The 46,245-nt window shown below is 70.8% G+C and carries 53 protein-coding genes and 1 tRNA gene (2 of these 54 only partly in view); 26 read left to right on the forward strand and 28 right to left on the reverse strand.

Features of this window, described 5'->3' with window-relative positions; genetic code table 11:
• On the forward strand, positions 1–634 hold the 3' portion of the coding sequence (zapE, locus tag DFI_RS01470) for a cell division protein ZapE (protein ID WP_027463529.1). 380 nt of this gene lie to the left of the window's left edge; 634 of the gene's 1,014 nt are visible here — the last part of the coding sequence; its start codon lies beyond the left edge, outside the window; it ends in the stop codon at positions 632–634.
• A gap of 73 nt (positions 635–707) precedes the next feature.
• Here zapE and DFI_RS01475 read toward each other — a convergent pair whose 3' ends face one another.
• Together DFI_RS01475 and dnaG are read right to left on the reverse strand one after the other, a co-directional pair.
• The gene (locus DFI_RS01475) at positions 708–1,052 is read right to left on the reverse strand and encodes a hypothetical protein (protein WP_027463528.1); all 345 of its coding nucleotides are present in this window, start codon (positions 1,050–1,052) and stop codon (positions 708–710) included.
• A gap of 42 nt (positions 1,053–1,094) precedes the next feature.
• A complete protein-coding gene (dnaG, locus tag DFI_RS01480) occupies positions 1,095–2,861 on the reverse strand; it encodes a DNA primase (RefSeq protein WP_043778794.1) in 1,767 nt (588 codons plus the stop codon).
• 273 nt (positions 2,862–3,134) lie between these two features.
• On the opposite strand from dnaG, the gene DFI_RS01485 reads away from it, so the two are divergent.
• The 3 genes from DFI_RS01485 (at position 3,135) to DFI_RS01495 (ending at position 5,767) form a co-directional block, all read left to right on the forward strand.
• Complete coding sequence (locus tag DFI_RS01485) at positions 3,135–4,727, forward strand: aspartate:alanine exchanger family transporter (RefSeq protein WP_027463526.1); 1,593 nt, start codon at positions 3,135–3,137, stop codon at positions 4,725–4,727.
• 104 nt (positions 4,728–4,831) lie between these two features.
• Positions 4,832–5,380 carry a type 1 glutamine amidotransferase domain-containing protein gene (locus DFI_RS01490; RefSeq protein ID WP_027463525.1) on the forward strand — a complete coding sequence of 183 codons (549 nt, stop codon included), beginning with the start codon at positions 4,832–4,834 and terminating at the stop codon, positions 5,378–5,380.
• A 33-nt stretch (positions 5,381–5,413) separates the two neighbouring features.
• Positions 5,414–5,767: a cupin domain-containing protein gene (locus tag DFI_RS01495; protein ID WP_027463524.1), complete on the forward strand. Its 354-nt coding sequence runs from the start codon at positions 5,414–5,416 to the stop codon at positions 5,765–5,767.
• Between the two features lie 239 nt (positions 5,768–6,006).
• On the opposite strand, the gene gcvP is transcribed toward DFI_RS01495, so the two are convergent.
• The 5 genes from gcvP to DFI_RS01520 form a co-directional block, all read right to left on the reverse strand.
• Entirely contained in the window at positions 6,007–8,865 is a 2,859-nt protein-coding gene (gene gcvP, locus DFI_RS01500) for an aminomethyl-transferring glycine dehydrogenase (protein ID WP_027463523.1), read from the reverse strand.
• A gap of 136 nt (positions 8,866–9,001) precedes the next feature.
• Positions 9,002–9,367 (reverse strand): glycine cleavage system protein GcvH, encoded by a 366-nt coding sequence (gcvH, locus tag DFI_RS01505; RefSeq protein WP_027463522.1) that lies wholly within the window; start codon positions 9,365–9,367, stop codon positions 9,002–9,004.
• 86 nt (positions 9,368–9,453) lie between these two features.
• A complete protein-coding gene (gene gcvT, locus DFI_RS01510; RefSeq protein ID WP_027463521.1) occupies positions 9,454–10,524 on the reverse strand; it encodes a glycine cleavage system aminomethyltransferase GcvT in 1,071 nt (356 codons plus the stop codon).
• Between the two features lie 85 nt (positions 10,525–10,609).
• A complete protein-coding gene (locus tag DFI_RS01515; protein WP_027463520.1) occupies positions 10,610–10,876 on the reverse strand; it encodes a hypothetical protein in 267 nt (88 codons plus the stop codon).
• A 57-nt stretch (positions 10,877–10,933) separates the two neighbouring features.
• Positions 10,934–11,722, reverse strand: a complete 789-nt coding sequence (locus DFI_RS01520; protein WP_027463519.1) for a nitroreductase family protein — start codon at positions 11,720–11,722, stop codon at positions 10,934–10,936.
• An 87-nt stretch (positions 11,723–11,809) separates the two neighbouring features.
• On the opposite strand from DFI_RS01520, the gene DFI_RS01525 reads away from it, so the two are divergent.
• Both DFI_RS01525 and DFI_RS01530 read left to right on the forward strand, forming a co-directional pair.
• Positions 11,810–13,099, forward strand: a complete 1,290-nt coding sequence (locus tag DFI_RS01525) for a replication-associated recombination protein A (protein WP_027463518.1) — start codon at positions 11,810–11,812, stop codon at positions 13,097–13,099.
• Between the two features lie 107 nt (positions 13,100–13,206).
• On the forward strand, positions 13,207–14,205 hold the full coding sequence (locus tag DFI_RS01530; RefSeq protein ID WP_027463517.1) for a hypothetical protein: 999 nt from the start codon (positions 13,207–13,209) through the stop codon (positions 14,203–14,205).
• On the opposite strand, the gene DFI_RS01535 is transcribed toward DFI_RS01530, so the two are convergent.
• The 6 genes from DFI_RS01535 to DFI_RS01560 form a co-directional block, all read right to left on the reverse strand.
• On the reverse strand, positions 14,189–15,067 hold the full coding sequence (locus DFI_RS01535; RefSeq protein WP_027463516.1) for a complex I NDUFA9 subunit family protein: 879 nt from the start codon (positions 15,065–15,067) through the stop codon (positions 14,189–14,191). The two genes, DFI_RS01530 and DFI_RS01535, sit on opposite strands and share 17 nt — an antisense overlap.
• A gap of 64 nt (positions 15,068–15,131) precedes the next feature.
• Positions 15,132–16,295 carry a VanW family protein gene (locus DFI_RS01540; RefSeq protein WP_027463515.1) on the reverse strand — a complete coding sequence of 388 codons (1,164 nt, stop codon included), beginning with the start codon at positions 16,293–16,295 and terminating at the stop codon, positions 15,132–15,134.
• Positions 16,296–16,393: 98 nt separating this feature from the next.
• Positions 16,394–17,014, reverse strand: coding sequence for a cyclodeaminase/cyclohydrolase family protein (locus DFI_RS01545; protein WP_051308006.1), 621 nt, complete (start codon positions 17,012–17,014; stop codon positions 16,394–16,396).
• Entirely contained in the window at positions 17,011–18,135 is a 1,125-nt protein-coding gene (purK, locus tag DFI_RS01550; RefSeq protein ID WP_027463514.1) for a 5-(carboxyamino)imidazole ribonucleotide synthase, read from the reverse strand. Before purK ends, DFI_RS01545 begins: the two co-directional genes overlap by 4 nt.
• Entirely contained in the window at positions 18,132–18,659 is a 528-nt protein-coding gene (gene purE / locus DFI_RS01555) for a 5-(carboxyamino)imidazole ribonucleotide mutase (RefSeq protein WP_043778788.1), read from the reverse strand. The genes purK and purE overlap by 4 nt, the downstream gene beginning before the upstream one ends.
• A gap of 8 nt (positions 18,660–18,667) precedes the next feature.
• The gene (locus tag DFI_RS01560; protein ID WP_051308003.1) at positions 18,668–19,411 is read right to left on the reverse strand and encodes a 2-phosphosulfolactate phosphatase; all 744 of its coding nucleotides are present in this window, start codon (positions 19,409–19,411) and stop codon (positions 18,668–18,670) included.
• A 63-nt stretch (positions 19,412–19,474) separates the two neighbouring features.
• Here DFI_RS01560 and DFI_RS01565 point away from each other — a divergent pair, with 63 nt between their 5' ends.
• The 5 genes from DFI_RS01565 (at position 19,475) to DFI_RS01585 (ending at position 23,295) form a co-directional block, all read left to right on the forward strand.
• Positions 19,475–20,179, forward strand: coding sequence for a creatininase family protein (locus DFI_RS01565; protein ID WP_027463512.1), 705 nt, complete (start codon positions 19,475–19,477; stop codon positions 20,177–20,179).
• Positions 20,176–21,351, forward strand: coding sequence for a glutamate ligase domain-containing protein (locus DFI_RS01570; protein WP_027463511.1), 1,176 nt, complete (start codon positions 20,176–20,178; stop codon positions 21,349–21,351). Before DFI_RS01565 ends, DFI_RS01570 begins: the two co-directional genes overlap by 4 nt.
• Positions 21,352–21,388: 37 nt before the next feature.
• Positions 21,389–21,464 (forward strand) — tRNA-Lys (locus DFI_RS01575).
• Between the two features lie 180 nt (positions 21,465–21,644).
• Positions 21,645–21,944 carry a DNA-directed RNA polymerase subunit omega gene (rpoZ, locus tag DFI_RS01580; protein ID WP_027463510.1) on the forward strand — a complete coding sequence of 100 codons (300 nt, stop codon included), beginning with the start codon at positions 21,645–21,647 and terminating at the stop codon, positions 21,942–21,944.
• An 82-nt stretch (positions 21,945–22,026) separates the two neighbouring features.
• Entirely contained in the window at positions 22,027–23,295 is a 1,269-nt protein-coding gene (locus DFI_RS01585) for a cation:proton antiporter (RefSeq protein WP_027463509.1), read from the forward strand.
• 69 nt (positions 23,296–23,364) lie between these two features.
• Here DFI_RS01585 and DFI_RS01590 read toward each other — a convergent pair whose 3' ends face one another.
• Together DFI_RS01590 and DFI_RS01595 are read right to left on the reverse strand one after the other, a co-directional pair.
• Positions 23,365–23,934 carry a peptidylprolyl isomerase gene (locus DFI_RS01590; protein ID WP_022800435.1) on the reverse strand — a complete coding sequence of 190 codons (570 nt, stop codon included), beginning with the start codon at positions 23,932–23,934 and terminating at the stop codon, positions 23,365–23,367.
• A gap of 22 nt (positions 23,935–23,956) precedes the next feature.
• Positions 23,957–25,192, reverse strand: a complete 1,236-nt coding sequence (locus tag DFI_RS01595; protein ID WP_027463507.1) for an aminopeptidase — start codon at positions 25,190–25,192, stop codon at positions 23,957–23,959.
• Positions 25,193–25,374: 182 nt separating this feature from the next.
• On the opposite strand from DFI_RS01595, the gene DFI_RS01600 reads away from it, so the two are divergent.
• Positions 25,375–26,847 (forward strand): RtcB family protein, encoded by a 1,473-nt coding sequence (locus DFI_RS01600; protein ID WP_051308001.1) that lies wholly within the window; start codon positions 25,375–25,377, stop codon positions 26,845–26,847.
• Between the two features lie 15 nt (positions 26,848–26,862).
• Here DFI_RS01600 and DFI_RS01605 read toward each other — a convergent pair whose 3' ends face one another.
• The 5 genes from DFI_RS01605 to DFI_RS01625 are packed head-to-tail and all read right to left on the reverse strand — an operon-like array spanning position 26,863 to position 30,419.
• Positions 26,863–27,348 carry a tRNA (cytidine(34)-2'-O)-methyltransferase gene (locus tag DFI_RS01605; RefSeq protein ID WP_043778736.1) on the reverse strand — a complete coding sequence of 162 codons (486 nt, stop codon included), beginning with the start codon at positions 27,346–27,348 and terminating at the stop codon, positions 26,863–26,865.
• Positions 27,341–27,826 carry a 2-C-methyl-D-erythritol 2,4-cyclodiphosphate synthase gene (gene ispF, locus DFI_RS01610; RefSeq protein ID WP_027463504.1) on the reverse strand — a complete coding sequence of 162 codons (486 nt, stop codon included), beginning with the start codon at positions 27,824–27,826 and terminating at the stop codon, positions 27,341–27,343. The genes DFI_RS01605 and ispF overlap by 8 nt, the downstream gene beginning before the upstream one ends.
• A 9-nt stretch (positions 27,827–27,835) precedes the next feature.
• The gene (locus DFI_RS01615; RefSeq protein ID WP_027463503.1) at positions 27,836–28,465 is read right to left on the reverse strand and encodes an IMPACT family protein; all 630 of its coding nucleotides are present in this window, start codon (positions 28,463–28,465) and stop codon (positions 27,836–27,838) included.
• Complete coding sequence (locus tag DFI_RS01620) at positions 28,462–29,049, reverse strand: NUDIX domain-containing protein (RefSeq protein WP_027463502.1); 588 nt, start codon at positions 29,047–29,049, stop codon at positions 28,462–28,464. The genes DFI_RS01615 and DFI_RS01620 overlap by 4 nt, the downstream gene beginning before the upstream one ends.
• A gap of 32 nt (positions 29,050–29,081) precedes the next feature.
• Complete coding sequence (locus DFI_RS01625) at positions 29,082–30,419, reverse strand: DUF4403 family protein (RefSeq protein WP_244940294.1); 1,338 nt, start codon at positions 30,417–30,419, stop codon at positions 29,082–29,084.
• 173 nt (positions 30,420–30,592) lie between these two features.
• On the opposite strand from DFI_RS01625, the gene DFI_RS20040 reads away from it, so the two are divergent.
• The 4 genes from DFI_RS20040 to DFI_RS01640 all read left to right on the forward strand — a co-directional run bounded on the left by DFI_RS20040 (position 30,593) and on the right by DFI_RS01640 (position 33,324).
• Entirely contained in the window at positions 30,593–31,006 is a 414-nt protein-coding gene (locus DFI_RS20040) for a hypothetical protein (protein ID WP_027463500.1), read from the forward strand.
• The gene (locus tag DFI_RS20045; RefSeq protein WP_051308000.1) at positions 31,003–31,512 is read left to right on the forward strand and encodes a P-loop nucleotide/nucleoside kinase family protein; all 510 of its coding nucleotides are present in this window, start codon (positions 31,003–31,005) and stop codon (positions 31,510–31,512) included. The genes DFI_RS20040 and DFI_RS20045 overlap by 4 nt, the downstream gene beginning before the upstream one ends.
• A gap of 5 nt (positions 31,513–31,517) precedes the next feature.
• Positions 31,518–31,937 (forward strand): secondary thiamine-phosphate synthase enzyme YjbQ, encoded by a 420-nt coding sequence (locus DFI_RS01635; RefSeq protein WP_027463499.1) that lies wholly within the window; start codon positions 31,518–31,520, stop codon positions 31,935–31,937.
• A 172-nt stretch (positions 31,938–32,109) separates the two neighbouring features.
• Complete coding sequence (locus tag DFI_RS01640) at positions 32,110–33,324, forward strand: adenylosuccinate synthase (RefSeq protein ID WP_027463498.1); 1,215 nt, start codon at positions 32,110–32,112, stop codon at positions 33,322–33,324.
• A gap of 55 nt (positions 33,325–33,379) precedes the next feature.
• Here DFI_RS01640 and DFI_RS01645 read toward each other — a convergent pair whose 3' ends face one another.
• Positions 33,380–33,958 carry a hypothetical protein gene (locus DFI_RS01645; RefSeq protein WP_027463497.1) on the reverse strand — a complete coding sequence of 193 codons (579 nt, stop codon included), beginning with the start codon at positions 33,956–33,958 and terminating at the stop codon, positions 33,380–33,382.
• A gap of 143 nt (positions 33,959–34,101) precedes the next feature.
• Here DFI_RS01645 and folE point away from each other — a divergent pair, with 143 nt between their 5' ends.
• Positions 34,102–34,734 (forward strand): GTP cyclohydrolase I FolE, encoded by a 633-nt coding sequence (gene folE / locus DFI_RS01650; RefSeq protein WP_027463496.1) that lies wholly within the window; start codon positions 34,102–34,104, stop codon positions 34,732–34,734.
• 62 nt (positions 34,735–34,796) lie between these two features.
• Here the strand turns inward: folE and DFI_RS01655 are convergent, their stop codons facing one another.
• Complete coding sequence (locus tag DFI_RS01655) at positions 34,797–35,975, reverse strand: M20 family metallopeptidase (RefSeq protein WP_027463495.1); 1,179 nt, start codon at positions 35,973–35,975, stop codon at positions 34,797–34,799.
• A 138-nt stretch (positions 35,976–36,113) separates the two neighbouring features.
• Here DFI_RS01655 and DFI_RS01660 point away from each other — a divergent pair, with 138 nt between their 5' ends.
• The 4 genes from DFI_RS01660 to DFI_RS01675 all read left to right on the forward strand — a co-directional run bounded on the left by DFI_RS01660 (position 36,114) and on the right by DFI_RS01675 (position 38,754).
• Positions 36,114–36,578 (forward strand): MarR family winged helix-turn-helix transcriptional regulator, encoded by a 465-nt coding sequence (locus tag DFI_RS01660; RefSeq protein ID WP_022800420.1) that lies wholly within the window; start codon positions 36,114–36,116, stop codon positions 36,576–36,578.
• An 82-nt stretch (positions 36,579–36,660) separates the two neighbouring features.
• A complete protein-coding gene (locus tag DFI_RS01665; RefSeq protein WP_027463494.1) occupies positions 36,661–37,119 on the forward strand; it encodes a DoxX family protein in 459 nt (152 codons plus the stop codon).
• Between the two features lie 89 nt (positions 37,120–37,208).
• Positions 37,209–37,430 carry a hypothetical protein gene (locus DFI_RS01670; protein WP_022800418.1) on the forward strand — a complete coding sequence of 74 codons (222 nt, stop codon included), beginning with the start codon at positions 37,209–37,211 and terminating at the stop codon, positions 37,428–37,430.
• Between the two features lie 127 nt (positions 37,431–37,557).
• Entirely contained in the window at positions 37,558–38,754 is a 1,197-nt protein-coding gene (locus tag DFI_RS01675; protein WP_027463493.1) for an NAD(P)/FAD-dependent oxidoreductase, read from the forward strand.
• A 28-nt stretch (positions 38,755–38,782) separates the two neighbouring features.
• Here the strand turns inward: DFI_RS01675 and DFI_RS01680 are convergent, their stop codons facing one another.
• Positions 38,783–39,313: a dihydrofolate reductase family protein gene (locus tag DFI_RS01680; RefSeq protein ID WP_027463492.1), complete on the reverse strand. Its 531-nt coding sequence runs from the start codon at positions 39,311–39,313 to the stop codon at positions 38,783–38,785.
• Positions 39,314–39,497: 184 nt separating this feature from the next.
• Entirely contained in the window at positions 39,498–40,154 is a 657-nt protein-coding gene (locus DFI_RS01685) for a metallophosphoesterase family protein (protein ID WP_051307998.1), read from the reverse strand.
• Between the two features lie 42 nt (positions 40,155–40,196).
• On the opposite strand from DFI_RS01685, the gene DFI_RS01690 reads away from it, so the two are divergent.
• Complete coding sequence (locus DFI_RS01690; protein WP_051307996.1) at positions 40,197–40,760, forward strand: GNAT family N-acetyltransferase; 564 nt, start codon at positions 40,197–40,199, stop codon at positions 40,758–40,760.
• Positions 40,761–40,845: 85 nt separating this feature from the next.
• On the forward strand, positions 40,846–41,745 hold the full coding sequence (rocF, locus tag DFI_RS01695; RefSeq protein WP_027463490.1) for an arginase: 900 nt from the start codon (positions 40,846–40,848) through the stop codon (positions 41,743–41,745).
• Positions 41,746–41,822: 77 nt separating this feature from the next.
• Here rocF and DFI_RS01700 read toward each other — a convergent pair whose 3' ends face one another.
• Positions 41,823–42,392 carry a DinB family protein gene (locus tag DFI_RS01700; RefSeq protein WP_043778730.1) on the reverse strand — a complete coding sequence of 190 codons (570 nt, stop codon included), beginning with the start codon at positions 42,390–42,392 and terminating at the stop codon, positions 41,823–41,825.
• 40 nt (positions 42,393–42,432) lie between these two features.
• Positions 42,433–43,434, reverse strand: a complete 1,002-nt coding sequence (locus DFI_RS01705) for a tRNA dihydrouridine synthase (RefSeq protein ID WP_043778728.1) — start codon at positions 43,432–43,434, stop codon at positions 42,433–42,435.
• 58 nt (positions 43,435–43,492) lie between these two features.
• Here DFI_RS01705 and DFI_RS01710 point away from each other — a divergent pair, with 58 nt between their 5' ends.
• From DFI_RS01710 to DFI_RS01720, 3 genes are all read left to right on the forward strand, one after another.
• Positions 43,493–44,164 (forward strand): class I SAM-dependent methyltransferase, encoded by a 672-nt coding sequence (locus DFI_RS01710; protein ID WP_027463489.1) that lies wholly within the window; start codon positions 43,493–43,495, stop codon positions 44,162–44,164.
• Positions 44,165–44,222: 58 nt separating this feature from the next.
• Positions 44,223–44,939, forward strand: a complete 717-nt coding sequence (locus tag DFI_RS01715; protein ID WP_229829581.1) for a sporulation protein — start codon at positions 44,223–44,225, stop codon at positions 44,937–44,939.
• Positions 44,940–45,039: 100 nt separating this feature from the next.
• Complete coding sequence (locus DFI_RS01720; protein ID WP_022800408.1) at positions 45,040–45,258, forward strand: hypothetical protein; 219 nt, start codon at positions 45,040–45,042, stop codon at positions 45,256–45,258.
• A 22-nt stretch (positions 45,259–45,280) separates the two neighbouring features.
• Here the strand turns inward: DFI_RS01720 and DFI_RS01725 are convergent, their stop codons facing one another.
• Entirely contained in the window at positions 45,281–46,192 is a 912-nt protein-coding gene (locus DFI_RS01725) for an aldose 1-epimerase (RefSeq protein ID WP_027463487.1), read from the reverse strand.
• A protein-coding gene (gene rlmB / locus DFI_RS01730) for a 23S rRNA (guanosine(2251)-2'-O)-methyltransferase RlmB (protein WP_027463486.1) crosses the window boundary here: on the reverse strand, positions 46,189–46,245 show its 3' end. 669 nt of this gene lie beyond the right edge of the window; only the last 57 of its 726 coding nucleotides appear in the window; its start codon lies beyond the right edge, outside the window; its stop codon occupies positions 46,189–46,191. Before rlmB ends, DFI_RS01725 begins: the two co-directional genes overlap by 4 nt.

Here is a 46,245-nt window from a genome sequence, read left to right on the forward strand (position 1 = left end):
CAAGGACCACGACCTCCTCCTCATCGACGAATTCGAACTCGACGACCCCGGCAACACCCACATGGCCAACACCTTCCTCGGCCAGGTCATGCCCCGCGGCACGCACGTCATCGCCACCAGCAACACCGAACCCGGCGCCCTCGGCGAGGGCCGCTTCAACGCCCGCGACTTCCAGCGCCAGATCCAGGCCATCGCCGGGCGCTTCCACACCCATACCATCGACGGCCCCGACTACCGCCAGCGCCGCACCACCCCCGAACCCCCCCTCACCCCGGACGAGTCCGCCCGCTGGGAAGCCCGCCAGGACCCCGCCAGCCTCGCCGTGATCCAGGCCCGCGACCTCAGCCGCCACCTCCTCACCGTCCACCCCAGCCACTTCCCGCAGCTCCTTGGCGGCGTGCAGGCCCTCGCCATCCACGACCTCACCCCCATGCAGGACCAGAACACCGCCCTGCGCTTCGTGCACCTCATCGACAAGGTCTACGACCTCGGCACGCACGCGGCCCTCACCGGCGTCAGCCTCGGCCGGCTTTTCGACGAAACGTACCGGCACGGCGCCTACGCGAAGAAATACAGCCGGTGCCTGTCGCGGCTGTCCGAACTGCTCCGCGAAGCCCGAGAAGAGATCGCCTGAGCTGGTGGTGAAGCACCCCCGTCCCACTGGGACGGGGGGCTTACGTTGGCACTGGGCAGGTGGGTGAGGGCGGCTAGAGCCTGGCCCGGTCCTCGGCCCTCAGCGAGAGCAGCCACGTGAACAGCAGGGCGAAGGGCAGCGCCACCACCGGCCACAGCAGGAGGGTCATCAAGCTCATAGCGGTCTTCTGGGCGGCCAGTTCAGGGTCGTGCGTGGCGGGGCCGGTCGTGGTGTCCCACAGCGTGAACAGCAGGACGGGCAGGAGAAAGCTGGCGTACACGTGAAGCCCGCGGGCCGTGCGCTCGCGCCACAGCGGGGAAAGGTGGGCCCATAGGACGCCGCTGATCAGATACACCAGGCCCGGGCCCACGATGAACAGCAGAAGCGGGGTCAGGAAGTTCTGAACGTGGGGCGGCATGCAGACACGCTAGTGCGCAGGCGGGCCGCGCCTGAGCCCAGTTCAGGCGGTGCCGCGCCGCATGCGTTTCTCCGCTTCGATGGCGCGCTGGAGTTCCTGAATCTGCTTGAGCAGCCCGAGCTGTTCGGTGGGCGGGGCGGCGGTGATCTGCTTTTTCAGGAGGTCCACTTCGGCGCGCATGCTGTCGATGCTGATGGTGACCTGGATGTCGTCCACGGCGCTGGAGGCGTAGGCGCTGCGTTTCTGCTCGAACTGTTCGGTGTGGCTGCGGCTCAGCGTCCCGGCGTCCTTGCTTTCGAACATCAGGCGGATCAGGAGCTGTTCCTCGGGCTGCCCGCGGAAGATCTCAAGCACGTCGGCGGAGTCGCTGCTGCCCTGGAGGGCGAGCATGACCTTGCGGACGGTTTCGTTGCGCCAGGAGACGGTGCCGTCCAGTTTGGCCTTGAGGGCGGGGTCCACGAGCAGCTGCCGCAGGAGGGCGAGTTCGCGGTCCTCCTCGGCGCGGTGGTTGCTCATGCCGGCGAGGTGGGTGTCGGTGAGCTGGCGGCGTTTGGCCTTGCTGCCGATCCATTCCATGAGCGCGTCGGGTTTGATGCCGAGGTGTTCGCAGGCGATGGTGCGCATCTGTTCGGCGCCCTCGTCCAGGGGGTCGAGGTTCTGCATGCGCGGGAGGAGCTGCATGAGGACGCGGCGTTTGCCTTCGCTGGTGCCCAGGCCGTGGGCGTCGATGGCGGCCTGGACGCGGTAGTGCACCTCGTCCAGACCGGTGCGCAGGGCCTCGCGGATGCCGGCGTCGTCGCCGGCGAGGAGGGCGTCGGCGGGGTCCTTGCCGCTGGGAACGCTGGTGGCCCGCACGCGGAATTTCGCGCCGATCACCTGGTCCAGGCCGTTCAGGGTGGCCTTGAGGCCGGCGTCGTCGCGGTCGAACATCATCACGAGCCGCTGCGCGCCCAGGCGTTCGAGGAGGGTGGCGTGATCGGCGGTGAGGGCCGTACCGAGGGACGCGACGGCGCCCGTGAAGCCGTGCTGGTGCATGGTGATGACGTCCATGTACCCTTCGACCACGACGAGTTCCGCGCCGGGGTCCTTGAGGGTGGTGCGGGCCTTGTCCAGGCCGTACAGCAGTTCGCCCTTGCGGAACACGTCGGTTTCCGGGGTGTTCAGGTACTTGGGTTTGGTGTCGTCCAGCACGCGTCCGCCGAACCCCACGAGGCGGCCGAGGTGGTCGCGGATGGGGAACATCACGCGCCCGCGGAAGCGGTCGTATACGCGGCCGTTCTCGGGGTTCTCGATCAGCAGCCCGGCCTCCAGCAGCTGCCGTTCGCTGACGCCGCGGGACCGGGCGAGTTTCAGCAGGCCGTCCCAGCCTTCCGGCGCGTACCCGAGCTCGAACGCGGCGATGGTCTGGTCGGTCAGGCCACGGCGGCGCAGGTACTCCAGGGCCGGGCCCTGCAGGTGGTCCCGGAAGTAGCCCAGGGCGAAGGCGTTGACATCGTACAGGTCGCGACTGGATTTCTCGCCGTACTTGGCCTCCACCTGCACGCCGGCCTGCTCGGCGAGTTTGCGCAGCGCGTCCCCGAAACTGAGGTTCTCGGTGCGCTGGATGAAGCTGAAGATGTCCCCGCCGGCCTTGCAGCCGAAGCAGTAGAAGTACCCCTGCTCGGTGTCCACCTGAAAGCTGGGGGTCTTCTCGTTGTGAAAGGGGCACAGGCCCTTCATGCGGCCCTTCCCGGCGGGCGTGAGGCGCACGTACTCGCCGATCACGTCCGCGATGCCCAGTCTGGACCGGACTTCTTCCTTCGTTCCCATGCGCCTCACCTCCCTGCCCTGGCAGCTCTGCCCGGCGCGCACTTCACCCCGCCGGCCACGGATGACCGGTCCCGGCAGGGGAGAGCCCCCAGTGTACGCCCCGGGAGCCCCGGGCAGCAACGCGCCCCGGGTGGCGTGCTGCACAGTTTTTTTCATGAACCGGGGGGTGAGGTACGGTGGGCCGAAGTCCCGGCAGGCTGGGGGCAGCGGGGGTAGAGTCGGAGGGAACCGGCCGGCCTGTCGGGCGCGTGCCGGGAAGGAAGGCGGCCCCGCATGATCCAGACCCTGATCGACCAGCCCCTGCTGCTTCTGTTTCTCATCGCCGCCATCGGGTACCCGCTGGGCCGCCTGAACGTCCGGGGCTTCTCGCTGGGGATCGCTGCGGTGCTGTTCACGGGGCTGGCGTTCGGGGCGCTGGACGAGAACCTGAAGACCCCGCCGCTGCTGTACGAGTTCGGGCTGGTGCTGTTCGTGTACACCATCGGAATCGCCAGCGGCCCGGCGTTTTTCAGCGCCATGCGGCGCGGCGGGCCGCGCGACAACGCCACGGTCGTCGCCAGCATTCTCCTGGCGGGCGGGGTGGTGGCGGGCGCCGCGCGCTTGTTGGGCCTGCACGGCACGCACGCCGCCGGGCTGTTCAGCGGCGCGCTCACGAACACCCCGGCCCTGGCCGGCGCGCTGGAACGCCTGCGGGCGGGCGGCGCCACCGACGCGCTGCAGAGCGAACCGGTGGTGGCGTACTCGGTGGCGTACCCCATGGGCGTGATCGCCATGCTGCTCGCCATCAGCCTCCTGAAGAAACTCTGGCGGGTGCCGGACGCCCGCCCGCCGGAGGAGATCACGCACCGCAGCGTCCGCGTGCAGCGCCCCGACGCCCTGCAGGCGCTGCCGGCCACACTGCGCATCGGCCGGTACCAGCACGGAAACGCCGTGCGGCTCGCCGGACTGTACGACGAGCAGCTGCGCCGTGAGATCCAGCCCGGGGACATCATCAGTCTGATCGGCCCGGCCAGCGCCCTGCGGGCTGCCATCCCCGCCCTCGGGGAGGACCTGGGCGAGGCGCTGGAACTCTCCCGGGAGACACTGGACATGCGGCGCATGTTCGTCAGCGACCGCCGCATGGCCGGCCGGCGCCTGGGCGACCTGCCGCTGCACGAGAAGTACGGCGCGACCGTTACCCGGGTGCGCCGCGGCGACACCGACCACCTCGCCGACGAGAACACCGTGCTGCAACTCGGGGACCGCGTGCGCGTCGTCGCGCCCCGCGAGCACATGCCCGCCCTGACCCAGCTCTTCGGGGACAGCTACCACCGCCTCTCTGAGATCGACGCCATGACCTTCAGCGTCGGCATCGCCCTGGGCCTGCTGCTCGGCATGATCGCCATTCCCCTCGGCGGCGGGCAGACCTTCAAACTCGGGCTCGCGGGCGGACCCCTGATCGTCGGGCTGATCCTCGGTGCAGTCGGACAGACCGGCCCGCTGAACTGGCAGCTGCCGTACAACGCCAACCTCACCCTCCGGCAGATCGGCCTGATCCTCTTCCTCGCGGGCGTGGGCAGCCGCAGCGGGTACGCGTTCTTCACCACCGTCGCCAGCCCCCTGGGCCTGAAGCTGTTCCTGGCGGGCACCCTGGTCACCACGGTCGCGGCCGTCACCCTGCTCACGGTGGCGCACAAGGTGCAGAAGATCCCCTTCGCGCACGCCGCCGGCATGATCGCCGGCCTGCAGACCCAGCCGGCCGTGCTGGGCTTCGCGACCGAAACCATGAAAAGTGACGAACCGAACGTCGGGTACGCTACCGTGTACCCGCTCGCCACCATCGCCAAGCTCATCCTTGCGCAACTCCTGCTGGGCGCCGGGGGGTGAGCTTTGTACGCCCGCTGACCGGGTGAAGCCCCGCCCAACCCCGCATGAACCCTCTTTCACAGGCCCGTCACGCCCCCGCCCGCCGGGCGCGGCAGGCTGAACCCATGGCATCCGACCACCCCCTGAAAGGCAAGCGCGTCGCCATCCTCGCCGCGGACGGCGTGGAGGAAATCGAACTCACCAGCCCCCGTCAGGCCGTCCAGGACGCCGGCGCGACCACCACCCTGATCAGCCTGAAGCCCGGGCAGATCCAGAGCATGAAAGGCGACATAGAACCCCAGGCGAAGTACGACGTGGACCGGACCGTGAAGGACGTCAGCCCTGACGACTTCGACGCCCTGATCCTCCCCGGCGGCACCGTCAATCCCGACAAACTCCGCCTGGACGACCACGCCCTGACGTTCATCCAGGGCATGTACGACGCCGGCAAACCCATCGCCGCCATCTGCCACGGTCCCTGGACCCTCAGCGAGACCGGCATCGCGAAAGGCAAGCGCCTCACCAGCTGGCCCAGCCTGAAACGCGAACTCACCCTGGCCGGCGCCACCTGGGTGGACGAGGAGGTCGTCACGGACGGCCAGATCACCACCAGCCGCAACCCGGACGATCTGCCCGCCTTCAACGCCCGCATCACCGAGCAGTTCGCCCGGTAACCCCGCGCCCTACCCCGCGCAAAGGAGCCCGTCATGACGCAGAACAAGGAACGCCAGTACAAGGTCAGCCGCGACGCCACCGCCGGCTGGGAAGGCGAGCACCAGCTCATTCACACGCAGAGCAGCAGCATGCGCCTCTGGGAAAACGAGGAACCCGCCGACACCGAAGGTAAACAGCCCAAAACGAACGACTACGACACCCTCGGCTACGTCATCAAGGGCCGCGTGGAACTCATCATTGAGGGCCAGACCATCGACCTGCGTGAGGGCGACAGCTACCTCGTGCCCCGCGGGGTGGAACACACCTACCGCGTCGCAGAAAGCCTCACCGCCGTGGAGGTCACCACGCCCAGCACCTACCGCCCCCCCAGCCACGAACAGGGTTGATTCTCACGTGAATCGTCCCGCCAGGAGCACTCCTCCAGGCGGGACGGCACGTTTTTCTATTCGCTCAGGCTTCCACCAGCACCACGAACGCCGCACTGTCGTCATAAGTCCGGAACGCCACCCCACTTCAGAGGCACTTGGGAAGGCGTTGCGCTGTGCATATGGCTGGTACAGATTCCTGAGACATTTAATGCAGCAGGGCAGCCCCCGGTAGAGGGCTGCCCTATGTGCCGCTTGGCTTACGCGCCGATGTAGTCCTCGACGGGGGGGCAGGCGCACATGAAGTTGCGGTCGCCGTACACGTTGTCTACGCGGTTCACGGCAGGCCAGAACTTCCAGTTCTTCTGGTACCGGCTGGGGTAGGCGGCCGTTTCACGGCTGTACGCACGATTCCATTCGGGGGCGATCAGGTCGGTCTGGGTGTGGGGGGCGTGCTTCAGGGGGCTGTCGCCAGCGGCCATGGTGCCGTCCTGCACTTCCTGGATTTCGCGGCGGATCTGGAGCATGGCGTCGATGAACCGGTCGAGTTCGGCTTTGGGTTCGCTCTCGGTGGGTTCGATCATCAGGGTGCCGGGCACGGGGAAGCTCATGGTGGGGGCGTGGAAGCCGTAGTCCATGAGGCGTTTGGCGATGTCTTCCTCGGTGATGCCGCTGTCCTGTTTCAAGGGGCGGATGTCGATGATGCACTCGTGCGCCACGCGGTCGTTGCGGCCCTTGTAGAGGATGGGGTAGGCGCCGCTGAGTTTCTTGGCGATGTAGTTGGCGTTGAGCAGGGCGACCTGGGTGCTCTTGCGCAGGCCGTGCGCGCCGAGGAGTTTGATGTACAGGTAGCTGATGGGGAGGATGCTGGCGCTGCCGTACTGCGCGGCACTCACGGCGCCCGTCTGGCTGTCGCTGGTGGGGATGACGGGGTGGTTGGGCAGGTAGGGTGCGAGGTGGGCTTTGACGCCGATGGGGCCCATGCCGGGGCCGCCGCCGCCGTGGGGGATGGCGAAGGTCTTGTGCAGGTTCAGGTGGGAGACGTCACTGCCGATCAGGCCGGGTTTGCTCAGGCCCACCTGGGCGTTCATGTTCGCGCCGTCCAGGTACACCTGCCCGCCGTGCTGGTGGATCAGGTCGCACACGTCCTTCACGTTCTCCTCGTACACGCCGTGCGTGCTGGGGTACGTGATCATCAGGGCGGACAGGTGCTCGCTGTGCTTTTCGGCCTGCGCTTTCAGGTCGTCCCAGTCGATGTTGCCGTTGGCGTCGGTCTTCACGACGACGACCTGCATGCCCATCATGGCGGCGCTGGCGGGGTTGGTGCCGTGGGCGCTGGCGGGAATCAGGCACACGTTGCGGTGGCCCTGACCGTTGGCTTCCTGGTACTTGCGGATGGCGAGCAGGCCGGCGTACTCACCACTGGCGCCGCTGTTCGGCTGCAGGCTCACGGCCTCGTAGCCGGTGATGTCGGCCAGCCAGCGTTCCAGTTCGCCCAGCAGCGCGGCGTACCCCTGGGTCTGGGTGGTGGGCGCGAAGGGGTGCATGTTCCCGAACTCGGGCCACGTGACAGGGATCATCTCGGTGGTGGCGTTGAGTTTCATGGTGCAGCTGCCCAGCGGGATCATGCCGTGCACCAGGCTGTAGTCGCGGTTTTCCAGCTGCTTGAGGTACCGGAGCATGCCGTGCTCGCTGCGGTGGCTGCTGAACACGGGGTGCGTGAGGAACTCGCTCTGGCGCTTGAGGTGGTCGGGGATGCCGTCCATGGCCTGCGCGTCCAGGGCCAGCACGTCCGTCTTCTCACCGGTCAGGGCCTCGATCACGTCGCTGAGGTCGGCGGGGGTGACGGTCTCGTCCAGGCTGATGCTGATCAGATCGGCCTGGGTGCCGGTGCCGTAGCGGAAGTTGATGCCTTTCGCCTCGGCGCGCGCGCGGATGGTGGCCGCGTCGCCCTGCACGGTCAGGGTGTCGAAGAAGGTCTCGTTGGGCGTCAGGCCGGCGTTCGTCAGCGCCCGGGCGAGGATGCCGGTCAGGCGGTGGACCCGCTCGGCGATGGTGCGCAGCCCGTCCGCACCGTGGTACACGGCGTACGCGGCGGCCATGTTGGCCAGCAGGGCCTGCGCGGTGCAGATGTTGCTGGTGGCCTTCTCCCGGCGGATGTGCTGCTCGCGGGTCTGCATGGCCATGCGCAGGGCGGTGTTGCCGCGGGCGTCCTTGCTCACGCCGATCACGCGGCCCGGCATGCTGCGCTCGAAGCCTTTCTGGCAGGCCAGGAACGCTGCGTGTGGTCCGCCGAAGCCCATGGGCACACCCAGGCGCTGCGCGCTGCCGACCACGATGTCCGCGCCGAGTTCCCCGGCGGGTTTCACCAGGGCGCTGGCGAGCAGGTCGGTCGCCACGATCAGCGCGCCGCCCTGGGCGTGCACCTTCTCGGCGATGGGCGCGAGGTCCAGCAGCTGTCCGTGCGTGCCCGGGTACTGCACCAGCACCCCGAACGCACCTTCGGGCACCTGGTCGGCGTCACCGACCTGCACGTCGAACCCGAAGTACTCGGCGCGGGTCTGCACGACGTTCAGGGTCTGCGGGTGCACGTTGTCGGCCACGTAGAACACGTTGCCCTTGCTCTTGCCGCTGCGTTTGGCGAGCGTCATGGCCTCGGCGGCGGCAGTGGCCTCGTCCAGCAGGCTGGCGTTGCTGATCGGCATGCCGGTCAGGTCCATCACGGTCTGCTGGAAGTTCAGCAGCATCTCCAGGCGGCCCTGGCTGATCTCGGCCTGGTAGGGGGTGTACGCGGTGTACCAGCCGGGGTTTTCCAGCATGTTGCGCAGGATCACGGGCGGCACGTGCGTGCCGTAGTACCCCGTGCCGATGTAGCTGCGGAACACCTTGTTCTGCTCCGCCAGGGCCTTCAGGTCGGCCAGCGCCTGCGCTTCGGTCACGCCGTCCCCGGCGTTCAGGTCGCCCTCGAAGCGGATCGCGGCGGGCAGGGTGGTGTCGGTCAGTTCGTCCAGGCTCTTCAGCCCGAACTCGGCCAGCATCTCGGCCTGTTCCGCTTCGCTGGGGCCGAGGTGACGGGCGGTGAAGTCATTGGTTTGCAGCAGGTCTTGCAGCGCTTTCATGGGTGTGCTCCTTGGGAGGGGCGGGAGGCCGTCGGTGGGGAAAAAGGGTCTGTTTTTGGGCGAGAAAAAAGCCGTGAGCCATCAGCCGTCGCCCTTGCCCGGCTCCTGGCCCATCGCTCACGGCAGGGGGTCGGGGTTAGTGGTCGGCCTGGGCTTCGTACGCGGCGGCGTCCAGCAGGTCGGTGTTCTCCTCGCTGACTTCCAGCTGGAACAGCCACCCGGCCTCGAAGGGACCGCTGTTCACGAGTTCCGGGCTGTTGCCCAGCTCGTCGTTCACGGCGATGATGCGGCCGCTGGCGGGCGCGTAGATGTCGCTGGCCGTCTTCACGGACTCCACGACCGCCACGGCCTCCCCGGCGGTGACTTCACGGCCGACTTCGGGCAGTTCCACGTACACCACGTCGCCGAGCTGTTCCTGGGCGTGGTGGGTGATGCCGACCTTGCCGTCGGAGGCGAGCCATTCGTGGGAAGCGGCGTATTTCAGGGTGGTGGGGTTCGTCATGCGTCTTCTCCTTGGTGGGGCAGAACTGTGCTGATGCTAGGGCGTTTCGCGCCGGACACCGTCGCGCGACTTGCGTTCCGGCGGGGTCAGGGGCGGTAGAAGGGCACGTCGGTGCGGGTGGCGGGGTGGTCCTTGCCGCGCACCTCCACCTCGAAGGTGTCGGCTTCGGCGGCGCCCGCCTCGACCAGGGCCATGGCGATCGGGTGGCCCAGGCTGGGGCTGCTGCTGCCGCTGGTCACGTGCCCCACGACGCGGCCGCCCTGCTTCACGGGGTAGCCCTCGCGGACCGGCACCTTCTCCAGCTTCAGGCCGATGAGTTTCTGCGTGGGGGCGCTTTGCAGGCCCTCGCGGCCGTGGTGGGCCTTGTCCTTGGCGACCCAGGTGTAGTGGGTGCTGAGGGGGTGCAGGTCGTCACTGAACTCGTGCCCGTACAGCGGGAACCCGGCTTCCAGGCGCAGGGTGTCGCGGGCGCCCAGCCCGGCGGGCTGAATGCCGGTTTCCAGCAGTTTCTCCCACAGCGCCTCAGCCTGATCGGCGGGCACGAAGACCTCGTAGCCGTCCTCGCCGGTGTACCCGGTGCGGGCGAAGTGCACGTCCATCCCGAACAGCGTGCCGGCGAAGTACGCGTTCTTCTTCGGCGCGAGCAGGTCCGGGGTGGCGTGCGCGGCGAGCCGTTCGGCCGCCTGGGGGCCCTGCACGGCCAGCAACGCCCACTGGTCGGATTCGTTCGTGAGCTGCACGTCGAAGCTGCCCTTCAGGGCATTCAGGTGCGCCCAGTCCTTCTCGATGTTGCTGGCGTTCACGACCACCAGGAATTCGCTGTCCGCCACGCGGTAGATGTAGATGTCGTCCACCAGGCCGCCGCGGTCATTGGGCAGCCAGTTGTACTGCGCGCGGCCGGGCCTGATCTTGCTCACGTCGTTCGGCGTGACGTGCTGCAGGAAGGCCAGGGCGTCCGGGCCGGTCACGCGGAATTCCCCCATGTGCGACACGTCGAACACCCCGGCGCCGGTGCGCACGGCCTCATGCTCGGCCTTCAGGCCGGCGTACTGCACGGGCATGTCCCACCCGCCGAAAGGGACCATCCGGGCCCCGGCCTTCAGGTGCGCGGCATGGAGCGGAGTGCGCCGCAGGGGCGCGGAAGCGGTGTCCGTCATACGAAAAGCGTACCGGAACCGCTTCCTTCCCGTCCGGGTCCCGGGGACGTTTCGGGGCGAGGGGTCCCGGCACGCGCCCCCCGGCTCAGTCCCCCAGGAAGGTCAGGTGCGCCGCCACGCCGTCCGCACCCAGCGGCGGCAACCCCGCCTCCACCGCCTTGCGCAGCTGCGTCAGCGCGGCCGCCGTGGCCGGGCCCTCGCCGTACATCCGCACCGCCTCGGCCGTCAGGCGCAGCTCCGCGCCGGTGCCGTGCCCCACCGCCCGGAACACTTGGTCCCCACCGTCCGGCCGCACCGTGACCTGCACGTCCTCCGGGAAGCCCGCCGCCCGCACCTGCGCCTGAAAGTCCATGCCCCAGCCTAGGCGCCCGCCCCGGGTCCCACCAGAGGCGCGGCGCTCAGCGGGCCCTCACCCCCGCGGTAGGAAACCCTTCTCTGCCAGGAACGCCTGCAACTCCGCGGACTGCGGCACGTGCACGTCCGGGTCGTACTTGAAGCGGCTGGTGTAGAACTCCGCCAGCGACGTGATGCCGCCCTCCTCGATCCGCGCGCGCAACTCCGGGTGCGCCATGTACCGCGCCCAGCCCTTCACCTCGCGCTCGCGGTACAGCGCCTCCAGCTCCGCGGTGTCCGGCCGGCGGTACGTCTCCTCGTGCAGGAACGCCGCCAGCGGCAGCCGGTCGCGTTTCGCGGGGTTCTCCGCCGGGACGCCCACCACCAGCGTCGTGACCGGCACGCACGTCTCCGGCAACTCCAGCAGTTCCGCGATGCCGCGCATGGAGTTCAGGGTGGTGCCCAGGTAACACAGGCCGTACCCGCGCGCCTCGAACGCCAGCGCCACGTTCTGCGCCACGATCATCGCGTCGAACGCCGCCACGTGGTACCCCAGCAGGTTGTTGAAGTTGTCCCGCGCGCCCCGCAGCCGCAACCACTCGCGCGTGCGGAACCAGTCCGCGCAGAAGGTCAGCACCACCGGCGCCTCCCGCACCATTTCCTGCTCGGCGTGCAGCCGGTACAGCGCCTCCTTCCGGGCCGCGTCCCGCGTGAGAATCACCGAATAGCTGTTCAGGTTCCCCGACGACGACCCGCCCGCGATCGCCTCTTCCAGCACCTCGCGGACCACCGCGTCCGGCACGGGCTCCGGCGTGAACGTGCGGATGGACCGGTGGGCCCGCATCGCTTCCTGAACAGTCTGCATGCCGGGATTCTAGGGACTGGCGCGGACATGAGCGGAGTCCCACCCCGCACCTCACCGCGCTTTCGCGGCCAGACCTATGCTGCACAAGTGACGCTGTTCGACCCGCCCGCCCCCCTGGCCGAACGCCTGCGGCCCCGCACCGTGCACGAGGTCGTGGGCCAGACACACCTGCTCGGGCCCGGCAAACCCCTCACCCGGGTCCTGGAATCCGGACGGCTCGGCAGCCTGATCCTCTGGGGGCCCCCCGGCGTGGGCAAGACCACCCTCGCCAGACTGCTGGCCGGCGAGGTCGGCGCGCACTTCATCCCCCTCTCGGCCGTCACCGCCGGCGTCAAGGACGTCCGCGAGGCCGTCACCGAGGCCGAACGCCTGCGCGCCCGCGGGCAGCGCACCATCCTCTTCCTCGACGAGATTCACCGCTTCAACAAGGCCCAGCAGGACGCCCTGCTGCCCCACGTGGAATCCGGGCTGCTCACCCTGATCGGCGCCACCACCGAGAACCCCAGCTTCGAGGTGAATCCCGCCCTGCGCAGCCGTGCCCGCACCCTGGTCCTCCAGGCCCTCACGCACGACGAGACCCGCGCCCTGCTGGACCGCGCCCTCACCGACGAGCGCGGCCTGCCCGGCGTCACCGCCCAGCCTGAGGCGCTGGACCTCACCGCCCGGCTCGCCGAGGGCGACGCCCGCCGCGCCCTGTCCACCCTGGAAGTCGCCAGCACCCTCGCCAACCCCGTCACGCCGGAGGCCATTACGGAGGCGTTCGGCCGGCACCTGCCGCAGATGGACAAGAACGGCGAGGACTTCTTCAACCTGATCAGCGCCCTGCACAAGAGCGTGCGCGGCTCCCACGTGGACGCCAGCCTGTACTGGCTGGCCCGCATGCTTCAGGGCGGCGCCGACCCCCTGTACGTCGCCCGGCGCATCGTGCGCATGGCCGCCGAGGACATCGGCCTCGCCGACCCGCAGGCCCTGCGCCTTGCCATCGCCGCCCGCGACACCGCCGACTTCCTCGGCAGCCCCGAAGGCGACCTGGCCCTGGCGCAGGCCGTCGTGTACCTCGCGCTGGCCCCCAAGAGCAACAGCGTGTACACCGCCTGGAAACGCGCCGTGAGCGCCGTGCAGGAAGGGGAGACACTGCCCGTGCCGCTGCACCTGCGCAACGCCCCCACCGGCCTCATGCGCCAGCAGGGCTACGGCCAGGGCTACGCCTACTACTTCGACGACCCCGCCGGCAGCTTCCGGCAGAACTACCTGCCTGACGGCGTGCACCTCGACCTGTACACCCCCACCGGCGAAGGCTGGGAACAGCGCGTCGCCGAACGCTGGCGCAAACTTCAAGACGCGCATGGAGAGGGAAAGGCACAACCGGAGGGATAGACGCGGGCCTTCAGGGCAGCGCTGTGCCTGGGGCAGTTGCAGACCGGGAGCTAGCAAGCCACTAAAGTGAATCAATTCACCAGATTGGCTGTGCCCGGAGGCTTCCCATGATGATGCGTCTGAAAGCGGTTCCGTTCCCCACCCGTCTTGCCTGGCTGCTGCCCGTCGCCCTCACCCTCCTGGCCGTGCTGTTGATGCCCACCGCGACCTCCGACGCCGAACGCCGGCTGCTGATCTCCGCTGTCCTGTTCGACGCGACCGTCAGCACTGCGTTCCTGTACTGGTTCACCACCCCACGCCCGGACCGCCGGCTCCACGCCACGCTGGGCATCCTGCTACGCGGGGTGCTGATCGTCGCCCTCGCCTTCCCCGCCGTGCGGCAGGTCCTGTGGCTGGAACTCCTGGGCGTCGGGGCCGGCATCTTCACGCTCCTGCGGGGTCTGCGACAGCCCCTGCCCGCCGGGTACGCCGAACTGGACGATCTGGAACGCGCCTATGCCTACTGGGAACGGCTGACCCCCACGCCCCGCCTGGCCCGGATGGTTCTGTCCGACGTCCTACTGTGGCGTGGGCTGTTCCGGCGCCCCGCCCTCCCGGACGGCCGGCATTTCGGCACGCGCCGCGGCAGCACCGCCGGCGCCACCCTGACCCTCCTTACCTTCCTGACCGTCATGGAAAGCCTGCCCGTGCACTTCCTGCTGGTCGAGAGGTTCCACACGGCGGCCCTGTGGCACCTGGGCCTGAACGCCGTCAGCACCGTGTGGCTTTTCGCGTACGCCCGCGCCCTGACCACCCGGCCGGTCACGGTGTCCTACCGCCGCCTGTACCTCCGCACCGGTCTGCACTGGACGGCCAGCACTCCCGTCGCCAACGTGCAGGAAGCTCGGCCCCACGACCCGGCGCAGGACGCCGACGCCCTGAACCTCGCCCGCGACCTGCTCTCCCAATCGGTCCTGAACGTGACCCTGACCTTCGCCCGGCCGGTCACGGTGCACGGCCTGTTCGGGAAGACTCTGGAGACCAGCCGGGTGTGTCTGCACCTGGACGACCCGAAAGCCTTCCTGGCAGCGCTGGGCGGCCATTCGGAACTCAGCGTTTCACGATGAGGGGCAGGCGGTCCTGGAGGCGCAGCATGGGCAGGTCGAAGGCGGCGCGGGCGGCGTCGTTCGGGGCGGTGTTGCCGGCCTTGAGCATGGCGTACTGGTCGCGGGTGATGGGTGGGCTGGGCAGCACCTGCATCAGGGGCACGGCCACGTCCATCAGCGGGAGCGGGACGGGCACGATGGGTTTTTTCTTGCCCAGCGCGGCGAGTTCCAGGTCCAGCAGCTGCCGGAACGTGAATTCTTCCGGGCCGGTCAGGGCGTAGGATTTCCCGCCGGTGTGCGGCCGTTCCAGTGCCTGCGTGAAGGCCGCGGCGACGTCCTCCACGCTGACGGGCCGGAAGGGGAAGGTGCCGTCCCCGATCTGCGGCACGACCGGGGCGGTGCTGACGAGCTGCCGCAGCACCCGCCCGAAGAAATCGTCGCCCACCCCGAAGATCAGGCTGGGGCGGAACACCGTCCAGGGCAGGCCGCTGTGTTCCACGAGGCCCTCGGCCTGGCCCTTGGTGACGCTGTAGCGGCTGCCGGGGATGCCGCCGGCGCCCAGCGCGCTCATGTGGATGAAGGGCGCGCCGCGCGGCGTGGCGTTCAGGACGTTGCGGGTGCCGTCCACGTGCACCCGGGCGAAGGTCTGGTCGCCTTTTTCCTGGATGATGCCGACGAGGTGCACCACGGCGTCCGGCCGGACGTCCCGCAGGGTGCGGCGGGTGGCGTCGGCGTCCGTGACGTCCAGGGGGACGCCGGGCGCGCCGCCCACGCTCTGGCCCCGTCGGGAGGCGGCGACCACGCCGTGCCCGCGCCGCAGCAGTTCGGCCACGATGGCCCGGCCCACGAATCCGCTTGCTCCTGTGACCAGCACCGTCTTCATGCCTGCATCACAGCATGCCCCGGCGCCCCAGACTGTCAGACCGAAAGCGAACGTGAAGCGCGGGTCACTTCAGGCGCTTGTCCTTGGGGTGCACGCCGTACACCGCGCCCCAGGGTTCGTAGACGCTTTTCAGGGTGTCCTTGCTGATCACCTTGCCGCCCTGTTTGATGGTGCGGGTGAGCACGCTGGTCATGCCCTGCATGGGGGTGTCCAGCAGGCGGCGCGCGCCGGGTCGGACGCTCTGGTCGGCGGTGTAGCTGGGTTTCTTAGCCGCCTTGAAGTTCGTGATGACGGGCTTGCTGATGTTCACGGTGCGGCCGGTGTTCGCGCCGAACACGTCGAAGCGCAGGGTCTGCGCCGAGCGGTCCCAGCCGGCCTGGATGAACAGGTGCTTGCCGGTGTCGTTTTTCATGCGCAGGTTCTTCGCGGGGGCGTACACGGTCGCCTCGAAACCCACCGGGTCGTAGTACTTCACGCGGTGGCTGTGCTCGTGGCGTTCCACGATGGGCAGGCCGGCTTTGTACAGCCCGCGGAAGATGGTGGTGCTCACCTGGCAGATGCCGCCGCCGTCCTCTTTTGCCAGGGTGCCGCCGCTGATCACGAAGCCCTTGACGAAGCCGGTGCTGGCGTCGATCTGCCCGATCTCCTCGTTGAAGTCGAAGACGTGCCCAGGCGCGATGAAGAAGTTGTCCAGCTTGCTCGCGCCGACCAGGATGTTCTTCTCGCGGAACGCGGGGCTGCCGGCGTAGCTGCTGCTGCCGGTGGCGACGTGCCACAGCACGCCCCGCTGAGCGAGCAGCTGAACGCTCCGCTGCGGCTTGTTCAGCTTGTACGCGACCTGCGCGGTACCCTTACCACTCTTGATGGCCTTCAGGAGGTTGGCCTTGGTGCCGTCCCGGTCGAAGGTCCAGCCGTTCTGGTCGGTGGCGATCCAGCTGCCCTTCACGTTGCGGAAGGTGGCGGGCAGGGGCTTGCGGGCGTTGACCTGCCGCTCGATCTGGTTCAGCAGCGGCGTGAGGTTACTGGTGACCTTCCCGTACTTCTTCGTGCGGGCGACGTGCTGAGCGGGCACCGTCCAGGTTTTCGTGATGGGGTGCGTGGTGACCTCGCCCTTCTGGATCTTCTGCTCGCTGGCCTTCAGAACCAGCTGGAAGGCCGGGGCGGCCTGCGCGGAGGCCAGCAGGGCCAGCGTCAGGGCGGAAACCAGGGGCGGCAGGAAACGCTTCACGCCCCCAGGCTAGGCACGCGCGTCTGACGCCCGGTGAGGGGGCCCTGATGCTCACTTCAGCGCGGCTTGCGGAAGGGTTGCGCGTTCTTGCGGGGACGTTAATGCTCCAGGGGAGCGGCCAGCCGCGCCGCGCAGCCCGCCCGGACCGTCTCACTGACTGCCTGCGCCTCGGTTTCCAGGGTGCTCAGGGCAGCGTCCCACTCCGTCCGGTCCGGGGCGGGCACGGGCCGCAGGTTGATGCGCACGGTCAGGGCGGCGGCGTCCAGCGCGCCGCGCAGCAGGAACACCCCCGCGCCCACGTCGCTGACCACCTCGGCGTGCACGGCCTCCAGTACGGCCGCGCCTCGCCTCATCGCGTCCAGGCAGGCACGCGCCAGGGCCAGCGGCGTGTCCCGGGCCGCCTGCGCCGCCTCGTCCAGCGCCGCGGCCCGCTTCTCCTCCGGCTGGCGGGTGGCGTCCACGAAGGCCCGGAACACCCGCACGTCCTCGTCCGTGAGCGTCTGCATGCGGGCCTGCACGTCCTCCAGCGCCGCGATTTGCGGGCCGAGGTCAGCGGCGCGGTCCGGGGTTTTCTGCACGGTGATGCGCAGCGCCATCAGGATCAGGCCCGCGCCGAACGCCGCGCCGATCCCGGCGGTGCTTCCGCCGCCCGGCGTGGGCCGCGCCCCCGACGCGGCCCGCAGCACGTCCCCCAGCACGCCCTCCCAGACGGACTTCATGGAATCAGCGCCTCCAGCGCCGCCAGCCGTTCCCGCAGCGTGGCCGGGTCCGGGGCGACCACGTTCACGTGTCCCACCTTCCGCCCGGGCCGGCGCGCCTTGTGGTAGCGGTGCACGCGCGTGCCCGGCAGCGCGTCGATGCCCGCCCAGTCGGGGGTCGCGTCCGGGTCGGCGGCGCCCACGTCGTTCACCATCGCGCAGGGGTGCAGGGGCCGCCAGTCGGCCAGCGGCAGGCCCAGCACCGCCCGCACCTGCGCCTCGAACTGGCTGACCCCGCCGCCGTCCTGCGTGAGGTGCCCGCTGTTGTGCACCCGCGGCGCCACCTCATTGACCACCAGTTCCCCATCCGGCAGCACGAAGAATTCCAGGGTGATCAGGCCCTCCAGCGCCCAGGCGTCCGCCACCGCCCGGGCGAGGTCGCGGGCCCGCGCCTCGGTGCCGTCGGGCACGTTCGCCGGGAACACGCTGGTGCGCAGGATGCCGTTCCGGTGCACGTTCTCCACCAGCGGCCCGAACGCCACCTGCCCGTCCGGGGTGCGGGCCACCGCCAGCGACACCTCCCGATCGAACGGCACCAGGCCCTCCAGCACGCACGGCACGCGGCCCACCCCGTCCCAGGCGGCCTGGAGGGCGTCGTCGCTGGTCACGCGTGCCTGGCCCTTGCCGTCGTACCCCAGTTCACTGGTTTTGAGCAGGCCCTGCCCGCCCACGCGCGCCAGCGCCCCGCTCAGGTCCGCCCCGCTTTCCAGCACCACGAAGGGCGCGGTCTGCACGCCCGCGGCGCGCAGGGCTTCCTTCTCCCGGGCGCGGTGCTTGCTGCGCGCCAGCACGCCCGCCCCCGGCCGGACCGGCACGCGGCCCCGCAGGGCGTCCAGCGCCTCCACCGGCACGTTCTCGAACTCCAGCGTCACCGCGTCGCACGCGGCCAGGGCGTCCAGCCCGGCCGGGTCGGTGTACGGGGCGGGCAGGTGCTTGGCGCACAGCCGCGCCGGGGCCTGCGCGTCCGGTTCCAGCACGGTCACCCGCACGCCCAGCGGCAGGGCGGCCAGGGCCAGCATCTGCGCCAGCTGCCCGCCGCCCAGGATGCCCAGCGTGGGCGCCGTCTCCGCCCGGCCGGTCATTCCGTCCCCGCCTGCGGGTGCCCGTCGAAGTGCGGATCGTCCAGCACCGCCTGCGTCTGCCGCGCCCGGTAGGCGTCCAGGCGCTCCCGCACCGCGCCGTCCGTGGTCGCCAGCATCGCCGCGGCGAACAGCGCGGCGTTCCTCGCGCCGGCCGCCCCGATCGCGAAGGTCGCCACCGGCACCCCGGCCGGCATCTGCACGATGCTGTGCAGGCTGTCCACGCCGCTCAGCGCCCGGGACTGCACCGGCACGCCCAGCACCGGCACCCGCGTGAACGCCGCCAGCATGCCCGGCAGGTGCGCCGCGCCGCCTGCCCCCGCGATGATGCAGCTCAGGTTCAGCCGCTCCGCGCGGGCCGCGTACGTGGGCAGCAGGTGCGGCGTGCGGTGCGCCGACAGGACCCGCACCTCGTACGCCACGCCCAGGTCCGCCAGGACCTCCAGGGCCCCCTGCATCGTCTCGAAATCGCTCCGGGAGCCCATCACCACGCCCACCTGCGGCCCCTGCCCACTCGGCTGACTCATCACGGCCCTCAGTGTACGGGCCGGAATTCTCCCGTCTGCAGGCGCGGGACACACAGGCTCGCGTTCACCTGCGCCGCCAGCGCCACGTCCGCCCCGAAGCCCCGCTGACGCAGTTCCCGCCCGGAACTGCACCCGCCCACCACCTCCGGCAGACGCCCCTGCGCGTCCCGGAAGGCCTCCGCGGCCGCGTGCGCCTCCGGCGACCCCGGGGCGCCCAGCGCCGCGATGACCGCGCCTGCCCCCAGCCAGTCCTCCAGCGCGGGCCGCAGCGTGCCGTCCGGCCAGCGCTCCCCGGCCGGCACGACCAGCACGCGCCCGCCGTGCCCCCACCCATGGTGCCCCCGCAGGTGCGCCGCCACGGCCGCCGCGTTGCGCAGGCACGCCGCGTACACGTGTCCGGGCCGCAGTTCCTCGGCCAGCGCGCACAGCGTCCCCCCGTTCGGGGAGGGGAGCACCAGCCGCTCCCCGGCCTCCAGCGCCAGCAGCGACGCCGGGGACAGGCTGGGCCCGCCCGTGAAGCGCCGGGTGGGGCTCGCCAGCCGCGCGCCCCGCGCCGCCGCGAAGGCCGCCGCCCGCCCGTCCCGCCAGCGGAACGGCAGCACCCCAGCCCCGCGCCCCAGCGCCACGTCCACGCAGGTGCTGAAACTCAGGACGTCCACGATCACCACCGCGTCTGCCTGCGGGCCCAGGTGCCGCACCCCGGCCTCGCCCCACTCGCAGCGCACCGCCCCCTGCGCCTGATCCCAGTACATGCCGCGGATCATGGAGCGCCGCGGCCGCGCACGGCATCCAGCGCATGGCTTACGCTGGGCGGCATGCGCGTTCAGGACATGAACTGGCAGATGGTCGAGGCGTACCTGCAACGCGACGACCGCTGCGTCCTTCCCCTCGGCTGCACCGAACAGCACGCCACCCTCAGCCTCGCCACCGACTCGATCCTCGCCGGGCGCCTGAGCGAGGAGGTCGCCGGGCCGCTGGGCATCCCGGTGTTCCCCACGCTGCCGTACGGCATCACGCCGTCGTTCATGGCGTACCCCGGGACCGTCACCGTGCGCACCGCCACGTACGTCGCGCTGCTCGGCGACGTCCTGAACAGCCTGCACGCCCACGGCTTCCGCCGCATCCTGATCGTGAACGGCCACGGCGGCAATGCCCCCGGACAGGGCTGGCTGGGCGAGTGGCTGGCCGCCCACCCGGGCGCCCGCGTGCAGTGGCACAACTGGTGGAATGCGCCCCGCACCTGGAAGGTCGTGCAGAAGATCGATCCCCTCGCCAGCCACGCGAGCTGGATGGAGAACTTCCCCTGGACGCGTCTGCCCGGCGTCACCCCGCCCGACGAACGCAAGGCCGCCGTGGACCTGACCCGCCTGAAACAGCTGCCGCCCCGTGAGGCCCGCACCCTGCTCGGGGACGGGAACTTCGCCGGACTGCACGTGCGGCCCGACCGGGACATGCACCTGATCTGGCAGGCCGCCCTGGCCGAAACCCGCGACCTGCTCGAACAGGGCTGGGCCCCGTGACCACGCCGCCCACCACCCCGGATTACGACTGGCTGTACGCCCGCACGCGCGCCGGGCGGGACCGCGGCCCCGCCCCCGCCCGCGCCCTGCTGGACCGCCTGGGCGCCCCGGACCGGGGGTTCCGCAGCGTGCGCGTGATCGGCACGAACGGCAAGGGCAGCACCGCCGCCATGCTGGAAGCCGGCCTGATCGCCGCCGGGGTCCGCACCGGAAAGTTCACCAGCCCCCACCTGCACGCCTACGAGGAACGCGTCCGCGTGCAGGGCCGCGAGATCCCGCCGGCGCGCACCGCGCAGTTCATCGCCTGGGCGAAGGCCCACGCTCCGGACGCCGCCTTCTTCGACCTGACCCTCGCGCTGGCCGCGCAGGCGTTCGCGGAGGCCGGCGTGCAGGTCGCCGTGATGGAAGCCGGCGTGGGCGGGGCCAGCGACGCCACCCACGCCCTGCACGCGGTGGCCGCCGTGGCCCTCACGAACGTGCACCTCGACCACACCGCCGCGCTGGGCCCCACCATCCGGGACATCGCCGGCGACAAGGCCGGCGCCGCCCGCCCCGGCGTGCCGCTGCTCACCACCGCGACCGGCGAGGCGCTGGACGTCATCGCCGGGGTCGCCGCTCAGGCCGGCGCACCGCTGTTCACGCCCGGCACGCACCCCGCGCTGTTCCACGTGCCGCACCCGCCCACCCTGGCCGGCGCGCACCAGCTTCAGAACGCCGCGCTGGCCCTCGCCACCCTGCGCACCCTCGGGCATGAGCAGGGGACCGAGGCCGCGCTGGCCGCCACCCACCCCGGCCGGCTGGAACGTTTCACCGTGCAGGGCCGCACGGTCCTGATCGACGGCGGACACAACCCCCACGCCGCCCAGGCGCTCGCCGCCGCGCTGGACCACGTGGACGTGCTGTGCTTCGGGAACCTCGCCCGCAAGGACACCCCCGCCACCCTGGCCCCCCTGCTGCCCCTGACCGCCACCCGGGTGTTCACCGCACCCGGCGACCTTGCCACCCCTCCACAGGACCTCGCCGCGCAGCACGGAGGGCAGGCCGTGCCCGACCCGGCGGCGGCCCTGAACACCGCGCTGACGCTCACCCCACCCGGCGGCACGCTGCTCGTGACCGGCAGCCTGTACCTGGCCGCCGCCGCCCGGCAGTGGGCGCTCGCCCGGCCCGGTTGACAGGCCGGGCCCCCTCCCATATACTCCCTGTCGCTCTGGGTCGTTAGCTCAATTGGCAGAGCAGCTGACTCTTAATCAGCGGGTTGTAGGTTCGATTCCTACACGACCCACCAGAGAAAACCCCCGCCCCGCGCGGGGGTTTATGCATGCGCTGCCCGCCAGGGTGACGGGGTGACTGGCGCCCTGGCCCGCCCGCGGTTTACACTGTGGGGCTGAACGCGCCGGAGTGGCGTGACGCGACGGACGGGAGTCCGGCGGACGGACCGGCAGACACCGGTTCACAGGAGGGCTTCATGGCCGAGAGGGATATCGACAAACTGCTTTCAATGACGGACAGCAAGTACCGCCTGTCCGTGGTGACGGCCAAACGCGCCCTGCAGCTGCGCAGCGGCGCCCCCAGCGTGCTGCCCGTGGAGCAGCGCGTGCGCACCCGCAACCTGGTCACCCAGGCCATGCGGGAACTCGCCACCGGGAAACTCACGGTCGGGACCGGCCTGATGGACGAGCAGCGTTTCCACCAGGATTACGTGCGGCAGCGGCAGGCGCAGCTGCAGGCGCAGCTGAACGCCGAACGCGAACGCGAACGGGACTGAACCGCAGGGTTCAGGGCGGGGCGGCCGGGTGACCGGACCGCCCCGCTTCCCGTGTGCCGGGCCGGGCGTACAGTGGGGCTTCATGTTGACTGCGTTCGCCATCCTGCTGGGCGTCACGGCGCTGCTCGCGTACGTGAACGAGCGCTTCCTGCACTTTCCGACCACCGTGGGGGTCACGCTGGCGGGCGCGCTGGCAAGCATCCTGATGATCGCAGTGGCGGCCCTGGGCTTCCCGGACGCCCGCGACTGGATGAGCGGCGTGCTGCGCACCCTGAACTTCACGGATTTCGTGCTGAACGGCATCCTGAGCGTGCTGCTGTTCGCTGGGGCGCTGGGCCTGGATTCCCGGCAGCTGCTGCGGCAGCGGACCAGCATCCTGACCCTGGCGTTTTTCAGCACGCTGATCAGCACGTTCGTGATCGGGTTCGCGGCGCACTTCGTGTTCGGGCTGGTGGGCCTGGACGTGCCGCTGATGTGGTCGCTGCTGTTCGGCGCGCTGATCAGCCCCACTGACCCGGTCGCGGTGCTGGACCTGCTGCAACGCGCCAAGGTCCCGAAGAAGATCGAGACACTGATCGCCGGGGAGAGCCTGTTCAACGACGGGGTGGGCGTGGTGATCTTCCTGGCGCTGGCCGGCGTCGCCGGACTGGGGCAGCACGGCGCGCAGGAAGCCGTGACCGCCGGGTCCGTGCTGGCCCTGTTCGCGCAGGAGGCGCTGGGCGGGCTGCTGTTCGGCGCGGCGCTGGGCGCCGTGGGCTACGCCATGATCCGCACCATCACCGCCTACGAGGTGGAGATCCTGATTACCCTCGCACTCGTCGTGGCGGGGTACGTCACGGCCGCCGCGCTCGGCCTGAGCGGCCCCCTGGCGATGGTCGTGGCCGGGCTGGTGATGTCCGCCGTGAAGACCGCGACCTTCACCGAGGCGACCTTCCACCACGTGGAGGTCTTCTGGGAGACGCTGGACAAGGTCCTGAACATCCTGCTGTTCACGTTCATCGGCCTGGACGTGCTGCTCACCGAAACGACCCTGGCGCAGATCACCGCCAGCGTCCTGCTGATCGGCGTGGCCCTCGCCGCCCGCTGGATCAGCGTGGCCCTGCCGTTCGGGTTCCTGCGCCGCCGCGAGGGGTACAGCGAGTACACCGTGCGCCTGCTCACCTGGGGCGGGTTGCGGGGCGGCATCGCCATCAGCCTCGCGCTGGGCCTGCCGGAGACGCCCTACCGCACGCACGTGGTCACGGTCACGTACGCCATCGTGCTGTTCACCATCGCCGTGCAGGGCCTGACCATCATGCCCCTGGTGCACCGCGCCGCCGCCGCCACCCGCCAGCTGGACGGCGACGCCTGAACGGCCATTCAGACCGCAGAAACCCGCCCCGGCATCTGACCGGGGCGGGCTCCTTTTTTTTGTCCGGGCTTACTTCTCGACGAGGTAAGCGGACTCGATCACGTCGGGCGTGCCGGGCATGCCGGGCTGGATGCGGGTCAGGCGGTCCAGCACGTCCAGGCCCTCCACCACGCGGCCGAACACGGTGTGGCGGCCGTCCAGGTGCGGGGTGGGCACGAAGGTGATGAAGAACTGCGAGCCGTTCGTGCCGGGGCCGGCGTTCGCCATGCTCAGCACGCCCTTGCGGTCATGCTTGTGGGGGTTGCCGGCGAACTCGTCCCCGAACTTGTAGCCGGGGCCGCCCATGCCGGTGCCGGTCGGGTCGCCCGTCTGCGCCATGAACCCGTCGATCACGCGGTGGAACTTGATACCGTCGTAGTAGTGGTGACGCAGCAGGTACGCGAAGCTGTTCACCGTCTCGGGTGCCTCGTCGGGGAACAGTTCCACCACGATGCGGCCCTTGCTGGTCTCCAGCACGGCGCGGTACTGCTTGCCCGGCTCGATCGCCTCGCCCAGTTCCGGGGCGGCGCTGAAGCTGGTCTTGCGCTCGTCACTCAGGTACGGCGTGGCCTGGAACCCGTCAGTGGTGTAATCGCTCATGAAGGGCATTGTACGTGACGGCTCAGATGACCCACTCGCCGCCGCGCATCAGCGGCTCCCGCTCGCCGCTGGCGGTCACGCCGTCCACGTCCGTGCCGGGCGTGCCGATCATCCAGTCCACGTGAATCAGGCTGTCGTTCCCGCCGGCCGCCTTCAGGGCCTCGGCGTTCTCGCCGTGCTGCACGTTCGTGCTGTAGCAGCGGCCCAGCGCGATGTGCGACGCGGCGTTCTCGTCGAACAGCGTGTTCTTGAACAGCGTCCCGGTCAGCGCGACCGGCGCGGACGCCTTGACCAGCGCGATTTCCCCCAGGTGCGCGGCGCCCTCGTCGGTGTCCAGCAGTTTCTTCAGGGTGTCCTCACCCTGCGAGGCGCTGACCTCCACCGCGCGGCCCTGCTCGAAGCGCATGCGGATGCCCTCGACCAGCTGCCCGCGCACGCTCAGCGGCTTGCTCGCCACCGCCACGCCCTCCACCCGGTCCCGGTGCGGCATGGTGAACACCTCGTCGGTCGGCAGGTTCGGCACCGCGCGAATGCCGTTCCGGGCCGTTTCCGCGCCGCCCTGCCAGATGTGGTTCTCCGCCAGGCCCACCGTCAGGTCCGTGCCCAGGTCGGACTTCAGGTGAATGGCGGCGTACTGCTTGCCGTTCAGGTAGTCCGTCAGGCGCTCCAGTTCCGCCAGGTGCGTGTCCCAGGCCGCCACCGGGTCCGGCTGGTCCGCGCGGGTCACCTGGAAGATGTCCTCCCACAGTTTCGCCACGCCATCCTGCTCGCTCAGGTCCGGGTACGCCGCGCGCGCCCAGGCGGGGGTCGCCATGGCCGCCACCGTCCAGTTCACGTGCATGCCGCTGATCGCCTCCATCACGTGCCGGGACGCCTGCGCCATCAGCTTGCTGCGCGTCGCCACCCGCTCGGGGTTCACGCCCGCCAGCAGGCTCGGGTCGTCCCCCGTGATCGAGATGAACGCGTAACCTTCCTCGGTCATCTTCTCGCGTTCCAGCGTCACCCACGCCGGCACGTGCGACACGGCCTCGTCCGTGCCCTCCTCGAACAGCGCCAGCGCCTGATGCTGGTCCCCGTAGCGCAGCTGCACGTCCGCCGCGCCCGCCCGGTACGCGGCCCGCGCCACCAGCCGCATCAGCGGCGCCGCCTCCACCGGGCCCTGCACCGCCACCTTCCCGCCCTGGGGCAGGTTCACGCCCGTGCGCACCAGCAGTTCCGCGTAGCCTGCGAGCTTCTTCTCGAATTCCGTCGAAGTCATGCGGCGAGTCTACGACGCCCTGCCGGAGCTCTCCGATGCGCCACATGGCCGATTCCTTCCGGCGGGACACTCCGTACACTTCTGCTGACCTGTCGCCGCTGCTGAGACAGGCCGACACGGCACGCTCCGCCCCGGGGCACGTGCCCGGCCACCCGTGTTCTCGCACTGCACAAGGAACAATCATGTCCCACCCCTTCCGCCGCGTGAGCGCTACGCAGCTCACCCTGCCGCACGCCCTCGACTGTCCCATCACGCTGTTCGCCACCCCGGACGTGCCCTTGCAGCGCGCCGCCGCCCAGGAGCTGACCACGTTCCTGGACAGGCTGACCCACCTGCCGACCCTTCACGGGCGCACTCCACCCGCCCGCCTGCACCGCGTCGCGCTGACCCCCGATTTTCACAAGGGCGCCGGCATTCCGGTCGGCACCGTCCTGCACACCGAAGGGGTCCTGTTCCCTGAGGCCATCGGCAACGACGTTGCCTGCGGCATGGGCCTGCACACCACCACCCTCACCCGCGATGATCTCGAACCCCATCTGGACGCTCTGGAAGACACGCTCCGGCGCGTGTTCTTCCAGGGGCAGCGGCGCCTGAGCACCACCGGCAAACAGCGCGAGGCCGTGCTGCGCTCCGGCATCGGGGCTCTGGTGGACACTCCCCTGCACCCCGGCCAGTCGGGCCTGTGGAGCCGGGTGCGCGACAGCCTGCCCGCGGACGCCCGGCAGCGCCTGCACGCCGGTGGGCAGCTTCCCGTTCTGTCCGTGCCTGCCCACCTGGACTGGCTGCGCGAACCGCACCACCTGACTCATGACGCGCAGCTCGGCTCGGTGGGCGGCGGCAATCACTTCGTGGAGATTCAGTACGTGCATCGGCTGCTGGACAGGAGTACCGCCCACCACTGGCACCTCAAGGCCGGGCAGGTGGTCGTGATGGTGCACAGCGGCTCACTCGGCTTCGGGCACCTGGCTGCGCAGCAGGCCCGAACCGTCGCCCAGGCCGCACTCCCCGAGGAACCTGTGTGGGCGGCCCTGCCGGTGCGCGACGGAGGGCCTGCCCACCAGCCGGTCATGGACGCCCTGAACGCCGCCGCCAACTTCGCGGCCGTCAACCGCCTGTGCCTCGCCGGCATGGCAGCCCAGGCGCTGAGTGAACACCTGCCCGGCACCAGCACCAGCCTGCTGTACGACGCCCCGCACAACTTCATCTGGCCGGACCCTGCGGGCGGCTGGCTGCACCGCAAGGGGGCCACCCCTGCCCGCGGCTTTGCCGGCATGCAGGGCACCCCCTTCGCTTTCACGGGGGAGCCCGTGATCGTGCCCGGGTCCATGGGGGGCAGCAGCTTCCTGCTGGCCGGACGCGGTTTGCCGGAAGCGCTGAGCAGCGCCAGCCACGGCGCCGGGCGCCTGCGGTCCCGGGGGGAGGCGATGCGCGGCCATGACGATGAGTTCCACGCGTTCCTGCGTGACTTCCGGGTCGTCACGCCCCTGGACTGGCGGCGGGCCCGTCCGGACATCCAGGCGCAGAAACTCCGGGAACTGAAGCAGGAGGCGCCCTTCGCCTACAAGGGCATCGGCCCCGTCATCCGCACGCTGGCCGAGAGCGGCATGGCGGCGCCCGTGGCGGAACTGCGGCCCCTGATCACCGTGAAAGGCTGACCATCCCGCGGCTTCCTACCAGCCTTCGATCTGCCGGGCGGCCTCGAAGGCGGCGACGCCCGCGGCCACGGCGAGGTTCAGGCTGCGTCCGCCGCCCGGCTGCGGGAGCTTGAGTTTCGGCAGGGCGTCGCGCAGCCAGGCGGGCAGGCCGCGGGATTCCGGGCCGAACAGCAGGTAGTCGCCGCGCTGGAACCCGGCGCGGGTGTGCAGCTGCGTGGCGTGCGTGCTGAACGCGAACACCCGGGCCGATTCGGGCAGCGCCGCCTGGAAGGCGGTCCAGCTGGCGTGCTCGTGCAGCGGCACGCCCTGGAGGTAGTCCATGACCGCGCGGCGGAACTCGCGGTCGTGCAGGTGGAAGCCGAACGGGCGGATCAGGTGCAGTTCGGCGCCCAGCACCGAGCAGGTGCGCGCCACGTTCCCGACGTTCCCGGCTTTCTCGGGTTCGAACAGCACGACGTGCACCAGCGGAGTGGGCAGCAGGGGAGAGGGGGCTTCAGCCATCGCGGCCCAGCAGGGCGGTCACGCGGACCTGCACGTGGTCCGGCGCGAGGCCCTCGGACGTCTTGAAGCTCACGCCCACCTCGGACTCCGGCAGGGCCAGCAGCGTGGCCACGCTGCGGGCGATCTTGGCGCGCAGCGGCCCCAGCTTCGGGCGGTCCAGCGTGACGACCAGCGCCACGTTCACCGGCTCGTACCCGCGTTCCCGGATCAGGTCCAGCACGCGGCGCAGGATGTCCCGCGAGTCCAGGCCCGCCCACTGCGGGTCGGTGTCCGGGAAGTACTGCCCGATGTCGCCCAGCGCCAGCCCGGACAGCAGCGCGTCCGCGACCGCGTGCAGCACGGCGTCCCCGTCACTGTGGGCCACGGCGCCCCGCTCGGCGTGCGGCACGGGCACGCCCCCCAGGATGAGTGGGCGGCCGGGCGCGAGGCGGTGGGCGTCCTCGCCATACCCGATGCGGAGCGGCAACGAAGAGAGCATGCGCCGAGTCTAAACGTCGCCCCCGGCGAACCCCAGGTCCTCGAGGACCGCCGCGCCGCGCGTGGCGTCCGTCAGGGCCTGCGTGAACGCCGCGGCGTCCTCCGGGAAGAGATGGACGGGCAGGGTCATGCCGCCCGCCGTGTACGTCTCCTCGCCGCGCACGGTGTCCAGGGTGCCGAGCTGGTGGTACAGCGTGCTCAGATGCTCGAAGCCCACGGAGACCCGCACGGTCACGCGCGGGCGCACCTGCACCTGCGGGGCGGTGCGCAGGCACTCGGCGGCCGTGCCGCCGTACGCCCGGACCAGCCCGCCCGTGCCGAGCTTCACGCCGCCGTAGTACCGCACCACGACCACCATCACGTGATCCACGCCCTGGCCCTCGATGGCCCGCAGGATCGGGGCGCCGGCCGTGCCGCCCGGTTCGCCGTCGTCCCCGAAGCGGTAGACGGCGCCGATCCGGTACGCCCAGCAGTGGTGCGTGGCGTCCGGGTACCGCGCGCGCAGCGCCGCCAGCTGCGCCAGCGCGGCCTCCGGCGTGTCGGCGCGCTCCGCGAAGGCCAGGAACTCGCTGTTCTCGATCAGGGCGTCGTGCCGGTGCGGCCGCTCAAGCGTGGTGAAGGGCGCGGGCAGTTCCGTCAAAGCAGGCCCCGCTCCACCAGCACCCGCCGGGCGTGAAACAGCGCCAGGCTGCTCGACGCGTCGTGAATCTCCCCGGCGTCCAGCTTCCGGTACGCCTCCGCCAGCGGCACCACGGTCCGCTCGATCACCTCGGTGTCCTCCAGGTGCAGTTCCCCCAGCGTCACGCCCAGCGCCAGGAACGCGTAGAACACCACCCCGCTGATGCTCGGCTGCGGGTAGAACCCGGGCAGCGCCACCCACTCCGCCGCCACGCCGCCCACCTCCTCCCGCAGTTCCCGCGCGGCCGCCGTGAGCAGGTCCTCGCCGCGCTCCACGCCGCCCGCCACCACCTCCGTCACGGTGGAGCGCAGCGGGTAGCGGTACTGCCGGATCAGGGCCACCTGCCCGTCCGCGGTAACCGGCAGCACGAACACCGCCCGCGGCCCGCGGCTGCGGTACTGGTACGCGAACTCCACCCCGCTCGGCAGCCGCACCCGGTCCTCGCGGATGGGCCGCACGCCGTCCACCAGCAGCCGGGACGACAGCGTCTCCCAGGGCTGCTCGTCGTCCTCGGTCAGGTGCGGCCAGTTCGGGTGCTCGGTCATGCGGGCAGGCTAGCGCGCCGGACTCCCGGCCCTTACCGCGCGAGGCTCGCGGCGTCCAGCGTGGCGTTCACGCGCCCGCCCGCCGCGGCCGTGACGACCAGGGCGTCCGGCGTCACCTGGAAACCCGTGAGTTTCAGCGTCCCGACCGTGCCTGAGAGCCGCACGCCCGGGACGGGCGTGAACGGCAGCCGCGCCTGCACCTGCCCCCGCGCCCGGTCCAGGTGCGGCGTCAGGTCGAACCGCGCCGCGCCCTGCACGAACGCCTGCGCCCGCGCGTCCGCCAGCCAGCCGATCACCCGCCCGGACAGGCCCTCCCGGCGCGTGCGGACCGTCACGCCCTTCAGCGTCAGCACCCGGCCCGCGGCGTCCAGCACGGGCGTGCCCGTCACGTCCACCGTGGCCGGCACCCGCAGGCCCAGCGGCCCCTCGATCCGCAACTGCACCACCGCGTGCAGCGCCGCGCCCTGCGGCCTGACGGTCACGCCCGTCACGCGCAGCTTCGGGCTGGTGGGCACGGAGAGCGGGAACACCTGGGCCGCGGCGTACCGCGTGGCCGCGGCCGACAGGTCCGTGTATGGCAGCCGCACCGGCACGCTCAGGTCCACGCCGTCTGCCACCCCGGCCGCCACGTTCAGCGCCGGGAGCGGCCGGACTGGCGCGGCCGGCGCGCGGCCCAGCCCGGCCTTCAGGTCGAAGGCCGCGCCCACCGTCAGCTTCAGGGCGTCCTGTGTAAACCGGAACGGCGTCACGCTCAGCGCCTTCGGCAGTACCAGCGCGTACCCCGGCTCGGGCGTGGGCAGGCTCCACGGCTGCTGCGCCCGCCCCCACAGTGCCCCCGCCCGCGCTCGTAGGTCCGCGCCCTCCCGCACCGCCCGCTCCACGTCCGCCGCCACCTTGTCCAGCTGAGCGCGGACCTGCGCGTCCACCAGCGACTGCACGCTGATCTTCAGGCCCCCGCCCAGATCCACGCTCAGCGGGTCCGTCCAGGCGTAATCGCCGCGCACCTTCACGCCCGCCTCCCAGTCCGGCCGCACGAACGGCGTGACCGTCAGGCTGACCGTGGCCTGCCCGCCGAAATCGGTCGCCATGACGCTCCCCAGGCCCCCCGGCGACGCCCTGAACGCCGCGCGGATCGGCACGCTCACCACCAGCCCCGCCCCGTCCGCCGAGGGCCGCACGCTCACGTGCCCGGCCCGCGTCACCGTGCCCGCCAGCTTCACGCTGACCAGCCCGCCCAGGAAGGAGCGCGTCTCGTCCAGCCGCGCGAACTCCGCCGGCACCCGCGCGTTCGCAGCGCCTTGCACGCCGGCCAGAGGCACCGTGACCGGCACGGACAGGGACGACACGGCCTCGGCGGCACCCAGGGACATGGCAGCAGTAAAAAACACGGCAGGCAGCAGGCGGCGCATACGTGCAGGAAGCGTAAAGCCGCCAGATGAGCCCCGGGCCAGCCACGCCGCCCAGGTGAGCCGCCCGGCGGCCCGGCCCTGCCATACACTCCGCGTACCGCTCAGCCCACCGCCCCCGCCCGAGGAGCCCTGCCATGTCCCACTCCACGCACCTGCCCACCCTGCGGCCCGGTCCGGCCAGCCTGCCGCAGCCGTACGCCGTCTCCGACGTGCTGCCCCTGATCGGCCAGAGCGTCTGGGACGGCTTCACCCGTGCCCTGCGGCTGGCCCCCTGGCCCAGCGCCGCGTGCGCCCTGCTGTACACCGATTTCCGCTGGGGCCTGGCCGACGGGTTCGGCCGGGCGGGGCTGGGCTACCTGATCGCGTTCTGGTTCGAGGTCGGCAACCAGAAGGTGGTGGAGGTGGAACGCACCGAGCACACCCGCTGGCTGTGCCCGGAAATCGACGCCGACGACGTCCGGTGGTGGCGGGCCGGGTCGCTGCTGACCGCCAGCGCCACCGGCTTTTACCTGTACGCCCTCATCCGGCAGCTGCTGAACACCCTGTGAGCCCCGCTCACCCGGGCACGGTGCACGCCCTGCACGGCTTTCTCGGCAGCGGCAAGACCACGCTGGCGCGGCAGCTGGAAGCGGAGTGCGGCGCCCTGCGGTTCACGCCGGACGAGTGGACGCACGCGCTGCTGGGTGCGAGTCCGCCCGAGGCGCTGTACCGCCCGGCCCTCCAGGCGCTGCTCTCGCTGTTCGAGGTGCAGTGGACGCGGGCGGCGGAACAGGGTGTGGACGTGATTCTCGATTACGGTTTCTGGCGCCGCGCCGACCGGGACGCCCTGCGGGCCCGGTGTGCCCAGCACGGCCTCCCGCTGCGGCTGTACGACCTGAGCGCCCCGCCCGACGTGCTGTGGGCGCGGGTCAGCGACCGCAACGCGCGGGTTCAGGCGGGCCGGGCGCCCGAGAGCGTGTGGATTCACGAGCACGACTTTCACCGCTTCCACGCGCTGTTCGAGCCGCTGGGCGAGGACGAACCCCACGTCTCTCCCGCCCGCGCCGTACGCTGAGCCTCATGTGGGTGCAACGCGACCTGACCCTGAAGCCCCAGCCGCGCGGCTTTCACCTGATCACCCGGGAGATCGTGGGGGCCCTGCCGGAACTCGGGCAGGTGCGCGCCGGGCTGCTGCACGTGTTCATCCGGCACACCAGCGCCAGCCTGACCGTCAACGAGAACGCCAGCCCGGACGTCCGCCGCGACTTCGAGCGGTACTTCAACGCCCACGTCCCCGAGGGCTGGCGCGAGTGGGAACACACCCTGGAAGGCCCGGACGACATGCCCGCGCACATCAAGGCCAGCCTGCTGGGCCCCAGCCTGACCCTGCCCGTGCAATCCGGCCGGCCCGCGCTGGGCACCTGGCAGGGCGTGTACCTGTGCGAGCACCGCGACCACAGCGGGCCCCGCACCCTGCTGCTCACCCTGCACGGCGAGTAACGGGCTGTTTCCTGGGCCGAGTTCAGGCAGGGCCGCCGGGTAAACAACCCGTCCCGCCTTGCCCGCCCGATCCCGTAGAGTGAGGCACGGTGCTGCGCGCCGTGCTTTTTTTTGCCGGAGCTGAGGTTCCGGGCAACAGCAAGCAAGTCCTGGCGCGTGGCTGGAGGCTGAAATGCCCGGTATTGCCATTGTGGGCGCCCAGTGGGGCGATGAAGGGAAAGGGAAGATCACGGACTTCCTGGCTCCCGAAGCGGAATTCGTGGTGCGGTACCAGGGCGGCGCGAACGCCGGCCATACCGTGAACGCGAAGGGGCAGACGTTCAAGCTGAACCTGCTGCCCAGCGGCGTGCTGCACGACGGCACGGTCAGCGTGCTCGGCGACGGCATGGTCATCGACGCGGACAAGTTCCTCGAGGAACGCCGGAACCTGATCGCGGGCGGCCTGAACCCGGACCTGCGGATCAGTGACCGGGCGCACCTGGTGCTGCCGCACCACAAGTACGTGGACGGCCGCAAGGACTTCGTGGGCACCACCGGGCGCGGCATCGGCCCGGCGTACGCCGACAAGGCCCGCCGGGTCGGCATCCGTTTCGGTGACCTCGCCGACGACGGGGTGCTGCGCGAGCGGCTGGAGCGGCTGCTGGAAGCCAAACCGAACAGCACCCGCGACGCCGGCTGGACCAGCGTGGACGTGGCCCTGGAGGCCCTGGCGCCCACCCGCGAGGCCCTGCTGCCCTTCGTGCAGGACACCGGCGCGCAGCTGCGCCAGGCGATCAGGGACGGCCGGAACGTGCTGTTCGAGGGCGCGCAGGCCACGCTGCTGGACCTGAACTACGGCACGTACCCCTTCGTGACCAGCAGTCACCCCACCGTGGGCGGCATCCTGGTGGGTGCGGGCGTGAACCACAAGGCCGTGCAGAAGGTGTACGGCGTGGCGAAGGCCTTCAACACCCGCGTCGGGCACGGGCCGTTCGTGACCGAGGTGCACGACGAGGCCGGCATCCTGCGCCTGCGCGGCGACGGGTCCAAACCCTGGGACGAGTACGGCACCACCACCGGCCGCGCCCGCCGGGTGGGCTGGCTGGACCTGGAACTGCTGAAGTACGCCGTGGACGTCAACGGCCTGGACGGGCTGGTCATCAACAAGATGGACATCCTGAGCGGCATGGACGAGGTGCCGGTGTGCGTCGCGTACGACGGTGACCAGCCGGTGTACCGCCGGATGAAGGGCTGGGCCACCACGGACGGCGCCCAGAGCCGCGAGACGCTGCCGAAAGAAGCGCAGGCGTACCTGGACCTGATCGAGGAGACCGTGAACTGCCCGGTCGTGATCTTCTCCTGCGGCCCGGAGCGCGAGAAGACGTACGGCGCGGTTCACTGGGGCTGAAGCCAACCAACAGGGGAGGCCCGCCGGGAACCTGGCGGGCCTCCTTGGTTGCCCCTCAGATCATGGAGCGGCTGCTGGTCACGCTGCGCTCGTCCCAGCCGAGGAACCCGGTGGGCGGCCACGGCACCTCCTGCAACGGCGCACTCGCCAGGGCGCGGCCCAGGTACAGGTGCGCCTCGTCCAGGGTGGCCTGTGCCGCCTCCAGGCGCCGGCCCGGTGTCAGGCCGAACAGCGGCCGGCGGGCGGTGGCGACGGCGGCGCGCTCGTCCACGGCGCCGGCCACCATCAGGGTCGCCTCGCGGATGGCGTCGAGCTGCTCGGCCTTCACGCTGTACCCGCGGCCCTCCCAGTTGCGCAGGGCGTCGGCGGCGGCGCCGAGTTCGTGACCCAGGCGCCCGCGCAGGTACGCCATGTGCGACACGTCGCTGTCCAGGCCCAGCACCGTGCCGGGCGTCAGGAGCAGGCGGCCGCAGTACAGGGCGGGCGTCAGGGGGGCGCCCAGCAGCACGACCTGGCAGCGGCGGGCGCGCCGGGCGTGCGGTTCGATCAGGCTCAGGCGGGCCGCGAGCCGGTAGGCTTCGTCAGGCGTGCCGGCAAGGTCAAACAGCGTGAGTGGGGCCTCCTGACTCCTCATCCCGCTATCCTGCCACACCTGATTGGGGGTGAGGTCCCCTGTGCAGGCGGGCCGGCCCGCCCTTCAAGTCCGCGCGCTGAACCTGGCGTACACTCGGCGCACCTGATTGCCCTGCCGTTCTTTCCTGCAAGGAGTTTCCCGACTTGACCCCCCCTGATCCGCCCGCCCCTGACCGCCCCCGCCCGCCCCTCTCCCCGGAGGCGCTGGAGGTGCCCGGCCTGAACCCCCTGACCCGCGAGTGGCTGGCCGCCATCGGCGAGGACCCGAACCGCGAGGGGCTGCAGCGCACCCCGCACCGCGTGGCGAAGGCCTGGCAGTTCATGACCGCCGGGTACGGGCAGGACGTGCGCGAGGTCGTGGGAGACGGCGTGTTCGCGGCCGAGGGCAGCGAGATGGTGATCGTGAAGGATATCGAGTTCTACAGCATGTGCGAGCACCACATGCTGCCCTTCTACGGCCGGGCGCACGTGGCGTACATCCCGGACCGCAAGATTCTGGGCCTGAGCAAGTTCGCGCGGATCGTGGACCTGTACTCCCGGCGGCTGCAGGTGCAGGAGCGCATCACCACGCAGGTGGCCGACGCCGTGCAGGACCTGCTCGAGCCGAAGGGCGTGGCGGTGTTTATGGAAGGCGTGCACCTGTGCATGGCGATGCGCGGCGTGCAGAAGCAGAACAGCAGCACCACCACCAGCGCCATGCGGGGCCTGTTCCGCAGCGACCCGCGCACCCGGGCGGAATTCATGAGTGCGGTGCAGGGCACGTTGCGGGGTCGGTAGACCAGGGCACAGGCGAAGGCGGGCGGGGTGACCATACCTCCGCCCGCCTTCTGCGCGCCCGGTTACTGCGGCAGGGTCAGGCGCAGCGCGGCGGCGTGCAGCATCCGCACGCCCGTTTCCAGGCTGGCCTCGTCGATGGTGAAGCGCGGGTGGTGGTGCGGCCAGTGGCTGTCGGCAGCCTCGCTGGCGGCACCCACGTTGAAGTACGCGCCGGGGGCCTTCTGCAGGTAGGCGCTGAAATCCTCGCCGCCCATCCACTGCGGCGCTTCCATGACCTGCCCGGGCCCGAACTCGGCCTCGGCGATCTCGCGCAGCTGCGCGGCGACCCAGTCGGTGTTCACGACCGGGCGGTAGCCGAACTCGTAGTTCAGCTCGTATTCGGCGCCGTGCGCCTCGCACACGCCCTTCACGATCCGCTCGATCAGCTGCGGGGCGCGCTGCCGCAGCTCCGGGTCGAAGGTCCGGACGGTGCCGAGCATCTCGGCGGTGTCGGGGATGACGTTGTGGGTGGTGCCGGCGTGGAAGGACGTGATGCTGACCACCAGGGCGTCCAGCGCGGAGGTGTTGCGGCTCACGACGTGCTGGAGGTTCGTGACGACCTGCGCGCCCACGGCGATGGGGTCCACCGTCTGTTCCGGCTGCGCGCCGTGCCCGCCCTTGCCCTTGATCTTCAGTTCGATCATGTCGGGGGAGGCCATGAACGCCCCGGCGCGGATGGCGACCTGACCGGCGGGCAGGCTGCTGCTCAGGTGCAGGCCGGTGACGACGTCCACGCCCTGCATCAGGTCGGTGGTGGTGACGAGTTCTTCGGCGCCGCCGGGGCCGATCTCCTCGGCGTGCTGGAAGATCATGCGGATCTCGCCGGGCACGTCCTGGGGGTGCTCGCTGAGGAGTTTCGCCACGCCCAGCAGGATGGCGGTGTGGCCGTCGTGGCCGCAGGCGTGCATCACGCCGGGGGTCCGGGAGGCGAACTCGAAGGTGTTTTCCTCGGTGATGGGCAGCGCGTCGATGTCGGCGCGCAGCAGCGCGGTGCGGCCGGGCTGGCCGCCTTTCAGGACGGCGAGGACGCTGGTGGCGGTGGGGCGGGTCACGGTCAGGCCCGGCATCTGGCGCAGCTGGGCCTCGATGTACTGCGCGGTTTCATGTTCGTGGAAGCCCACCTCGGGGTGCATGTGCAGGTGCCGCCGCCAGGCGACCAGCTGCTCCCGGAGGGCCGTCACGCGGTCCTGGGTTGCGGTCATGCGTTCAAAGTAGCAGGCGGCGGGGTGAGGTCGGCGGTCCGGCATCCGGGGTCGGCGGTGTCTGTCTTGACGATAGTCGTGATAACGAATAATATGGCGGAGCCACCTCCCGCCCCTGGGACGCGGCGAAGGAGCCCCATGTCTGACGCCCCCACCGCCGACCCCCGACTCGCGCACCGCGCGTACCTGCTGCTGCAGCAGCTCGCCGTGCGCCAGCGCGACGAGACCGAGCAGCTGCTGCGCAGCGAGCAGCTGACCCTCACCCAGCTGAACATCCTGCGCATCCTGCGGGGCGCCGGCACCCAGGGCCTCACCTGCGGCGAGATCGGCGCCCGGCTGATCAACCGCGACCCGGACGTGACCCGGCTGCTGGACCGCCTGGAAAAGCAGGGCCTGGTGGAACGCCGCCGCAGCGCCCAGGACCGCCGCATCGTCCTGAGCGAACTCTCCGACGCGGGCCGGGAAGCGGTCGAGCGTCTGGACGCCCCGCTGGCGGCCCTGCACTCCCAGCAGTTCGCCCACCTGCCCGAAGAGCGCCTTCAGGGTCTGGTCGAGCACCTGCGCGAGGCGCTGGGGGAGAGCGCGGTGACGGGAGGCCGCTGATCCCCCTTCCTTCGAGATCAAATATCTGTTGTAACGCCTTCTGTTTCCTCATCCTTATAACCCCCTGCCCTGGAGGATTCCCATGACGACCCGGACCACGCCCGTCCCGCCCGTTTCCACGCTCCGTTCCCGCTTTGGCACCGACGCCCAGCGCCTCGACCTGGCCCTCGCCCTGCTGCGCGGCGTGGTGGGCCTCGTGTTCCTCGCCCACGGCCTGCAGAAGCTGCTGGTGTTCAGCCTCGGCGGCACCGCCGACGCCTTCGCGCAGATGGGCGTGCCCCTGCCGCCCCTCACCGCGCCGCTGGTGGCGTTCGTGGAACTGATCGGCGGCGCCGCCCTGATCAGTGGTTTCCTCACCCGCCTCTTCGCGGGCCTGCTCGCGGTGGACATGCTCGGCGCCACCCTGCTCGTGCACCTCAAGGCCGGGTTCTTCATGCCGAACGGCGTGGAATTCACCCTGACCCTTCTGGGCGTCTGCCTCGCCCTGGTACTGCTGGGCGGCGGCCGCTACGCCGGGGACGTGCTGCTGCGCCGCGACTGACCCGCTTCAGCACGGGGGCCTGGGGGCGCGTGAACGGCCTTCAGCCCCCGTTCAGCAACCCCACCCCCGCGGGGCGCGTAATGGAGGGCATGAGAATTCCCTTCACCCGCGCCGCCCGGGGCGGCAAGCTCGGCAAACTGCTCTTCTACGCGCCTATCGCCATCGAGGTGCTCACGCTGTTACGCGGCGCCCAGAAGAAAAAAGGCAAGTACGCCAGGGCCCGCAGGCGCGACCGCGCCGTGGATTTCATGCTCGGACAGGCCCAGAAGCGCCTGAAAACGCCGCCCACCCGGAAACGCGGCTGGTTCTGACCCGCCTGCTCCCAAGGGACCCCTGTGCGGGTCCTATTTTCATGGACATTTACCTTATGGTCCGGCTCGCTTGAGATGGCACGCCAGCCCGCAATCGCGTGCCACACGTCCCCCTACAGTCGCCGGCATGGACCTCCGCGCTGGCCGCGCCTACTGGCCCACCACCAACGGGCTGATGCACTCCTACCCTCCCCTCACGGCCCCCGAGCGGGCGGACGTGCTGGTCATCGGCGCGGGCATCACCGGCGCGCTGCTCGCCGACGCCCTCACGGACGCCGGCCTGGACACCGTCCTCCTGGACCGCCGTGACGCCGCTGCCGGCAGCACCAGCGCCAGCACCGCCCTGCTGCAGTACGAGATCGACACTAACCTCGTGGACCTGATTCCCATGATCGGTCAGCGGGACGCCGAGTGCGCCTACCACCTGTGCCGGGGCGCCATCGACCGCGTGCGGGATCTCGTGCAGGACCTCCCGGACGACTGCGGCTTCCGCGCGAACGGCAGCCTGTACTACGCCAGCAGCAAGAAAGACGCCCGCATGCTGGACCGCGAATATGCGGCCCGCACCGCCGCCGGCCTGAGCGTCGAGCACCTGGACGCCGCGTCCGTGCAGGCCCGCTTCGGCATCGAGGCGCCCGGAGCGCTGTTCAGCCCGGACGGCGCCGAGGTGGACCCCTACCGCCTCGCGCAGCACCTCCTGCACCGCGCGCAGGCCCGCGGGGCGCGCGTCTACGACCGCACCGAGGTCACCCGCCTTGACTCCGTCCGCGGCGGCTTCACCGCGCACACCAACCGCGACGCCGCCGTCCGCGCGAAATGGGTGATCGTCGCCGCCGGGTACGAGGCCGAGAAGTTCCTGGGCCGCCGCCTCGCCCAGCTGAAGAACAGCTACGCCCTGGTCACCGAGCCGCTGGCGCCCGTGCCCTGGCCGGAAGCGTGCCTGATCTGGGAAACCGCCCGCCCCTACCTGTACGCCCGCACCACCGACGACGGCCGCATCATCGTGGGCGGGGAGGACGACGACCATCACAGCCCCGAGCGCCGCGAACGCATGCTGACCCGCAAGACCCGCCGCCTGGAACACAAGATCGAACAGCTGCTGGGCCTGGACGTCGAGGTCGCCTACTCCTGGGCCGGCACCTTCGGGGAGACGAAGGACGGCCTGGCGTTCATCGGCCCCCAGGAGAAGGGTTCCCGGCTGCTGTTCGCCCTGGGGTACGGCGGAAACGGCATCACCTACAGCGTCCAGGCCGCCCGCATGCTCACCGGGCACATTCTCGGCCGCCCCGACCCGGACATGCACATCTTCCGCCTGGACCGCTGAGCACGGCCCGCGGCGCCGCGACCTCCTGTCAGGCCGGAACGTACACCAGCCGGACCACGTCCTCCGCGAGCCGCTCACTGGACTTCAGCCGCAGGGGTGGCCGCGGCCCGGCGAAATAGGGCCTGCCCTGACCCAGCACGACCGGGTGCAGGTAGATCCGGTATTCGTCAATCAGGCCAAGCCCGCCGAGACTGTGCGCCAGGACCGGTCCTGCCACGTCGATCTCCCCGTCATGCCCGGCCTTCAGGGCGCGCACGGCGGCCCCAATGTCGCCCCGGAGCAGCGTGGCATTGGGCCCCACCGATGCCAGAGTGCTGGAGACGACCCATTTCGGCTGGCGGCGCCACGCCGCCGCGAACGCCTGCTCCGCCTCGGTCCACTCCGGATCATCGTCGTCCCAGTAGCGCATGACCTCGTACATCCGGCGGCCGTACACGCTGCCCGCCAGCGCCTGCGCTTCCCCGATGAAATGCCGGAACAGGTCGGGCCCCGGCGCGAAGGCCTCATGATCCACGTAGCCGTCCAGGGACTGGTTCATTCCGAACACGAGCTTGGCCACCAGCGGCCTCCTTGCCTGACGTGCCCCGGCGGTCCCGGGAGCGCTGAGCGGTGGGGAGTGAACGATCAGGGCATGGTACCGCGCACGATGCAGGCAGGAGCAGCCGGGATGCCGGGCGCCGAACGGCCGTGACGGGGCCTCCGAAGTCGCCTTACAGAGACTCTTCCCGAGCAGGTGCGGCAGGTCAGAGGTCCAGGATCCGGTACCCGTAGGCGTTCACGACCCGCGCGCCGCTGTCCGCGTCCAGGTACTCGGTCTTTTTGCCCTCGTACTCGTGGATGTGGCCGTGCACGACCAGGGCGGGCCGGGTGCGGCGCATGAAGGCGTTCAGTTCCGGGGCGCCGCGGTGCGCGTGGTCCGTGCCGGCGTGCGGGCCTTCCGGCGGGGCGTGGGTGAGCAGCACGTCCACGCCCCGCCGCGCCTGCCACGCCAGCAGCCGCAGGCCCCAGGCCGCCTGCCGGGGCGTGAACTGCCCGGGGCTGTCCTGGCCCTCGTGGGGGGTGCGGTACTGGGGCACGCCGCCCCACCCGGCGATGCGCAGGCCCGCGACCTGCACCACGCGGCCGTGCGCGCGGACCACGCCGCGAGGCGGGAGGCGCAGGTCGCCTTCGTGCACGTGTTCGTTGCCATGGTTGCCGTGCACGTACACGACCGGCACGGGCAGTTTGGTCGCCAGGAACTCCAGGTAGTCGCCGGGCAGGTCCCCGGCGGCCAGCACGGCGTCCACGGGGGGCAGACCCGCGGGGAAGGCCGCGCGGTAGATGTAGGGGTGCACGTGGTCGGCGACCAGCAGCAGCCGGGCGCGGCGCGGGTCGGTCGGGGTGGGGGTGGGGTGCGTCATCTGGCAGATGTCCGGGTGATCCCCACACACTAGCCTGCGCGGGTGCCTGTGCTCCAGACGCCGCGCCTCCTGCTGCTTCCCCTCACCCGCGCCCTGATCGAGCGCCGGCTCCAGGAGGAGGCCTTCGAGCACGTGCTGGTCACGCCGGATGGGCCGCTCCCGGTCACGTTCACCGCCCAGTGGCCGGGGGACCCGCTGCCCCTGTTTCCCGCGAAGCTGGAGCGCCTGATCCGCGCGGGGCTGGCAGAGGCCCCCGGGTCCTTCGTGGCCGTGACCCGGGCGGACGGCCGGGCGGTGGGGCAGCTGGGCGGGAAGGGCGGCGTGGACGCGCAGGGGGCCGTGGAGATCGGGTACGGGTTCGCCCCGGCCGACTGGGGTCAGGGGTATGCCACGGAGGCGGTGCGCGCCCTGACCGCTCATTTCCTGCAGGAGTCCGGCGTGCGGACCGTGACCGCGCAGACGGCCGTGGCGAATCCCGCCAGCCGCCGCGTGCTGGAGAAGTGCGGGTTCCGGCAGACCGGGACCGCCTGGGATGAGGAGGACGGCGACCTGCTGACCTGGGCGGTCACGCCGGCCACCCTCACGAATGGATATTCAATTGAATAATTCATGCGCCTTGCCCTCCGAGTTCAGCGACACATAAACTTGCAGCCGTAAGGCATACCCGCGTTCCCCCCTTACGCTGAGGGCCATGAACGTCTCCATCCTCGGCATTCCCATGGACCTCGGCGCCGGCCGCCGCGGCGTGGACATGGGCCCCAGCGCCCTGCGTAACGCCCACCTCGCCGGCCGCCTGCGCGAACTCGGCCACACCGTCACCGACCACGGCGACCTCAACGTCCCCATCCCCGAGACCGTGGACAAGCACAAGACCGCCGGGTACGTGTTCCTGAACCAGATCATCGACTCCTGCCGCGCCACCGTGCAGCGCGTCCGCGACCTGCCCGCCGGGGATTTCCCCATCACCATCGGCGGGGACCACAGCGTCAGCATGGGCACGGTCACCGGCAACGCCCTGCGCGGCCCCGGCTCGCCGCGCCGCACGGGTCTGCTCTGGGTGGACGCCCACACCGACTACAACACCCCGCAGACCAGCCCCAGCGGCAACATTCACGGCATGCCCGTCGCGCACCTCACCGGCCTGGGCAACCCGGACCTCGCGGGCCTGGGCGGCGGCTGGCACATGCGCCCCGAGGACATCGTCATGATCGGCATCCGCAGCGTGGACGCCCAGGAACGCGAGCTGATGCGCGAGGCCGGCATCAAGGCCTACACCATGAAAGACGTCGATCAGCTCGGCATCACCCGCATTCACGAGGAGGTCATGGAACGCCTGGGCGGCGTGGACGCCCTGCACGTGTCCTTCGACGCGGACGCCCTGGACCCCAGCGTCGCGCCCGGCGTGGGCACCCCGGTTCCCGGCGGCCTGACCTACCGCGAGGGGCACCTCCTGATGGAACTGCTGTGCGAGTCGGGCCGCGTGACCAGCCTGGACATCGTGGAGGTCAACCCCATCCTGGACACCCGCAACCAGACGGCGGACGTGATGGTGGGCATGGCCGCCAGCCTGCTCGGCCAGCGCATCCTGTAATTACGGCGCTTCCCCTGACCGGGGAGCAAAGGAGAGAGGCGCACCGGAATCATCGGTGCGCCTCTCTCTGCCCTGGCTTACGCCTCGTCGTCCTCGCCGTCGATGGGATAATCCTCCACCCCGCCACTCTGCGCGGCGGTCACCTGCGGCCGGGCGAACCGGAAGTAGTCCAGCCAGGGCGGGGTGTGGCCCAGCTGGCGGACCATCAGGGCGATCTGGGCGGTGTGGCGGACCTCGTGGGTCATCACGTGCCACATCAGCTGGTCCAGGGTGACGGTCTCGCTGGTGGGGTCGTCCTGGATGAGTTTGACCTGTTCACTCAGGTCGGGGTTGCTGTGCAGGAAGGTGCGGGTGCGGTCGGTCACGGTCCGGCCGTACTCGATGATCCAGGCCAGGTCGTACTGCTCGGCCTGCGGTTTGACCCAGTCGTGGGGGTACGCCTTGGCGAGGCCGTCCTTGCGGGCGACGCCGTGCACCCAGTGGTCTTCCACGTCCAGAACGTGCAGCAGGAGGTCCTTGATGTTGTGGAACCGGTCACCGCCCTCGATCAGGTCGCGGTTGAGGTCGTCGGCCGGGAGGGCCCGCAGGTAATTCCACAGTTGCTCCCGCGCAGCGGACAGGTAGGCGTAGTACTCCTGGACATTCATGGGCGTCTCACAGCATAGCCTCTGGGATCAGTCAGGTTCGTCACACGGCGGCCTGGGCCCCCGGGGGGGTGGGCGCGGCAAGGTCACCCGTCCCGGCCAGGAGCGGGGCGAGCACCTCGCGCACGTCCTGCACGGTCGTGACCTGCACGAGCGCGTCGCGGAGCTCCGGGTGATCCGGCAGGTATTTGGGCAGCACCTTGCGCAGCGGCCTGAGCGTGAGGCGGCCGGTGTCGTCGTCATAGAAACGCTCCTGCAGTTCGGCGTGCCGTAGCGCCGTCCGGGCGCGTTCCGGGGCGGGCGGGAGGTCGTCCGTGTCGGCGCCGGTCGCCAGCGCGCGGAACAGCCAGGGGTTCCCGACCGCGCCCCGGCCGATCATGACGGTCGCCACGCCCGTCACCTTCCGGGCGCGGGCGGCGGCCACGCTGGTGACGTCGCCGCTGCCCACGACCGGCACGTCCACTGCGGCGGCCACGCGGGCGATGGCGTCCCAGTCGGCCTCGCCGGTGTACCGCTGGGCGCTCGTGCGGCCGTGCACGGTGATCAGGTTCACGCCGGCCGCCGCGAGGCCCTGCGCGACCTCCACGCTGCGGTCGTGGTCCCAGCCCAGCCGGATCTTCGCGCTGACGTCCAGGGGGGTGGCGCTCTTCATGGCGCGGATCAGCTCGAAGGCCGTCTCGGGCGTCTGGAGCAGGCACGCGCCGCCCTTGCCGCGCACCTTGGGCACGGGGCACCCCATATTCAGGTCGATGGCGGCCGGGTGAAACCAGTCCTGCACCTGCCGCGTGGCCTGCGCGAGGATGTCCGGGTCGGCGCCGAACAGCTGCACCACGCGGTTCGTTTCCCCGTCGAAGGGGCGGCCCAGGGTGAGGTTCTCAGTGTCGCCGCCCAGCACCAGGCCGCGGGCGCTGATCATCTCGCTGACCGTCCACAGCGCGCCCTGTTCGCTGGCGAGCTGCCGCATGGGGGCGTCGCTGTACCCGGCCATGGGGGCCAGCACCGCGCCCGGGTGCTGAAGTCTGGAGTGGTAGAAGCCGCCCTGCATCCGGCCAGGGTACCCCATCCGGCGCCGCGCGAAAGGGGAGACCGGGTACGCTGCGGTCATGACCGAGCCCGTGCCGTCCGTTCATTCCCGGGAGGGGTACGCGCGGCTGGCGCGGGAACTGGCCGGGTACGCCCACCCGTGGCGGCGGGAACTGCGCGGCCCGGACCCGGAGCTGACCTTCGACCTGCTGCTCTCCTCGCTGCTCACCCCGGAAACCCGGGTGCTGGAGGCCGGCTGCGGGCACGGCCCGGACGCGCGGCGCTTCGGGCCACTCGCGGCGTCCTGGACCGCGTACGACTTCATCCCGGAGTTCCTGGAGCGGGCGCGGCGCGAGGCCCCGCACGCGCACTTCCACGAGTGGAATGGCCGGGGCGCGGTGCCCGCCGGCCTGCGTGGCCCGTTCGACCTGATCGTGTCGCGGCGCGGCCCGACGAGCGTGATCCTGCGCCTGCCGGAACTCGCGGCGCCCGGCGCGCACTTCCTCTCCGTCGGGCCCCGCCGGCACGTCCCGCAGGTCCCGGAGCGTCTCGCGCAGGTGGGCTGGACCGTGCTGGGCGAGTGGCAGGTGTCCGTGCGCGCATTCGCGCCTACCTGGGAGGACTGGGTGACCCGATGCCGCTTCATGGATGAGGAAGTGCGCCCGGAAGAGTGGGCGACGCGGGCCACGCCGCGGGGCCTGCCCTATCAAGAGGAAAGGCACATCGTTCTGGCTGGTCCGGGCGAATCGTGACTCCGGGAACTCTTCCGGCACAGGCCACGTAAGGCAGGCTATGGGTTTCCTGAAACGAATGATGGCGGCCGTCGGTGTGGGCGGCGCAAGTGTGGACGCGCAGGTGCAGAACACGGCCGTGCGGATCGGTGAGGCGGTCACAGGCGTGATCGTGATTCGCGGCGGCGCCGTGGACCAGCGTGTGGAGCGCATCAACCTGGGCCTCGCCACCCGGTACCGCACGGACGACGGGTACGCCACGCACCAGCTGTTCAAGCAGCAGGTCGTGCCGGCCTTCGACCTGCGGCCCGGCGAGACTCGGGAATTCCCGTTCAGCCTGCCCGTCCCGGCCGGCACGCCCCTGACGCTGCCCGGCACGCAGGTGTGGCTCGCCACGGACGCCGACATCGCCGGCGCCATGGACCCCGGCGACCAGGACCAGCTGCAGATCCTGCCGTCCCGCGAGCAGGAGACGCTGATCACGGCAGCGCAGCAGCTGGGCTTCACGCTGTCCGGCAGCGAGGTCGAGTACCACCACGGGCAGATCGCGCAGGAACTGTCGTTCCGGCCGCCGTACGGGCAGTACCGCGTCTCGGAGATCGAGATGATGATGTTCCCGCAGGCGGGCGGCCTGGACGTCATCCTGGAAGTGGACCGCCGCGCGACCGGCATGGCCAGCCTGTTCACCAGCGAGTTCGAGCAGCGGGGCCGCTGGCACCTCGGCGCCGGTACGCTCGCGCAGGGCCCGGCGGCGGTGGCGCGAGAACTGGAGGCGCGCATCCGCGCCCTGCTGTAACGGCGCCCTTCACACGCGGGGTCTTCACCTGTGGGCTGGTGAAGCCCCCGTTACCGTGCGCCCATGCCCGTCCAATCCGGCCGGCCCAGACTGAGGGGCCATGTCTCATGCCTTCGTGAAAGAGGAAGCCGGCCAGCCCTGGACGCCCCCCACCGGGGAGCGCGCCTACCGGGTGGTGTGGGTGGGCGACACCCGGCCGGAAGTGCTGCGTGAAACCGACGACCTTCTGGACGCCCTGCACTGGATGGCGGGGCGGCCCCGCACGGGCTTCGAGGTCCGTGACCGCCACGGCGTGCTGCTCGCCACGACCGCCGCCTGAGGCCCAGTCCAGGTAGGTCCGGTCAGCTCCAGTCGCCGCCTAGCGTGAACCGCACCGCGCCCGCCAGGCTCTGCCCGGGGGTAAGGACGCGCATGTCCGTGCCGTGCACGCCCCGGGCCGCCAGGTTGAACGCGTCGGTGGCGTGAGAGACGGGTTCCAGGGCCAGGGTGCCGTCCGGCGCGGTGAAGGCGATCAGGTGAGAGAACACGTTGTCGGCGGTGATCGTCAGGGAGCGCGTGCCCCAGTCCAGGCGGGCGACGCCGTCCCAGGCGGTGTAGGCGCGGTCCACGTGCCGGTCGCCCAGGCGGGTGGGCGTGCGGTGGTCCTCGTCCGGGTGGACGGGCCGCGCCCCGGCGAGCGGGAGCAGCCGCTCGTCGGTGTCGTAGGTGAGGGCCGCGTCGAACTCCACCAATGGGTCCACACCATCCTGGCGGCGCGCAAAGTAGGGGTGCAGGCCCAGGCCGGCCGGCATGTCGGTGGTGTCCGCGTTCGTCAGCGTGAGGCTGGTGTCCAGGTGCGGGCCGTGCAGCAGGTATTCGGTCACGGCCGTGAACGCCCAGGGCCAGTTCATGTCCGGGAAGGCACGACTGTCGAAGGTGCAGCGCAGGTGCGCGTCACTGACCCGTTCCACCTGCCAGGGCCGGTTACGGACGTCCCCGTGCTGAGCGAGACCGTCTTTCGTGGTGGGGGTGAGTTGCACGTCCTGCCCGTGGAAGGGAAAGTGCGCGTCGCGGATGCGGTTGCTGTAGGGCAGCAGCGTGAAGCTCGCACACTGGCTGCTGCTGCGCACGCCGGCCGGGTCCACCGGGCGCAGCACCGGCCGGCCGGACGCGGCGCGCAGGTTCAGGATGCTGGCCCCCAGTTCCGGCAGCACCTGAAGGATCAGGGCGCCGCTGCGGACCGTCATGACGTCCAGGTCGCGTTCGGCGGTCATGCCCGTTTCCGGGTGGCTTCGTACAGCAGGATGCCGGCCGCCACCGACGCGTT

Origin of the sequence: Deinococcus ficus, assembly GCF_003444775.1 — a bacterium.
Classification (GTDB): domain Bacteria; phylum Deinococcota; class Deinococci; order Deinococcales; family Deinococcaceae; genus Deinococcus; species Deinococcus ficus.

Coding starts and splice junctions, on each gene's coding strand:
- DFI_RS01475 (WP_027463528.1), bottom strand. CDS start 1,052: ATGCCGCCCCACGTTCAGAACTTCCTGACCCCGCTTCTGCTGTTCATC.
- dnaG (WP_043778794.1), bottom strand. CDS start 2,861: ATGGGAACGAAGGAAGAAGTCCGGTCCAGACTGGGCATCGCGGACGTG.
- DFI_RS01485 (WP_027463526.1), top strand. CDS start 3,135: ATGATCCAGACCCTGATCGACCAGCCCCTGCTGCTTCTGTTTCTCATC.
- DFI_RS01490 (WP_027463525.1), top strand. CDS start 4,832: ATGGCATCCGACCACCCCCTGAAAGGCAAGCGCGTCGCCATCCTCGCC.
- DFI_RS01495 (WP_027463524.1), top strand. CDS start 5,414: ATGACGCAGAACAAGGAACGCCAGTACAAGGTCAGCCGCGACGCCACC.
- gcvP (WP_027463523.1), bottom strand. CDS start 8,865: ATGAAAGCGCTGCAAGACCTGCTGCAAACCAATGACTTCACCGCCCGT.
- gcvH (WP_027463522.1), bottom strand. CDS start 9,367: ATGACGAACCCCACCACCCTGAAATACGCCGCTTCCCACGAATGGCTC.
- gcvT (WP_027463521.1), bottom strand. CDS start 10,524: ATGACGGACACCGCTTCCGCGCCCCTGCGGCGCACTCCGCTCCATGCC.
- DFI_RS01515 (WP_027463520.1), bottom strand. CDS start 10,876: ATGGACTTTCAGGCGCAGGTGCGGGCGGCGGGCTTCCCGGAGGACGTG.
- DFI_RS01520 (WP_027463519.1), bottom strand. CDS start 11,722: ATGCAGACTGTTCAGGAAGCGATGCGGGCCCACCGGTCCATCCGCACG.
- DFI_RS01530 (WP_027463517.1), top strand. CDS start 13,207: ATGATGATGCGTCTGAAAGCGGTTCCGTTCCCCACCCGTCTTGCCTGG.
- DFI_RS01535 (WP_027463516.1), bottom strand. CDS start 15,067: ATGAAGACGGTGCTGGTCACAGGAGCAAGCGGATTCGTGGGCCGGGCC.
- DFI_RS01545 (WP_051308006.1), bottom strand. CDS start 17,014: ATGAAGTCCGTCTGGGAGGGCGTGCTGGGGGACGTGCTGCGGGCCGCG.
- purK (WP_027463514.1), bottom strand. CDS start 18,135: ATGACCGGCCGGGCGGAGACGGCGCCCACGCTGGGCATCCTGGGCGGC.
- purE (WP_043778788.1), bottom strand. CDS start 18,659: ATGAGTCAGCCGAGTGGGCAGGGGCCGCAGGTGGGCGTGGTGATGGGC.
- DFI_RS01560 (WP_051308003.1), bottom strand. CDS start 19,411: ATGTACTGGGATCAGGCGCAGGGGGCGGTGCGCTGCGAGTGGGGCGAG.
- DFI_RS01565 (WP_027463512.1), top strand. CDS start 19,475: ATGCGCGTTCAGGACATGAACTGGCAGATGGTCGAGGCGTACCTGCAA.
- rpoZ (WP_027463510.1), top strand. CDS start 21,645: ATGGCCGAGAGGGATATCGACAAACTGCTTTCAATGACGGACAGCAAG.
- DFI_RS01585 (WP_027463509.1), top strand. CDS start 22,027: ATGTTGACTGCGTTCGCCATCCTGCTGGGCGTCACGGCGCTGCTCGCG.
- DFI_RS01590 (WP_022800435.1), bottom strand. CDS start 23,934: ATGAGCGATTACACCACTGACGGGTTCCAGGCCACGCCGTACCTGAGT.
- DFI_RS01595 (WP_027463507.1), bottom strand. CDS start 25,192: ATGACTTCGACGGAATTCGAGAAGAAGCTCGCAGGCTACGCGGAACTG.
- DFI_RS01600 (WP_051308001.1), top strand. CDS start 25,375: ATGTCCCACCCCTTCCGCCGCGTGAGCGCTACGCAGCTCACCCTGCCG.
- DFI_RS01605 (WP_043778736.1), bottom strand. CDS start 27,348: ATGGCTGAAGCCCCCTCTCCCCTGCTGCCCACTCCGCTGGTGCACGTC.
- ispF (WP_027463504.1), bottom strand. CDS start 27,826: ATGCTCTCTTCGTTGCCGCTCCGCATCGGGTATGGCGAGGACGCCCAC.
- DFI_RS01620 (WP_027463502.1), bottom strand. CDS start 29,049: ATGACCGAGCACCCGAACTGGCCGCACCTGACCGAGGACGACGAGCAG.
- DFI_RS01625 (WP_244940294.1), bottom strand. CDS start 30,419: ATGTCCCTGGGTGCCGCCGAGGCCGTGTCGTCCCTGTCCGTGCCGGTC.
- DFI_RS20040 (WP_027463500.1), top strand. CDS start 30,593: ATGTCCCACTCCACGCACCTGCCCACCCTGCGGCCCGGTCCGGCCAGC.
- DFI_RS01635 (WP_027463499.1), top strand. CDS start 31,518: ATGTGGGTGCAACGCGACCTGACCCTGAAGCCCCAGCCGCGCGGCTTT.
- DFI_RS01640 (WP_027463498.1), top strand. CDS start 32,110: ATGCCCGGTATTGCCATTGTGGGCGCCCAGTGGGGCGATGAAGGGAAA.
- DFI_RS01645 (WP_027463497.1), bottom strand. CDS start 33,958: ATGAGGAGTCAGGAGGCCCCACTCACGCTGTTTGACCTTGCCGGCACG.
- DFI_RS01655 (WP_027463495.1), bottom strand. CDS start 35,975: ATGACCGCAACCCAGGACCGCGTGACGGCCCTCCGGGAGCAGCTGGTC.
- DFI_RS01660 (WP_022800420.1), top strand. CDS start 36,114: ATGTCTGACGCCCCCACCGCCGACCCCCGACTCGCGCACCGCGCGTAC.
- DFI_RS01665 (WP_027463494.1), top strand. CDS start 36,661: ATGACGACCCGGACCACGCCCGTCCCGCCCGTTTCCACGCTCCGTTCC.
- DFI_RS01670 (WP_022800418.1), top strand. CDS start 37,209: ATGAGAATTCCCTTCACCCGCGCCGCCCGGGGCGGCAAGCTCGGCAAA.
- DFI_RS01675 (WP_027463493.1), top strand. CDS start 37,558: ATGGACCTCCGCGCTGGCCGCGCCTACTGGCCCACCACCAACGGGCTG.
- DFI_RS01685 (WP_051307998.1), bottom strand. CDS start 40,154: ATGACGCACCCCACCCCCACCCCGACCGACCCGCGCCGCGCCCGGCTG.
- rocF (WP_027463490.1), top strand. CDS start 40,846: ATGAACGTCTCCATCCTCGGCATTCCCATGGACCTCGGCGCCGGCCGC.
- DFI_RS01700 (WP_043778730.1), bottom strand. CDS start 42,392: ATGAATGTCCAGGAGTACTACGCCTACCTGTCCGCTGCGCGGGAGCAA.
- DFI_RS01705 (WP_043778728.1), bottom strand. CDS start 43,434: ATGCAGGGCGGCTTCTACCACTCCAGACTTCAGCACCCGGGCGCGGTG.
- DFI_RS01710 (WP_027463489.1), top strand. CDS start 43,493: ATGACCGAGCCCGTGCCGTCCGTTCATTCCCGGGAGGGGTACGCGCGG.
- DFI_RS01715 (WP_229829581.1), top strand. CDS start 44,223: ATGATGGCGGCCGTCGGTGTGGGCGGCGCAAGTGTGGACGCGCAGGTG.
- DFI_RS01720 (WP_022800408.1), top strand. CDS start 45,040: ATGTCTCATGCCTTCGTGAAAGAGGAAGCCGGCCAGCCCTGGACGCCC.
- DFI_RS01725 (WP_027463487.1), bottom strand. CDS start 46,192: ATGACCGCCGAACGCGACCTGGACGTCATGACGGTCCGCAGCGGCGCC.